The 57671-nt window shown below is 54.5% G+C and carries 51 protein-coding genes; 35 read left to right on the top strand and 16 right to left on the bottom strand.

The annotated features are described in order from the left end of the window. Positions 1-32 precede the first annotated feature (32 nt). Both efp and epmA read left to right on the top strand, forming a co-directional pair. Complete coding sequence (gene efp / locus A1355_RS22710; protein ID WP_064031574.1) at positions 33-602, top strand: elongation factor P; 570 nt, start codon at positions 33-35, stop codon at positions 600-602. Then, on the top strand, positions 602-1582 hold the full coding sequence (gene epmA / locus A1355_RS22705; protein WP_064031557.1) for an EF-P lysine aminoacylase EpmA: 981 nt from the start codon (positions 602-604) through the stop codon (positions 1580-1582). Before efp ends, epmA begins: the two co-directional genes overlap by 1 nt. A gap of 101 nt (positions 1583-1683) precedes the next feature. On the opposite strand, the gene A1355_RS22700 is transcribed toward epmA, so the two are convergent. The 3 genes from A1355_RS22700 to A1355_RS22690 all read right to left on the bottom strand — a co-directional run bounded on the left by A1355_RS22700 (position 1684) and on the right by A1355_RS22690 (position 4368). Next, positions 1684-1956: a hypothetical protein gene (locus A1355_RS22700; protein WP_064031556.1), complete on the bottom strand. Its 273-nt coding sequence runs from the start codon at positions 1954-1956 to the stop codon at positions 1684-1686. A gap of 241 nt (positions 1957-2197) precedes the next feature. Next, positions 2198-3991, bottom strand: coding sequence for an aspartate--tRNA ligase (aspS, locus tag A1355_RS22695; RefSeq protein WP_064031555.1), 1794 nt, complete (start codon positions 3989-3991; stop codon positions 2198-2200). Positions 3992-4098: 107 nt separating this feature from the next. Beyond that, positions 4099-4368 carry an FmdB family zinc ribbon protein gene (locus tag A1355_RS22690; protein WP_064031554.1) on the bottom strand — a complete coding sequence of 90 codons (270 nt, stop codon included), beginning with the start codon at positions 4366-4368 and terminating at the stop codon, positions 4099-4101. 109 nt (positions 4369-4477) lie between these two features. On the opposite strand from A1355_RS22690, the gene pyrC reads away from it, so the two are divergent. From pyrC to hemJ, 6 genes are all read left to right on the top strand, one after another. Continuing rightward, positions 4478-5512 (top strand): dihydroorotase, encoded by a 1035-nt coding sequence (gene pyrC, locus A1355_RS22685; protein ID WP_064031573.1) that lies wholly within the window; start codon positions 4478-4480, stop codon positions 5510-5512. Positions 5513-5698: 186 nt separating this feature from the next. Next, a complete protein-coding gene (locus tag A1355_RS22680) occupies positions 5699-7282 on the top strand; it encodes an ArnT family glycosyltransferase (protein ID WP_064031553.1) in 1584 nt (527 codons plus the stop codon). 63 nt (positions 7283-7345) lie between these two features. Beyond that, positions 7346-8071, top strand: coding sequence for a glycosyltransferase family 2 protein (locus A1355_RS22675; protein WP_064031552.1), 726 nt, complete (start codon positions 7346-7348; stop codon positions 8069-8071). Next, a complete protein-coding gene (locus tag A1355_RS22670) occupies positions 8064-8351 on the top strand; it encodes a lipid-A-disaccharide synthase N-terminal domain-containing protein (protein WP_064031551.1) in 288 nt (95 codons plus the stop codon). Before A1355_RS22675 ends, A1355_RS22670 begins: the two co-directional genes overlap by 8 nt. A gap of 87 nt (positions 8352-8438) precedes the next feature. After that, the gene (locus A1355_RS22665; RefSeq protein WP_064031550.1) at positions 8439-9008 is read left to right on the top strand and encodes a DUF4124 domain-containing protein; all 570 of its coding nucleotides are present in this window, start codon (positions 8439-8441) and stop codon (positions 9006-9008) included. Between the two features lie 74 nt (positions 9009-9082). Continuing rightward, the gene (gene hemJ, locus A1355_RS22660) at positions 9083-9508 is read left to right on the top strand and encodes a protoporphyrinogen oxidase HemJ (RefSeq protein ID WP_064031549.1); all 426 of its coding nucleotides are present in this window, start codon (positions 9083-9085) and stop codon (positions 9506-9508) included. Positions 9509-9510: 2 nt separating this feature from the next. Here the strand turns inward: hemJ and murU are convergent, their stop codons facing one another. Together murU and A1355_RS22650 are read right to left on the bottom strand one after the other, a co-directional pair. Then, the gene (murU, locus tag A1355_RS22655) at positions 9511-10194 is read right to left on the bottom strand and encodes an N-acetylmuramate alpha-1-phosphate uridylyltransferase MurU (RefSeq protein ID WP_064031548.1); all 684 of its coding nucleotides are present in this window, start codon (positions 10192-10194) and stop codon (positions 9511-9513) included. Continuing rightward, the gene (locus A1355_RS22650; protein ID WP_064031547.1) at positions 10191-11192 is read right to left on the bottom strand and encodes an aminoglycoside phosphotransferase family protein; all 1002 of its coding nucleotides are present in this window, start codon (positions 11190-11192) and stop codon (positions 10191-10193) included. The genes murU and A1355_RS22650 overlap by 4 nt, the downstream gene beginning before the upstream one ends. A 96-nt stretch (positions 11193-11288) precedes the next feature. Here A1355_RS22650 and lptD point away from each other — a divergent pair, with 96 nt between their 5' ends. From lptD to A1355_RS22635, 3 genes are read left to right on the top strand one after another with little or no spacing between them, the layout of a single operon-like run. Next, entirely contained in the window at positions 11289-14177 is a 2889-nt protein-coding gene (gene lptD / locus A1355_RS22645) for an LPS assembly protein LptD (protein ID WP_064031546.1), read from the top strand. Positions 14178-14187: 10 nt separating this feature from the next. Then, positions 14188-15465 (top strand): peptidylprolyl isomerase, encoded by a 1278-nt coding sequence (locus A1355_RS22640; protein ID WP_064031545.1) that lies wholly within the window; start codon positions 14188-14190, stop codon positions 15463-15465. 11 nt (positions 15466-15476) lie between these two features. Next, complete coding sequence (locus A1355_RS22635) at positions 15477-16022, top strand: DbpA RNA binding domain-containing protein (protein ID WP_064031544.1); 546 nt, start codon at positions 15477-15479, stop codon at positions 16020-16022. Between the two features lie 92 nt (positions 16023-16114). Here A1355_RS22635 and A1355_RS22630 read toward each other — a convergent pair whose 3' ends face one another. Then, complete coding sequence (locus tag A1355_RS22630) at positions 16115-18424, bottom strand: TonB-dependent receptor (protein ID WP_064031543.1); 2310 nt, start codon at positions 18422-18424, stop codon at positions 16115-16117. 351 nt (positions 18425-18775) lie between these two features. Here A1355_RS22630 and rnd point away from each other — a divergent pair, with 351 nt between their 5' ends. Further along, entirely contained in the window at positions 18776-19930 is a 1155-nt protein-coding gene (gene rnd / locus A1355_RS22620) for a ribonuclease D (protein WP_064031541.1), read from the top strand. Here rnd and A1355_RS22615 read toward each other — a convergent pair. The 3 genes from A1355_RS22615 to A1355_RS22605 all read right to left on the bottom strand — a co-directional run bounded on the left by A1355_RS22615 (position 19927) and on the right by A1355_RS22605 (position 26166). Beyond that, a complete protein-coding gene (locus A1355_RS22615) occupies positions 19927-24423 on the bottom strand; it encodes an EAL domain-containing protein (RefSeq protein WP_082885719.1) in 4497 nt (1498 codons plus the stop codon). The two genes, rnd and A1355_RS22615, sit on opposite strands and share 4 nt — an antisense overlap. A gap of 146 nt (positions 24424-24569) precedes the next feature. Further along, positions 24570-25223, bottom strand: coding sequence for a TMEM165/GDT1 family protein (locus tag A1355_RS22610; protein ID WP_064031539.1), 654 nt, complete (start codon positions 25221-25223; stop codon positions 24570-24572). Positions 25224-25236: 13 nt separating this feature from the next. Beyond that, a complete protein-coding gene (locus A1355_RS22605; protein WP_064031538.1) occupies positions 25237-26166 on the bottom strand; it encodes a ZIP family metal transporter in 930 nt (309 codons plus the stop codon). A gap of 235 nt (positions 26167-26401) precedes the next feature. Here A1355_RS22605 and A1355_RS22600 point away from each other — a divergent pair, with 235 nt between their 5' ends. The 6 genes from A1355_RS22600 to A1355_RS22575 all read left to right on the top strand — a co-directional run bounded on the left by A1355_RS22600 (position 26402) and on the right by A1355_RS22575 (position 34015). Beyond that, on the top strand, positions 26402-26920 hold the full coding sequence (locus tag A1355_RS22600; protein ID WP_082885718.1) for a DUF2780 domain-containing protein: 519 nt from the start codon (positions 26402-26404) through the stop codon (positions 26918-26920). 212 nt (positions 26921-27132) lie between these two features. Then, entirely contained in the window at positions 27133-28227 is a 1095-nt protein-coding gene (nadA, locus tag A1355_RS22595; RefSeq protein ID WP_064031537.1) for a quinolinate synthase NadA, read from the top strand. Positions 28228-29344: 1117 nt separating this feature from the next. Further along, positions 29345-30079, top strand: a complete 735-nt coding sequence (locus A1355_RS22590) for a DUF1566 domain-containing protein (protein WP_064031536.1) — start codon at positions 29345-29347, stop codon at positions 30077-30079. Positions 30080-30234: 155 nt separating this feature from the next. Continuing rightward, the gene (locus A1355_RS22585; RefSeq protein WP_064031535.1) at positions 30235-30969 is read left to right on the top strand and encodes a DUF1566 domain-containing protein; all 735 of its coding nucleotides are present in this window, start codon (positions 30235-30237) and stop codon (positions 30967-30969) included. A 1304-nt stretch (positions 30970-32273) separates the two neighbouring features. Continuing rightward, complete coding sequence (locus A1355_RS22580; protein ID WP_064031534.1) at positions 32274-33104, top strand: EcoRV family type II restriction endonuclease; 831 nt, start codon at positions 32274-32276, stop codon at positions 33102-33104. Next, positions 33101-34015: a DNA adenine methylase gene (locus A1355_RS22575; RefSeq protein WP_064031533.1), complete on the top strand. Its 915-nt coding sequence runs from the start codon at positions 33101-33103 to the stop codon at positions 34013-34015. Before A1355_RS22580 ends, A1355_RS22575 begins: the two co-directional genes overlap by 4 nt. A gap of 229 nt (positions 34016-34244) precedes the next feature. On the opposite strand, the gene A1355_RS22570 is transcribed toward A1355_RS22575, so the two are convergent. From A1355_RS22570 to A1355_RS22560, 3 genes are all read right to left on the bottom strand, one after another. Next, a complete protein-coding gene (locus A1355_RS22570) occupies positions 34245-34925 on the bottom strand; it encodes a hypothetical protein (protein WP_064031532.1) in 681 nt (226 codons plus the stop codon). 9 nt (positions 34926-34934) lie between these two features. Next, positions 34935-35489 carry a cyclin-dependent kinase inhibitor 3 family protein gene (locus A1355_RS22565; RefSeq protein ID WP_064031531.1) on the bottom strand — a complete coding sequence of 185 codons (555 nt, stop codon included), beginning with the start codon at positions 35487-35489 and terminating at the stop codon, positions 34935-34937. A gap of 120 nt (positions 35490-35609) precedes the next feature. Continuing rightward, positions 35610-36053, bottom strand: coding sequence for a cupin domain-containing protein (locus A1355_RS22560; RefSeq protein ID WP_064031530.1), 444 nt, complete (start codon positions 36051-36053; stop codon positions 35610-35612). A gap of 299 nt (positions 36054-36352) precedes the next feature. Here A1355_RS22560 and A1355_RS22555 point away from each other — a divergent pair, with 299 nt between their 5' ends. Next, positions 36353-36994: a methyltransferase gene (locus A1355_RS22555; protein WP_197471889.1), complete on the top strand. Its 642-nt coding sequence runs from the start codon at positions 36353-36355 to the stop codon at positions 36992-36994. Between the two features lie 163 nt (positions 36995-37157). Here the strand turns inward: A1355_RS22555 and A1355_RS22550 are convergent, their stop codons facing one another. Together A1355_RS22550 and ylqF are read right to left on the bottom strand one after the other, a co-directional pair. After that, entirely contained in the window at positions 37158-38048 is an 891-nt protein-coding gene (locus A1355_RS22550) for a hypothetical protein (RefSeq protein WP_064031528.1), read from the bottom strand. 126 nt (positions 38049-38174) lie between these two features. After that, a complete protein-coding gene (ylqF, locus tag A1355_RS22545) occupies positions 38175-39092 on the bottom strand; it encodes a ribosome biogenesis GTPase YlqF (RefSeq protein ID WP_064031527.1) in 918 nt (305 codons plus the stop codon). A 179-nt stretch (positions 39093-39271) separates the two neighbouring features. Here ylqF and gap point away from each other — a divergent pair, with 179 nt between their 5' ends. After that, positions 39272-40285 (top strand): type I glyceraldehyde-3-phosphate dehydrogenase, encoded by a 1014-nt coding sequence (gap, locus tag A1355_RS22540; RefSeq protein ID WP_064031526.1) that lies wholly within the window; start codon positions 39272-39274, stop codon positions 40283-40285. 9 nt (positions 40286-40294) lie between these two features. Next, entirely contained in the window at positions 40295-41740 is a 1446-nt protein-coding gene (gene pyk / locus A1355_RS22535) for a pyruvate kinase (protein ID WP_064031525.1), read from the top strand. A 51-nt stretch (positions 41741-41791) separates the two neighbouring features. Here the strand turns inward: pyk and uvrD are convergent, their stop codons facing one another. After that, positions 41792-43960 (bottom strand): DNA helicase II, encoded by a 2169-nt coding sequence (gene uvrD, locus A1355_RS22530; protein WP_064031524.1) that lies wholly within the window; start codon positions 43958-43960, stop codon positions 41792-41794. A gap of 103 nt (positions 43961-44063) precedes the next feature. Here uvrD and A1355_RS22525 point away from each other — a divergent pair, with 103 nt between their 5' ends. Continuing rightward, positions 44064-44294: a YgaP family membrane protein gene (locus A1355_RS22525; protein WP_064031523.1), complete on the top strand. Its 231-nt coding sequence runs from the start codon at positions 44064-44066 to the stop codon at positions 44292-44294. 42 nt (positions 44295-44336) lie between these two features. On the opposite strand, the gene A1355_RS22520 is transcribed toward A1355_RS22525, so the two are convergent. Beyond that, a complete protein-coding gene (locus tag A1355_RS22520; protein ID WP_064031571.1) occupies positions 44337-44768 on the bottom strand; it encodes an FxsA family protein in 432 nt (143 codons plus the stop codon). A 71-nt stretch (positions 44769-44839) separates the two neighbouring features. Between A1355_RS22520 and cutA the strand changes: the two genes are divergently transcribed. From cutA to fcl, 13 genes are all read left to right on the top strand, one after another. Beyond that, positions 44840-45157 carry a divalent-cation tolerance protein CutA gene (cutA, locus tag A1355_RS22515; protein WP_064031522.1) on the top strand — a complete coding sequence of 106 codons (318 nt, stop codon included), beginning with the start codon at positions 44840-44842 and terminating at the stop codon, positions 45155-45157. Beyond that, positions 45139-47364: a protein-disulfide reductase DsbD gene (gene dsbD, locus A1355_RS22510; RefSeq protein ID WP_064031521.1), complete on the top strand. Its 2226-nt coding sequence runs from the start codon at positions 45139-45141 to the stop codon at positions 47362-47364. The genes cutA and dsbD overlap by 19 nt, the downstream gene beginning before the upstream one ends. After that, a complete protein-coding gene (locus A1355_RS22505; protein WP_064031520.1) occupies positions 47361-47891 on the top strand; it encodes a TlpA family protein disulfide reductase in 531 nt (176 codons plus the stop codon). Before dsbD ends, A1355_RS22505 begins: the two co-directional genes overlap by 4 nt. A 113-nt stretch (positions 47892-48004) precedes the next feature. Then, positions 48005-48466 carry a type II 3-dehydroquinate dehydratase gene (gene aroQ / locus A1355_RS22500; RefSeq protein WP_064031519.1) on the top strand — a complete coding sequence of 154 codons (462 nt, stop codon included), beginning with the start codon at positions 48005-48007 and terminating at the stop codon, positions 48464-48466. Then, positions 48456-48902 (top strand): acetyl-CoA carboxylase biotin carboxyl carrier protein, encoded by a 447-nt coding sequence (gene accB / locus A1355_RS22495; RefSeq protein ID WP_064031518.1) that lies wholly within the window; start codon positions 48456-48458, stop codon positions 48900-48902. Before aroQ ends, accB begins: the two co-directional genes overlap by 11 nt. A gap of 18 nt (positions 48903-48920) precedes the next feature. After that, positions 48921-50264, top strand: coding sequence for an acetyl-CoA carboxylase biotin carboxylase subunit (gene accC / locus A1355_RS22490; protein ID WP_064031517.1), 1344 nt, complete (start codon positions 48921-48923; stop codon positions 50262-50264). Positions 50265-50327: 63 nt separating this feature from the next. After that, positions 50328-51212: a 50S ribosomal protein L11 methyltransferase gene (gene prmA / locus A1355_RS22485; RefSeq protein ID WP_064031516.1), complete on the top strand. Its 885-nt coding sequence runs from the start codon at positions 50328-50330 to the stop codon at positions 51210-51212. A gap of 3 nt (positions 51213-51215) precedes the next feature. Continuing rightward, complete coding sequence (locus A1355_RS26515; protein WP_082885717.1) at positions 51216-51857, top strand: DUF3426 domain-containing protein; 642 nt, start codon at positions 51216-51218, stop codon at positions 51855-51857. A 6-nt stretch (positions 51858-51863) separates the two neighbouring features. Then, entirely contained in the window at positions 51864-53060 is a 1197-nt protein-coding gene (locus A1355_RS22475; RefSeq protein ID WP_064031514.1) for a class I SAM-dependent rRNA methyltransferase, read from the top strand. A gap of 183 nt (positions 53061-53243) precedes the next feature. Next, positions 53244-53771, top strand: a complete 528-nt coding sequence (locus tag A1355_RS22470) for a hypothetical protein (protein WP_064031513.1) — start codon at positions 53244-53246, stop codon at positions 53769-53771. 104 nt (positions 53772-53875) lie between these two features. After that, positions 53876-55474: a VPLPA-CTERM-specific exosortase XrtD gene (gene xrtD, locus A1355_RS22465; RefSeq protein WP_064031512.1), complete on the top strand. Its 1599-nt coding sequence runs from the start codon at positions 53876-53878 to the stop codon at positions 55472-55474. Positions 55475-55529: 55 nt separating this feature from the next. After that, positions 55530-56651 (top strand): GDP-mannose 4,6-dehydratase, encoded by a 1122-nt coding sequence (gene gmd / locus A1355_RS22460; RefSeq protein WP_064031511.1) that lies wholly within the window; start codon positions 55530-55532, stop codon positions 56649-56651. A gap of 4 nt (positions 56652-56655) precedes the next feature. Further along, entirely contained in the window at positions 56656-57630 is a 975-nt protein-coding gene (gene fcl / locus A1355_RS22455) for a GDP-L-fucose synthase (RefSeq protein ID WP_269454773.1), read from the top strand. Positions 57631-57671: the final 41 nt, after the last annotated feature.

Raw genomic sequence — 57671 nt, 5'->3', positions numbered from 1 at the left:
CGGCGGACTATTGTTTGTTTCACGAGGAAAAAATGGCGATTTACAGCACCAACGAATTCAGGGGCGGATTGAAGATCATGCTCGACAACGACCCTTGTTCGATTATCGAAAACGAATTTGTTAAACCGGGCAAGGGGCAGGCGTTTAACAGGGTTAAGATCAGAAACCTGAAAACCGGCCGCGTCATCGAGCGTACCTTCAAGTCCGGCGATACCGTGGAGAGTGCCGACGTCGTCGATAAAGACATGCAATATCTTTATAGCGATGGCGAATTCTGGCATTTCATGGTGCCGGATACCTTCGAGCAATACCAAGCCGACAAGAACGCCGTTAGTGAAGCCTTGAAATGGCTGAAAGAGCAGGATATGTGCATCCTGACCTTGTGGAATGATGCGCCGCTGTCGGTGACGCCGCCCAACTTCGTCGAGCTTGCGATTACCGAAACCGACCCGGGTTTGAAAGGCGACACCTCGGGTGGCGGCGGCAAACCCGCGACGCTTGAAACCGGTGCGGTGGTAAGGGTACCTCTGTTCGTACAAATCGGCGAGGTGATACGCGTCGACACCCGCACCGGCGAATACGTTTCCCGCGTCAAGGAATAGTGTCGAACATCTGGCGGCCGACATGCTCTCTCGAACAGTTGCGCGCGAGGGCGGCGATGTTGGCCGGTATACGCCGGTTTTTCGCGGATCGGCAAGTGCTGGAAGTGGAAACGCCGCTGCTATGCGGGGCAACCGGCACCGATCCGCAACTGCATTTCTTTCGTAGCCAATTCGATTTCCCTCCACAATCGCGCGATCTGTTTTTGCAAACGTCGCCGGAATTTGCGATGAAGCGCTTGCTGGCGGCCGGAAGCGGCTGCATCTATCAAATTTGCAAAGCGTTTCGAAATGGTGAGGCCGGGCGTTATCACAATCCTGAATTCACGATATTGGAGTGGTATCGGGTCGGTTTCGATATGAAACAACTGATGGCCGAGGTTGGCGAACTCTTGTTGTCGCTGTTTTCAGCCGCGCGCCCCGATTTGGCCATCGAGTGCTCGAGCTACCGAGAGGTGTTTGTTGCTCGGACCGGTTTGGATCCCCTGGTTTTCGACCTGTCCGGCTACCGTGCTTTCGCGGCGGCTCACGGAGCTTGCGAGGCCGGCGAGTTGTGCGGCGACGATCATTCGTTGTGGTTGGATTTTATATTCAGTCTCTATGTTCAGCCGGCGTTGATTGGCGACCGAGTGCATCTAATCCACGGCTATCCGGCGATTCAGTCTTCGTTGGCTAGGATCGATGCGGACGACGCGAGGCTTAGCCAGCGCTTCGAAGTGTTTGTCGATGGCGTCGAACTCGGTAACGGATTTTACGAGCTGACCGATGCCGACGAGCAGGAGCGGCGTTTCGATCGGGAGATCGCATATCGTTCAAGCCAGGAGTTGCCGGTCGTTAACAAGGACCAGCGGTTTTTGGCAGCGCTTCGAGAGGGGGTGCCGGATTGTAGCGGGGTCGCTTTGGGTTTGGATCGGTTGTTGATGTTATTGACGGACTGCAAAGCCATCGACCAAGTTCTTGCGTTTCCAGTGGCGCATGCTTGAAAACCGTGTTGTCTCGATCATTAAAATGTCCCCCTCTCCGGAAGGGGGAGCACGTCGTAACTCGGTGTTCTCGGTCGGTTCGAAATCACCGTTCAGGGAACTTATGTCGGCCAGCTGAATTTTCTACCCACGCGGGCGTCTTCATAGGCGTCCAGCGCTTGCCTGACATCGTCGACAAAGAAATTTTTCAAGCCACGTCCCAGCCTTTGTGCAAGCATCGGCAAGGCTTGTTCTTTATCAATGTAATTTGACGGTTCTCGGCCCTTGCGGTAATTGAACAGCGCGTTTCTAACCGCTTCGCACAAATAGCATTCCGTGCCTTCCGGCAAGGTTTCGTTTAAATCGCGGATCAGACGAGGTGTGATTTTATTCATGGCAAGCCTCTCGGAGATGAGTGTTTGACAGCAATCCTTGAACGGCGGAGGACTCGCTCCCGAGTCCTGTTATCGAGAAGATAACGCCTTCAGGTTGCAGCATCGCCGAACCGATGTCAATGGGCTTTTTTAGAAGATTGCGGCGGAAAAGTTGGGCAAAATTTGCCGAATAAAATCCGGCAAATTTTGTGGTCGTTTTGGCGGGCCGGCATGCGCGATAACCTGTCCGCCTTGGTGTGGGTCATTCCTGTGTTTTTTCGTCTTTGCCGGCTGGTTTGCGCAAACGGATGCCCAACTCCTTGAGTTGTTCCTCGCTGACTTGAGCCGGCGCGTTGAACAGCGGGCAGGCTGCGGTTTGAGTTTTCGGGAAGGCGATGACGTCGCGGATTGAACTGGCGCCGGTCATCAGCATCACCAGACGGTCCAAGCCGAAAGCAATGCCGCCGTGCGGGGGCGCGCCGTATTTCAACGCATCCAGCAGGAAGCCGAACTTCTCGCGGGCCTCTTCGTGGCCTATGCTCAGAATATCGAACACGGTTTGTTGCATCGCCGTGCGGTTGATCCGGATCGACCCCCCGCCGACTTCGGTGCCGTTCAGGACCAAGTCGTAAGCGCGGGACAATGCCTTACCTGGATCGGTTTTCAGTTCGTCGATGCCGCATTTCGGCGCGGTAAACGGATGGTGGATGGCGGTGTAGCGCTGGGCTTTGTCGTCCCAGGCGAACATTGGGAAATCGATAACCCACAGCGGTTTCCACGGGCCGGTCAACAAACCGCGATCCAAGCCGAGTTTGACGCGCAACGCGCCCATGGCTTCGTTGACGATGCCGGTCTTGTCCGCGCCGAAAAAGACCAAATCGCCGTTTTGGGCGCCGACTTTGTCCATCACTTTAGCCCAAACGTCGGCCGGGGCGAATTTGACGATAGGCGATTGCAAGCCGTCGATACCCGCCGCCAGGTCGTTAACCTTAATGTAAGCCAGGCCTTTGGCGCCGTAGATGCCGACGAACTTGGTCAGTTCGTCAATGACGCTACGGCTCAGCTCGCCGCCTTCGGGCAGTTTCATCGCCACGACACGGCCGTTCGGATCGTTGGCCGGACCGGAAAACACCTTGAATTCGACGTTCTTCATTTCGTCGGCGATGTCGACCAGTTCAAGCGGGATGCGCAGGTCTGGACGGTCGGAACCGTAACGGCGCATCGCTTCCTCGTAAGTCATTACCGGGAACGGGTCGCCGAGATCGACATTGATGATGTCCTTGAACAGGCGGCGGATCATTTCTTCCATTACCGCCATGATGTCTTCCTCGTTCATGAACGAGGTTTCGATATCCAATTGGGTGAATTCGGGTTGGCGATCGGCGCGCAGGTCTTCGTCGCGGAAGCAGCGGACTACTTGGTAGTAGCGATCCATGCCCGCAATCATCAACAATTGCTTGTACAGCTGCGGCGATTGCGGCAGCGCAAAGAACGAGTTTTGATGGGTCCGGCTAGGTACGATGTAGTCGCGCGCGCCTTCCGGGGTGGCCTTGGTCAAATAAGGCGTTTCGATTTCGAAGAACTCGTGTTCGTCCAGATACTGGCGCAGGTTGCGGGTGACGTCGCGGCGCACTTTCATCTTCTCCAACATCGCGGTGCGGCGCAGGTCGATGTAACGGAAACGCAAGCGGGTTTCCTCGTTGACCTCGATGTCGCTTTCCAGCGGGAACGGCGGGGTTTCCGACTCGTTCAACACTTCGATATGCTTGCCCAAGACTTCGATCTCGCCGGTCGCCATGTTCGGGTTGTGCGTGCCGGCCGGCCGGTCGCGAACAACGCCTTCGATGCGCAGCACATATTCGCTACGCACCTGTTCGGCGGTCGCGAAACTTTCCGCCGCGTCGGGATCGAACACCACTTGCACCAGACCGGCGCGGTCGCGCAGATCAATGAAAATGACCCCGCCGTGGTCGCGGCGGCGATGGACCCAGCCGCACAGCGCGACGGTCTGGCCTAGATGTTGGGTGTTCAATTCTCCACATTTGTGGCTACGCATAATGGTTCTCGAGTTGATCGGAAAAGGAATATTTCAAAAAATAAGGACGGAAAGCGCCAGGCGCGGACCGGCGTCCGGCGCGTTCTTTCTAGCGACGTTGGACAGGGTTAATGACAGGCGCAACTGCCGCCGCAGCCGCCGGAGCTGCTACTGCTGGAGGAGTTGCCGCTTTCGCCGGCGACGTTTTTCTTGTTGCCGCTTTTGAAGTCGGTTTCGTACCAGCCGCCACCTTTCAGGCGAAAGCCGGCCGCGGAGATTTTCTTTTTCAACTCGGCTTCGTTACAGGCCGGGCAGATCACCAAAGGCTCCGCACCCAGTTTCTGCAGGGCTTCATGTTCGTGACCGCAAGCATTGCATTGGTATTCGTAGATAGGCATGAGCTACTCCCAAAAAATCGAAATCAAGTTGTCTATAGGGCCGACTCTTGAAGTTTTCAAGGTCGGCAGTGATAGAATTGCCGGCATTTTAATCGAAATCCCGCTGGAAATGGACAAATTGACGATAAGCCGGCCCGACGATTGGCACTTGCATCTGCGTAGTGGTGCCATGTTGCGGACCGTGGTGGGTCATACCGCGCGGCAATTCGCCCGTGCGATCGTGATGCCGAATCTGAAGCCGCCGGTGGTTACTGTCGAGCAGGCGTTGCGCTATCGTGACGAAATTTTGCAGGCTCTGCCGGCCGGCGCCGACTTTCAGCCGTTGATGACCTTGTATCTGACCGGTAATACGCCGATTGCCGAAGTCGAGAAAGTGGCGAAGAGCGAGCATGTCCACGCCTTTAAATTGTACCCGGCCGGGGCGACCACCAATTCCGACGCCGGTGTGGCGAATATCGAGGCCGCCTATCCATTATTCGAGGCGATGGAAAAGTTCGCGGTGCCGTTATTGGTTCACGGCGAAGTCACTGCCGCCGAGTACGATATTTTCGATCGGGAGAAAATTTTCCTGGATACCCAGTTGACCGGGATTGTGCGCCGCTTTCCGGCCTTGAGGATTGTCGTTGAACACTTGACGACTCGCGAAGCCGTGCAGTTTGTCGGCGAGGCGCCGGCTCATGTCGGCGCGACGATCACCCCACAGCATTTGCTGTACAACCGTAACGCAATTTTGGCCGGCGGCATTCGTCCGCATTTTTATTGTTTGCCGGTCTTGAAGCGGGAACATCATCGGCAGGCCTTGCTGGAAGCGGTCGGCTCGGGAAATCCCAAATTTTTTCTGGGCACCGATAGCGCGCCGCATCCGACCGCCGCCAAGGAAACTTCATGCGGTTGCGCGGGTTGTTACAGCGCTCATGCGGCTTTGGAGCTTTATGCCGAGGCGTTCGAGCAAATCGGGGCACTGGATAAACTGGAAGGTTTTGCCAGCCAATTCGGCGCCGATTTCTACGGTTTGCCGCGTAACGTCGGTACTATCACGCTGGAGAAGCGGACTTGGGCGCTGCCTGAACGCTACGGCGAAGCCGAGCACACATTGACGCCGTTGCGGGCCGGTGAAACCTTGAATTGGCGCGTCGCGGATTGACTGATGCGTGGTTCAAATCCACCGGGTTGGTGGGGGATTTGAACCGGAGCGTTTCAAGGTATCGGCTCGGTTTGACCGGCGGTTTCCGGTGTCGGACTCGGCGGCACAATATTCGCTTCCCTGCCGATTTCCACTCGCCGGTTCGTGTTCTCCAAGCGCCGGCATTTTCAAACTCATTCCAATCACATGACTGATCGACATTTGTTTTTCGCTCGCTGGGGCGTGTATCCGCTCTGGCTACTGCTGACCGTTACGGTTTTTTTTCGCGCGCCGATTCCGATAGACGAAACCCGCTATTTGAGCGTGGCTTGGGAAATGTGGTTGCGCGGCGATTTTCTGGTGCCGCATCTGAACGGTGCAAGCTACAGCCATAAGCCGCCGCTGTTGTTTTGGCTGATGCAAGCCGGCTGGGCGGTGTTTGGCGTTAACGATTGGTGGCCGCGTTTGGTCGGACCGTTGGCGGCGTTGGCGAACTTGGTGCTGCTGCGGAGGCTGGCGCAAGCGTTGTGGCCGGAGCGGCGTGGGGTCGCTGGTTTAGCCCCTTGGATTTTGATCTCGACCTTGTTGTGGACCTTGTTCGCCAGTTCGACGATGTTCGACGTATTGTTGACCGACTGCGTGCTACTGGTTCTACTGGGGGTGTTGGCGGCGGCGCGCGGTGGCGGTTGGCAAGCCTGGGGCTTGGCCGGCTTGGGTTTGGGTTTGGGCATTCTCGCCAAGGGACCGGTGGTGTTGTTACATGTTTTGCCGACCGCGTTGGCCGTGGGTTTTTGGGCCGACCGGCGCCGGCCGACCTATTCGAACTGGTCGCTTGGAGTGATCGGCGCGGTATTGGTCGGCGCGGCGCTGGCTTTAAGTTGGGCGATTCCAGCCGCTCAGGCTGGCGGCGAAGAATACAGCCGGGCGATACTTTGGCATCAGACTGCGGACCGGACCGTCGGTACTAAAATTCATACTCGCTCACCGTTCTGGTATTTGCTGTTTCTGCCGCTGTTTTTGTTTCCGTGGGGCTACGCGCCGCGGTTTTGGCGCAATTTGCGCGCGATGCGGCTCGGTGAAGATGCCGGGGCGCGATTTTGCCTGATTTGGTTCGGCGCGACATTTATTGTATTTTCCGCCGTGCCCAGCAAGCAGATCCATTATTTATTACCCGCCATGCCGGCGTTTGCATTGTTTGCCGCCAGGGTATGGGACGAATCCGGCCAGGCGCGGTCACGGTATACGGAGATGGTGATTCCTGGGCTGCTGTTAGCGGTCGGCGCCTTTCTATTGGCGATGCCGACGATACCGGGTCTGGCGAAGTGGAGTTGGGTTCGGGCCTTGCAAGCGGACTGGGGCGCAAGCGTGTTACTGATCGCGGCCGGTTTGGGATTGTGGACTTGGCATCGCCAACGGTTGTCGCCGTTCGCGGCGTCGGCGGCTCTGGTGTTGTCGGTCGCCATCGGCTTTGTTTGCTTTTTTCGAGATAACGGCGCCGCGTACGACTTGTCGCCGACGGCTCGACAAGTCAAGAACTTCGCCGATACCGGGGGCCCGTGCGTCTATGTCGGTAACTATCAAGGTCAGTTGAATTTTTTGGGCAAGCTGTCTCGGCCTCTGCCGGTCATTCCCGCCGAGCGGGCCAAGGCTTGGGCCGCCGAACATCCGGATGGATATTTGGTGTCGCTGGAAAATCAGCCGCCCGGCAGCGAGTTTTTGGTGCAACGCCATCGGGAATATTGGCTGGTGGTACGCCGCGCCGATAGGGTCGGTGAAATCAAGGCGCTTTAAAGGACCGGCCAATCGAGGGCACGGTTTGATATAATCGATTGTTTTAGTAGAGAAAGTGGTGTTATGGAGATTTCCGTGGTGGTCCCTGTTCACAACGAAGCCGACAATGTCGGGCCGTTGATCGAAGAGATACAGCAGGCGCTGGAAGGGCGATTCGCCTTCGAAATGATTTTTGTCGATGACGGCAGTACCGACGACACCGCGTCTAGTTTGCGGGCGCTGATGGAGCGTTATCCCAGCCTGAGGGTGTTGAATCATCAACGCGGTTGCGGTCAAAGCCGGGCCGTGCACAGCGGCGTGGTTGCGGCTCGCCACGCCTGGATAGCCACGTTGGACGGCGATGGCCAAAACGATCCCGCCGACATCCCCCGTTTGGCGGCGGCGCAACAGGAGGCTGACGACGAGCAGTTGTGGATGCTGGCCGGTTTTCGGCATCGACGCAACGATACCGGTTGGCGGCGATTTTCATCGAAGTTTGCCAACGCGGTTCGTCAGGCGATTCTGCACGACGAAACGCCGGACACCGGTTGCGGTCTGAAATTGTTCCGGCGCGACCGCTTTTTGGCCTTGCCTTATTTCGATCACATGCACCGGTTTTTGCCGGCGTTGGTGCGGATGGCCGGCGGACGGGTGATTTCGGTCAAGGTCAATCATCGCTCGCGTAGCCACGGCACATCGAAATACGGTACCTTGGATCGCCTGTTGGCGGGTATTGTCGATTTGTTGGGCGTGGTGTGGTTAAAGCGCCGTTATAGTCGGCCAGTGGTCAGCGAGGTGGCGCGTGGATAACGATACTTTATGGCTAATCGTCGGATTTCTGGGGCAGGGTCTGTTTTCCGCGCGGTTTCTGGTGCAGTGGCTGGCCAGCGAACGGCAAAAGCGTAGCGTAATACCGACCATGTTTTGGTATTTCAGTATTTTTGGCGGCGTGACTTTATTGGTGTATTCGATCCATAAGCAGGATCCGGTCTTCATTCTCGGGCAGGGTATGGGCTTGTTGATCTATTTTCGTAACTTGTACTTTGTTTTGCGCCATCCGCGCGCCGGCGACGACTCCGGTCAGGCCTAGATTGGATCGCTTGGCGAGCGGCCATTAATCCCGGTTTAAGTCGGAGGAATTATCGTCGCCGCCAAAAATTCGATTTGCGAGGTGGATATGCGGTTAGCGTGGCTGTTGTTAGGTCTGTGCGGTTTGGCTTCGGCGCAAGCTGAGGTGTTTAAATGCTCGGGTAAATCCGGCAAAACGGTTTACCAACAAAAGCCTTGCTCGCAAGAAGGTGGCCGGCAACTCGACATACATGCCGATCCGGCGCGGGAGGCGGAAGCCAAAGCGAAATTAGAAGCCTTGCGTGAGGAAAATCAGGTCAGAAAAGCGGCTCGGCTCGAGGCCGAAAAGCAGCAAGCCGAGCGGCAACGCCAGATCGAGGAAGTCGAGGCCATGAAGCGTAGCGCACTGGCCCAGCAACAACAAGCCGATGCGCAGCGGCGCCAGGCCGAGGCCTTGGAGCGGCGCAATTCTTATATCGGCGCGCCGGTAATTTATGCGCCGGTGGCGCCGATGCCCGGTATTCCCGGATTGCCTGGGTTAGGCGGCTCTCCGGGATATTCGGGCGACCAGCATCACCATGAGCATGAACGGCGGCCCGGCGAGGCTCCCAATCAGCCGGTCGACGATGTCGACGCTAAGTCCTCGGCCGAGCGGCGGGGGAAAGTTGGCGGCCGTTAAGTGCCGGTCGTTTCGTTTGTGGGTTAGGCTTTGCTGCTGGACCATTCATCATCTCGCGACACAGGAACACGACTATGCTTTGGTTGAAAGCGCTACATTTGATCTTTATGGTGACCTGGTTCGCCGGTTTGTTCTATTTGCCGCGCTTATTTGTGTATCACGCGATGAGCGACGATGCGGTAAGCCATGAGCGCTTCAAGGTCATGGAACGTAAGCTGTACTTCGGCATCATGACCCCCGGCATGGTCGCGACCTTCGGTTTCGGGATCTGGATGTTGGGCGATTACGCCTGGACACTATATTCCGGTAGCGGCTGGTTGCACGCCAAGCTGGCGCTGTTGGGCCTATTGGCTATCTATCACGTTTTGTGCGGTAAGTGGTTGTTGGACTTCAAACACGACCGCAACCGCCATTCCCATGTGTACTTTCGGTGGGTCAACGAAATTCCGGTGTTGTTTTTGTTCGCGATCGTTTGGCTGGCGGTACTTAAGCCTTTTTAGGCTCACGCGGCCGATTCCGCGGCTTTGGTCAGCCGCTCCGATAAGTCGTGCAGACGCTCGGGCGTACCGATGTCCAACCAGTAGCCGTTATAACGTTCTCCGCTGATTCGGCCTGCCTGAATGGCACCGTTCAAAACCGGGCGTAATTTCAACGGTTCGATCGCAAGATTCGCGAACAGAGCGGGGCGATATACACCAATACCGCTGTAGGTCAGTTTGCCGCTGCCGACCTCGCTTAGCTGGCCGGTCGGCGTGACTGCGAAGTCGCCGGCGGGGTGGTGCGGCGGGTTGGGTATCATTACCAAATGGGCGAGATCGACATCGACCGTCCGCAATTTTTCCAGCGGAAAGTCGCAGGCGACGTCGGCATTCAAGGTCAAGAACGGAGCCTCGCCCAGCAAGGGCAGCGCCTTGGCAATGCCGCCGGCGGTTTCGAGAGCGGTGTCGCCTTCGTCGGAATAGCGTATTCGCACCCCCCAGCGCTCGCCGTCGCCGCAGTAGGCGGCGATTTGCTCGCCAAGATGGGCCAAATTGATCACGATTTGGTTAAAGCCCGCCGAGGCTAGGTGCTCAATGGTATATTCAATCAACGGTTTGCCGTTGGCTCTGAGCAGGGGTTTCGGCGTGTGGTCGGTTAACGGCCGCATGCGTTCGCCGCGGCCGGCGGCCAGAATCATCGCTTTCATAGGGTTTTGGCGCAACGTGGCAGGACGTGTTGTTGCAGGAAGCGCCCCATTTTTTCCAGCTCGGGATATCGGCGACAAACCTCTTCCACGTAGTTCAAGGTGCGGGGAATGTCTTGCAAGTAGCCGGATTTGCCGTCGCGCAAGTGCAGGCGGGCGAAGATGCCGATGGCTTTCAGGTGGCGTTGCATCCCCATCAGGTCGAACCAGCGCCGGAATTGCCCGAAGTCGGCGTCGGTCAAGTTCAGCGTCAGCGCCTGTTGGTAATAGCGATCGACCCAGGTATCAACCCGCTGTTCCGGCCAGGCGATATAGCAATCGCGCAGCAGGGAAACCAGATCGTAGGTCAACGGGCCAATCACCGCGTCCTGGAAGTCAATGACACCGGGTGACGCTTGCGCCAGTAACATCAAGTTGCGAGAGTGGTAGTCGCGGTGCACGCATACCCGCGGCTGTTCGAGTGCTGAATCGATCAACAGGCTGTGCGTCGCGTCGGCCAGATCGCTTGCCATCGTCAGGTTCAACAAGCCGGCTAGGAACCATTCGTGGAAAATGCCCAGTTCCCGGCGTAGCAGTGTTGCGTCGTAGGCCGGTAGATCAAGGTTGATGCCGTGAAGGCGAGTTTGCAGCGTCAGCAGGCCGTCGATCGCATCGCCGTATAGCGTGTCGGCGTTGTTCGGAGTCAGCGCGTCGAGATAGCTGGTACTGCCGAAGTCTTCCAACAGTAAAAAACCGCGCTGGCGGTTTTGGCGATAGATTTTCGGCACGTGGAGGTCCGCGCCGGCGAACAACTCGGCAACCTTGACGAAGGGTTCGGTGTTTTCTTTGTCCGGCGGAGCGTCCATGACGATTTGGCTGCCAAGGCCGTGGCTGATCCTGAAATAGCGCCGGAAACTGGCGTCGCTGGAAGCGGGGGCGATGCCGCGCACGTCCAATGCCAAGTCGTTGACTAGCCAGGCATTGAGCTCCGCGAGTCTTGAGTCTGAACTGGAAAAATACATTAGTTACTTATTGCCGAGCAACCTAAGGTAAAATGATGGGCATGCATTTTATTCGATTTCCGTTCCGCTAAGCCAATTAGCCGCTCAAGCCACTTCATGAATTTTCGGGTTCACTCCATTTCGTTGGCATTGTCCTTGTACACCACCAGTGCGGTTTCCGCAGCGAGCAACGGCGCCTGGAATTGCGAGCAGTCGCAAAGCGGCGAATGGACTTGTTTGAATCAAACTCCGGCTAGCGGCGCGCCGCCTCAACCTCAGGTCATCAAAACCCAGCCCGCGCCGCCGGCAACGGCCCAGCAAGCCAAGCCGGCTCCGACGGAGGTCAAGCCAGAGGTCGTGCCGGTTCGGCAAGCCGAGCCCAAGCCGGTGGAGACGGAACCGGCGCCGATCCCGCAAGTCGCTCAGCCTGTTCCGGCCGTGCCGCCTGAACGGGAAAAAGTCAAAGTGGTCGAAAAAGCGGTCAGCGAGGCCCAAAAACTCCGAGTTAAGGTCAACGAGCCGCAAAAGCCTGCCGCCGAGCCAGTGCAAGCGAAAAGCCAGACGGCATCTTCCGGAACGGTTCCCGGTTGGACCTGTAAGACCGGCGACGATAAAAGCGGTTGGAATTGCAATCTGGTTGGTGCCGACCCGAAAGGCGAGGCCAGGCCCGTCAGCGAAGTCGAGACGGAGCTTGCCGCGACCTATTGGCTGACGCCGACTTTTTCATATCAGCAAGAGCGATCCTTCCAGACCTTGCGGGGCGAGTTCGACCGCGATCCCTGGCAGAACTGTTCGACTTGGGGCAGCAAGAAACGCAAAATCAAAGCTACGTCGCAAGAGGCGCGCGACGCGGCAACCACCGATGTGACCGCCGATTTTTCCGAAGTGTACGACGGCGAGGTGCTCAATTTTGCCGGTAACGTCGATTTGACCAGGGCAGATCAGCACTTAATCGCGGATAAGGCCAGCTACGATACCGTCGCGGAAACCCTGGACGCGCAAGGCAACGTCTTGTATAGCGAGGATCAATTGGCGCTGTTCAGCGAAACGGCTTCCCTGAGTCTGGGCAAGGACGAGGCCCGCTTGCGCAAGGCCCTATTCGTCGTTCCCGAGGCGCCGTTCCGGGGTAGCGCCGATGTGGTATACCGGGATAGTAAAAGTTTATCGCGTTACAACGAAGCGGCGTTTACCAGTTGTTCGCCGGGTAACCAGGATTGGATCATGCATGCGTCGCGGGTAAAGATTAACCGCGAGTCCGGGCAAGGCTCGGCCAAGAATGCCTGGCTGGAATTCAAGGGAGTACCGGTGTTGTACACCCCGTACATCTCGTTTCCGACCGACAGCCGGCGATTGTCGGGCCTGCTGGCACCGACCTGGGGCACAACCCAGCGGAACGGCTTCGACGCTTCGGCGCCGTTTTATTGGAATATCGCACCGAATTTTGACGACATTATTACCTTGCGTTACATGAGTAAGCGTGGAGAGCAGATCCGCAACAAGTTCCGTTATTTGACTGAAACCTCGCAAGGTACATTTTCCGCCGAATTTTTACCTTACGATGAAATAGCGGATAAAACTCGCTATTCTGGAAGTTGGCAAAATAAGACTATTTTTACGCCTAATTTAAGTTCGACCTTAAATTTGAACTATGTGTCGGATAAAACATATTTTAATGACTTAAATAATGCGTTGGGTTTTCAGGATACCCGATTTTTACCCAGTACAGCGTACTTGAATTACGGTATTTCCGATTTTGTTTTTGCCGCGGGGATTCAGCATTATCAGGCTGTTGATAAAACTATTACCGATGCGGCGATGCCTTACAACGTATTGCCCAGAATTAACTTGAATTACAGTCATGTTTTTGAGGACCTCCCCATCAGCGTGGCCATGGATAATCAGTATAGTTATTTTAGTCATGATGTTTTGGTTAATGCTCAGCGTTATAATTTGGCGCCGGCAGTTGCACTGCCCATTGAAAGCGACGCAGGCTTTTTGATACCAAGGTTGACCGGGCAATACACGCAATATCAGTTGAGTAATCAAACCAATTTGGGTCAGGCAAGCAGCGTGAGTCGATTTTTGCCCATTTTCTCGCTCGATACCGGGTTGACGTTCGAAAAAGAGTTGAATTTCGCCGGGTCGCCTTATATCCATACTTTGGAGCCGCGCTTGTTTTATCTGTACATTCCACGCAAGGATCAAAGTAACATTCCTATTTTCGATACCAGTTTTCTCGACACCAACTTTTATAGTTTGTTTAGAGAAAACCGGTTTAGCGGTTTCGATCGGATACAAGACGCCAATCAGGTTACCTTGGCAATTACTTCCAGGTATGTCGATTCAACGACCGGTTTGGAGCCTTTGAAAGTAAATTTGGGTCAAATCCTCTATTTCCAAAACAGATCCGTCGATTTGGATTATCTGACCAATAATACAAAGGCTTCGGCCAGCAACACGTCAAATTTCATCGGCGAATTGAGTGGGCAACTTTCCCGAAATTGGTCTTATTCAACCGGCTTGCAATGGGACCCGGAATACAACCGTTTCGCGCGGGGTCAGGCTATGTTGAAATATCGCAAGCCAACAAACGAGCTTCTGAGCCTGGGTTATCGCTATCGACGTAACCCGAACGATTTTGTGAGCAATGCGCAGGTTTCCGACCCGACCTTGACCATCAATCAGACCGACGTTTCGTTTCGTTTGCCGTTATTCGGCGAGTGGTACGGCCTAGGTCGTTGGCAATACTCGTTGACTTTCGATAAGACGACCGAAAGCTTCATCGGCATCGAGAAGGAAAATTGCTGCTGGCGTTTCAGGGTTATCGGCCGGCGTTATATCAACGCCGCCAATAACATCACGGTGTTGAACGATCCGAGTACTAAGCCGGAGACCGCATTCTTCGTGCAATTGGAGTTGAAAGGTCTGAGCAGTTTCGGCGACAGTGTGGATACCTTCCTGAATACCAACCTGTACGGTTATCGCAAGGCCAGTTTCTTTGAGTAAGTTGCATATGATGAAGAAGGGATTATGGATTCTCGGACTGTTGGCCTATCTGACGGTCGGTTGGACGCAGGTGTTGGACCGGATCGTCGCGGTGGTCGAGGACGACGTGATTTTGGAACGGGAACTGAACCGGGAAGTCGAGGCAATTACCGCCAAGCTGTCCAGCAATAACGTGACGATGCCGCCGGAATTCGTGCTGCGCAAGCAGGTGTTGGAACGAATGATCGTCGACAAGTTGCAACGTCAACTGGCATCCCGCTCCGGGGTGCAGATCAGCGAGGAAATGCTCAGGTCGTCGGTCGCCGACATTGCCTCGCGGAACGGTTTGTCGGTCGAGGCCTTTCGCGACGAGCTGACGCGGCAGGGTATGGATTACAAAAGTTTTGAAGACAATCTGCGGAATGAAATTGTCATTAACCAGTTACGCGGCCGGGAAATCGGCAGCCGGGTCAAGGTCACCGACGCCGAAGTGGCGCACTATCTGGAAACCCAGGGCAAGGCCGGCCAAGTCTCGTCGCAATACCATTTAGGCCATATTCTGGTGGCGGTGTCCGAAGGTGCTTCGGCCGGCGCCATACAAAAAGCCAAGGACAAGGCCGACCAAATCGTGGCGGATTTGCGCGGCGGCAAGGATTTCAAGCAAACCGCGGTTAGCGTATCCGACGACAATAACGCGCTGAAAGGCGGTGATTTAGGATGGCGTAGCCTCGGGCAGATTCCGTCCTTATTCGCCGATGTGGTGCCGACAATGGGGCAAGGCGACGTTTCCGATCCGATTCGTAGCCCCAGTGGATTTCACATCATCAAAATGCTGGAAACCGAGGGTGGCGCGCAGCACATCGTGACCAAGACTAAGGTCAGACATATTCTGATCAAGACCAACGAACTGGTGGACGACGCCGAGGCGCAAAAACGTTTGCTGGCGTTGAAGGAACGCATCAACGACGGCGACGACTTTGCCGCATTGGCGCGCGCGCATTCCGACGATAAGGGCTCCGCGATCAATGGCGGTTCGTTGGATTGGGTCAGTCCCGGCGCGCTGGTGCCGCCGTTCGAGGAGGCGATGAATAAGTTGGGCATCAACGAAATCAGCGCGCCGGTGCAAACACAGTTCGGTTGGCACATGATCCAGGTTTTGGGACGCGAAAATCAGGACAACAGCGAACAATTCAAGAAGGACAAGATCCGCGAGGAAATTCGCAAACGTAAAATCGAGGAAGAGACTGAGTTGTGGTTACGGCGCTTACGCGACGAAGCCTACGTTGAAATCGATTCCGACCGCCTGTAACGAGGGCAACGATGTCGGCCGAAAAACGCAGAGAAGAAAAACTGAAGCGGCGTTTGCAGCGCATCGTAAAAGAGCAGGATTTGACCAAGCAACGCGAGTTCGTGGCAGGAGCGATGGCCGAACAGGGCATGGACGCTTTGACTTGCGCGGCTGCGTTGATTTATCTGAGTCATCCCCAACTATTCGGCGGGTCTGTTGCCGCCGGGGCGCCAGTGCCTGCTAAATCGACGGCGGTCGAGACGTCCACGGCTAAGCTGCCCTGGCTGGATTACAAGATGGTGCGTTACCGTTTGGACGTGGGTTTGCAGCATCAGGTCGCGCGCGAGCAGATTCAAGACATACTGGTGCAGGAGTCCGGCGTCGATAAGCGCCGCATCGGCCGCATCGATATTCGCCAGCACTATACCTTAGTGGAGTTGCCGGACGGCATGCCGACCGATATTTTTCAGTTGTTGACCGAGGCCGCGATCGGGCCTCACAAATTGAATATTCGCCGGGTCAGGCCCAATAAATTTCGCCAAGCGCGGGGTAAGTCCTCGGCGGAATCGGCTGGCTAATCCCTGGCTTGCAAATCGGCGGTTTAACCGCCGATTTTGGCGACACCACCTTGTGTCGCAGCGGCGCCTCCCTGGCGCCACCAAGCAAATTTCTACATCGTCAGACGAACGCCTATCCAGGCCGCACGCGGCGCGCCAACGCCGACGAAGCGAGCATTCATGTCGTTAAGACCGGCGTTGACGCCATCCAACACTTCGCCGGTATTGCCCCAAGTGCCGAAATTGGCGTATTCGCGGTCGAACAGATTGTTAACCCGGCCGAACAGCGTCACATGTTGGTTGAAGCGGTATTCGCTACGCAAATTGAACATGACGAAGCCCGGCAATTTGCCGGTCAAATTGGCTTCGTCGCCACGCAGCGCCTGGGAGCTGTTGTAGTTCATGTCAAAACCCAGGGTCCATTGCGGCAGAATGTCCACATCGCTGCTGAATTTGAATTGATGCGCCGGAATGCCGGGAATCCGGTCGCCGACATCCACCCGGATGTTGCCGTCTGCGTCGGCGGCTGGATTGTTGGGGCTGCTGGATAGAAACGGCGTCTGAAAAGTCGCGTCGATATAGCTGTAGTTCGCCGACCAGCGCCAGCGTTCGTAAAACTTACCGGATAATCCCAATTCCGCGCCTTGGCGTTGAGTCTGGCCGACATTGGCGAAATAGCCAGTATTGCCGATCACGCTGCCCGAACTTTGAAAAATGATGTCGTTGTTGTTGATGGTATGGAAAAAACCGGCGTTCCAATCGACGTATCCTTCCAATAGACGGCTCAAACGGCCGCGAAACCCGGTTTCCCAGGTATTGGCGACAACTTGTTTCAACGGCGGATCGGAGACGAAGGCGTTGGGCAATTTGCACGGTGCGCTTGGATCGGCGCAGCTTAATTCCATCGGCGTCGGAATTCGCGACGATTCGCTGTAGTTGCCGTAGAAGGTCAGTTCGGGCATGAACGCATAAGTCAGGCCGGCGGCCGGATTGAATCGGTCGTAGGAATGGCTGCCGTTCAAATCTTCGCCGAAGTGGTCGCGCAATTTGACGTGAGATTGGTTGTAACGGCCGGACACCGTGACATCCAGTTTGTCGGCCAGATTCAACGTGTCGGTCAGGAACAGGCCGTAATGATCGGTTTCGGCGGTGAGTCTGACATGCGAATCCTGCAGCAGCACGCCGCCGGCCGCGACGCCGCGATCGCCGGTCAGCGCACCCAATTCGGTGTCGGCATGGTAGCGCGCGTTGCCGTGGTCGAAACTGGCCCCGCCGACTAGATGATTGTTCCGTCCGAAAATTTTGTGATCGATCGCATCCTGCAACGCGAAGCCGAACGATTGTTGCAAGGTGCTGGAGGTGTTGATGGTGCCGCCCTCGAAGGCGTCGTCCGCTTGTATACCTCCGCCGCCCAAAGCCTGCAACACTTCGTCGTCCCCGTTGCACAAGGCGGTCGGGTCGCCGCTGCAAGGCGCGAACTCGCTGCCGTCGCCGTTGTAGGTGCTGATTTTATTGCGCCGGTAGTACAGCGTGCCGGACAGCTGGTTATGGTCGTTCAGCCAAGTATCGCCGTCCAGAGAAACCAGCAGCATCCGGTTGCGGGTGATATCCGGGTGCGTGAAGATTTGATCGCGGCCGTAAGCCAGCATTTGCTGGGGTAGGGCACCGTTGCCGCGCAAGCTGTTGTCGGTACCGGCGATGCTTAAATCCAGACTGGATTTGACGCCGCGCCAACTCAACGTGCCGAAGCCTTGTTTGGCTTCGCTGGGCGAATGGGCGCGCCAGCCTTTCTCATTGAAATATTTAAAGTCCAGGAAATAACCCCAGGTACCGTCGTTCCAGCCGCTGGTGACTTCCTCGGAATGCCGGTCCCAGGAGCCGCCTTGCGCTTCGAAGCTGTGTCCGGGCGCTGAAAAACCGGTCTTGGTATTGATACTGATCGAACCGCCCAGTGCGTTCAAGCCGAAGGCCGGGTTGGATGCTGGCTGCAGGCTCATATTGTCGATCGCGCCGTTGGGGATTAAATCCCAGTTGACCATGTCGCCGAACGGTTCGTTAAAGCGAATGCCGTTCACGTAAGTCGCCAGGCCTTGCGGCAGGCCCATCAGCGGCGAGGCGCTGAAGCCGCGGTATTGAATGTCCGGTTGCAACGGATTGTTTTGGGCGTCGTTGACGTTGACGCTACCCAAATAGCGATTCATGTAGTCCGCCAACGATAGGGCCTGCGATTCTTGAAGTTTCTCGGCAGTCGCGGTTTGAACGTGGGCGGGAATTTTGTTGATATCGACGCCGCCGAATTGTAGCGGGGTCACCGCGACGACTTCGACGCTCTCCAGATTGGCGGGGGCCACTTCCTCGGCTATGGCCTTTGCCATTGGCAACAGACCGAAGCAAGGCAGGATGCCAAGCGCAAGTTTTTTCATGATCGACTCAAGTTAGCTTCAGCTGACGGATGATACCTAACAGCTTACAGGTGGGGGAGGTGAAAACGGAAAAAGGAAAATTTCCCGACAAGCGGCTAATGGCCAGGCGCCGCCGATTCGGTGAGCCATTCGGCGCGCGGCACGGTAAAATGACCGGCTTTAAGGACGATTGTGCGAATTCAGCTGGGATTGGAAGCTCGGACGCTGGCTTCGAGTGTCTACCCTGGCGGCCCGACGGATTCACCCGGAAGATCGCGGGTCGCTTTTGTTGGCGGTTCAGGCAATGCCGGACCGTGCGCCAGCTCCCTTAATACCGCCCAGGTTTTCTTTTCCCCTACGCAATAACACACTATGACCATTCAATATATCGATACTCCGGAACAACTTCAGGCTCTCTGCGTACAGATCGGCCGTCACGACTGGATCGCGCTGGATACCGAGTTTTTGCGGGAGAAAACCTATTACCCCAAGTTCTGCTTGTTGCAAATTGCCACGCCAGACTGGGTGGCCTGCATCGATCCGCTGGCGATCGCCGATCTGAGTCCGCTGTTCGAGGCTATTTACAATCCCGCCATCGTCAAGGTATTGCACTCCTGTCGCCAGGACTTGGAGATTTTCTATCAACTGAGCGGCAAAATTCCGATGCCGGTGTTCGACACCCAAATCGCCGCGCCGTTGCTGGGGTTTCAGGAAAATCCCGGTTATGCGATGTTGGTATCCAGCTTCCTCAACGTTAACCTGAGTAAGGCCCATACCCGCACCGACTGGTCGGTGCGTCCCTTGAGTCCGGAACAGATCGAGTACGCCGCCGACGACGTGATCTACCTCTGCAAGATCTACACCTTGATGTGCGATCAGTTGGATAAACTCGGTCGCTTGGATTGGCTGAATGCCGATTTCGCGCTGTTGAACAATCCGGAGTTGTATCAACTGTCGCCGGAAAATGCCTGGTTGCGGATACGCGGCAAGAACAAATTGACCGGCAAGCAATTGTCCATCATGCAGGCTTTGACCGAATGGCGCGAACGTACCGCGCAGCAGGAAAACAAACCGCGCAACTGGTTGTTGGCCGACGACATGTTGCTGGAGTTGGCTAAATTGCAGCCGGTGACGGTCGCCGATCTGGCCAAGGTCCGCAATATCGGCGAACGCACCGTCAACCGCTACGGTAAAACCCTGTGCGAACTAATTGATGTCGCTCGCCAACGGCCGCCTAAACCGCTGGTCGAAAAAGGTAAACCTCAAAAGAAAACCCAGCAAACCGAAGCCATTCTGGATGTGCTCGGCGCGGTCGTCAGGATTCGGGCCGAGGAAAATTCGCTGAATCCGATTATTTTGGCGACCCGCAACGATCTGGAACAATTGCTGGCCGGCGATGACGATTGTCTGCTGCTACAGGGTTGGCGCTACAACATGGCCGGACGGGAATTGCAAGGTTTGCTGCGCGGCGATTACCGCTTGCGTTTGCGCGACGATGCCGTCGAGATTAGTCCGGTCTCCGCTTAGATCTCGCGGTCTCGACCCAAACTGAAACGCTGGGTGAATAGTTCCGCCGGTACCGGCGGCGAAAACCAATAGCCCTGACCGTAATCGCAACCGATCGATTTCAGCAAATCGCCCTGGCGTTCGGTTTCGACGCCTTCGGCTATCACTTTCAGGCCCAGCTTGTGGGCCATCACGATAATCGCTTCGCAGAGTGCGAAGTCGCTGGAATCCTCGGTCAGGTTGCGGACAAAGGACTGGTCGATTTTTAAATAGTCGATGTCGAATTTTTTCAAATACGACAGCGACGAGTAGCCGGTGCCGAAGTCGTCGATCGCGACTTGCATACCGGCGTCCCGGAACGCCATCAAGTGGTCCTGAACGTTGGTATTGGCGTCCAGCAGCAAGCCTTCGGTAATTTCAACGACGATGCTTTGTCCCGACAGGCCGAGGGAGTGCAAATAATCGAACCAATGACGGGGTGCTTGACCGGCGCTTTGGAATTGCACCGGCGATTTGTTGATGCTGATTTGAAACTCGCGGTGCAAGCGGCTTTGCCATTCCAATACCTGCTGGGCGGCGGTTTCGAACACCCAATCGCCAATCTTGTTGATCAAGCCGGTTTCCTCGGCCAGCGGAATGAATTCCGTCGGGCTAACGACGCCGCGCGTCGGATGTCGCCAACGCAGCAAAGCTTCCGATTTATGGACTTCGCCGCTGACCAAGTCCACGATGGGTTGGTAGTGGAGCGATAGTTGCCGCTCGCTCAAGGCGTTGCGCAAATCGGCCAGTAGCGCCGCGCGTGCCTGCAACGCATCCTGTAACGCCTTGGTAAAAAAGCTATAGGCATTCCGGCCCCGGTTTTTGGCGGCGTACATCGCCTGGTCCGCGTTCTTCAACAGCTCGCTGAGGTCGGTGCTATCGGTCGGGTAGAAGGTGATACCGATGCTGGCCGAGACGTAGGTGGTGTCCTCGGCCAGTTGGAACGGCGCGCTCAATTGCTCCAGCAAATGCCGGGCTATCGGTTCGGCGCTGCGCGGTTCGTCGAGTTCGCCCAGGATGATCGTAAACTCGTCCCCGCCCAGCCTGGCGACGGTGTCCGATTCGCGGACGCAAAGCTGCAGCCGTTGCGCGGTTTCCTTGAGCAATTGGTCGCCGATGTCGTGGCCCAAAGTATCGTTGACTTCCTTGAAGCGGTCCAGATCGATAAACATCAGCGCGAACATCTGGCCCATACGGTGGGCTTTTTTGATTTCCTGTTCCAGCCGGTCGCGAAACATCCGGCGATTCGGCAGACCGGTGAGCGGATCGAAATTGGCTTGCCGCCAGATTTGTTCCTCCGATTGCTTGCGTTGCGTAATGTCCGAGAACAACGCCACCCGCCGTTGCGGATGGCCGGAGGCGTCGTAAATCGTGTTGATCGTTAATTCTTCCACGTAAATGCGGCCATCCTTGCGGCGATTCTTGATTTCGCCGTGCCACGTGCCGGTCTCTTCCAATGCCCGCCACAACTCCCGATAAAACCCGGAATCGTGTTGATCCGATTTTAACACCCGTGGATTTCGGCCGACGACTTCGTCGGCCGCATAGCCGGTCATCGAGGTAAAGGCCGGGTTGACGCTGAGGATATTGTTGTCCGCGTCGGTGACGACCATCGCCTCGCTACTGTTCTGATAGACCAGCGCGGCCAGCCGCAAATTTTCCTCGGCCTTGCGGCGTTCGCTGACATCGCGAGCGAAGCCCACGCTACCCAGCAATTCGCCGCTCTGATCGATGACCGGGGCCTTATAGGTTTCGTACCACTTGCGAAGTCCGCGATCGATGATTTCTTCCTCGACGACCAGATTGGCGCGGGTTGCCATGACGGTGCGGTCGTCGGCTCGATAGCGTTCGGCCAGTTCCGGCGGTGCGATATCCAGATCGGATTTGCCGACCAATTCGTCCGGCGTGCCGGCGTCGAAGATGGCGGAGAATTCTTGATTGACCGCCAGAAACCGGCTGTCGCGGTCTTTCAGCCAGATTGCGTGAGGAATGTTGTCGAGCAAGGCGCGTTGATAGTATTCCTTTTGCCGCAATGTTCTTTCCGCGTGGCGGGTTGCGGTAACGTCCCGGAATTGCCAAATACGACCAAGATAAGCGCCCGTTTTACTGCAAATCGGCGCGGTGTGGAATTCCAGTATCGTGTCGTCGAGCAGTTCCACTTCGTCGCGGGCGATAGCATCCGGTTGAGCCTGAACCAAAGCGATGCTCCGGGTCATCTGTTCCGGGTGTTTCATTTGTTGCCGTGCCATCTCCAACTGCGCGGCAATACAGTCCTGGTTCGCCAGGTCCGGCGGCATCCGCCACAATTCGCCGATCCTCAGGTTTTGCTGCACCTTGCGACCTTCGGCGTCGACGGCGACGATACCGTCCGGCGTCGATTCCAATACCGCCTCCAGAAAAGCGGTGCGCCATTGCAACTGCTTTTCCAGTCCGCGCAGTTCGGTGACGTCGGTGTAACTCCAGACCCGGCCGATAATTCGATCGCCGATGCGTTGGGGGCGAGAATAACGTTCCAACAGCCGGCCGTCGATGAGTTCCAGCAGGTTTTTGATTTCCCGTTCGGGATGCTCGCGCAATTCGTTGACTTGGGCGCGCGTCAGTTCCGGGTCCTTCATCTGCTTCAGGATGAATTCCAGCAAGGCATGGCAGTGGTCGCCCTCGCGTAACATGTCTCTCGGAATTTGCCACAGCGCTTGAAAGCGCTGGTTGAAGCCGCGGATGTAGCCGTCCAGGCTAACCACCAAAATGCCGGCGGTGGTGGCTTCCAACGTGGCTTGCAGCATCGATAGCGATTCGGCCAGTTGTTGCTGACTCTGCTTGTTTTGGGTAATGTCTTCGTATAAGCCGAGGATACCGATGGTGGCGCCGTCGCCGTTGATCAGCGGCATTTTCGAGGTACGCAGCCAGATGGTATCGCCGCTCGGCGTGGTTTGCGGTTCTTCGAAATTCAACTTAGGCGTGCCGGAAGACATGACCGCCACGTCGTCGCTCCGGTATAAATCGGCTTGGTCTCGCCACGTCATTTGGGTGTCGTCCTTGCCGAGCATTTCCGAGGCGCGCCGCCGGCCGGCGTCGTTGGCGAACAGCGTGTTACAGCCCAGATACCGCGAGTTGAGGTCTTTCCAAAACACCCTGACCGGTAAGGTTTCCAGGATGGTTTGCAGCAATAAATTGGATTCGGTCAAGGCTTTTTCGTAGCGCATCCTTTCGGTGATATCGAAGTAGGTGACCAGATAGCCGCCCTGAAGAGAGTCGCTAAGCGCGGTGGTATTGGCAAGGGCCGTAAGGGTAGCGCCGTCGCGGCAACGAATATCGACTTTCTCCGGTGCGATGTCTTGCCGGTTTAGACTGGCGCTCAGATGGCGTCGCGAAACGGCCATGATCGAATGCCGGTAAGCCGGATCGGGGTAGGCCAAGCGCCACCAATCGTCGCGACAGCGAATATCGTCTTGGGTGTAGCCGAAAGTCGCCGAAAAGGCCGAGTTGAAGAAGACCACATTGTCGTGGCGGTCGTAAAGGATGTGCGGTACTGGTGAAGCGTCCACGATATGCCGTAGGCGTAGCTCGCTGTCGAGTAGTTCTTCGGCGATGCGTCGGCTGCTGTGTAATGTCAACGCCAAAGCCATGCCGCAGGTCGACAACGCGGCCATGAACAGCCAGAAATTGAACAGATCGCTTTGCTCGAAATCGTGGGCGAACTTGCCCACGTGTTGGGCGGCTCCCAGCAAGGCCTGCGCGGCGGTGAGGACCATCACCAGTACCACGCCGTGCCGCCCAAACCGCAGGGCCCCCCATAGGACGCAGAAAAATGACCAATAAGTGTGTGGGGCGAATTTCAGATGGTCGGTAAACCAGTCGAAAAACAGAATCTGGCCGACCAGAAAGGAGAGTCCGACGAAAATCACGGTTTCCGGCCAGCGTTTGCCGTGAAACCAATTGCTTGGCCAGCGTCGCCAGATCAACGTGGCCGGCGTGGCGAAGACGATGCCAAACACATCGGCCATCCACCAGTGCAGCATGGATTCGCCGAGTTCCCTGGCGGGTAGTACGTAACCGCTTGCCAACAGTGCCGCCGGGCCGATCGCGGCGCTAATAGCGGAGCAAACCACGCCAACCAGCACCAGTGTTAAAAAATGTTTGGGTTCGGATAAGGTGACTGAAAAATTGCGATTGTTGCCGAGCAATCGCGCCGCGGTTAAAGTTTCCAAGGTATTGCCGGCCGCGATCAATCCCGAAAGCCAGAGAGAATCGTTGACCATTAAACCGGCGGCCAGCGCGCCCAAGAAAATGCCCGGCCAGTACCTTAGACCTTTCAACAGCAACACCGCGAGTCCCAATCCGCCGGAAAACCAGACTAGCGTGACGTTGCCGCTGGTCGAAAAGTAGCTCAAAGTGATTTTGGCGATTGCTCCGTATAGCAGGGCCAAGCTAAGGATGCCCGGCAAATCGCGCCGGCGGTTAAGAGGTGTCGCCATCGAATCAGAATACAAAGAAGCGGAAACTGTCGAAAATGAAACTCACAAGTTCGTTGCCGGTTTTAACGTTGGCGTGGGGTTGCCCAAACCGGTTAAATCGTAAAGCCGCCGTTTCCCGTCGCGTCAAAGCGCGATGCGGCGGCGATTCATAGAGCGATCAGTCCGGCCGCGTTCAGGCCGAGATAAGTTTTATATCCGGCGACCGCCGCCAGTATCAGGAAAAAGCCGCCGCTGAGCTTATGGAGCAAGCCCAACGGCATTTTTTGCAGCACGGTGCGGCCGGCGACTACCCCCAGCAACGAGGTCAAGCCCAGTGCCGCCGTCGAGCCTAGCCAGACCGCCGCCGCCGGCGCGCTGCTGCTGAAACCGACCACCGCCAGCTGGGTCTTGTCGCCGAATTCCGCCACCGTAATCAATAAAAACGTGGTCAGAAAAATGCCGTGACCGCTTTTTTCGACGACGGCTTCGTCGTCGTCCTCGTCTTCATGATTGAATACCGCGTGTAAACCGAAACCGGCGAACAACAAGGCGACGCCGGCCGACACCGCGTATTCCGGCAGCCAGTTGGCGATGGCGACGCCAAACACCACCGCCAGCGTATTCAGTAGCGCGAACGCGGCCAGCGCCCCCCACCAGACCGGTGCGGCCCGGTGGCGCGAAGCCAGCGTCATGCACACCAATTGGCTTTTGTCGCCGATTTCGGCGGCGGCGATCAAGGCCAGACTGGTCCCGGCGGCGGCCGAAAAGCCGGCAGGGTCGGCGGGCGTCAACCGGTTGATAAGCTCGATTAGATGATCCATGGCGTTGGTGCGCTTAGCTGAGGATTTTGTCCAGCATCATCATGATGATGAAGCCGACCATCAACGAAAACGTGGCGATGCGCGAGCGGCCCTTGGCATGGGTTTCCGGAATGATTTCCTCGCTGATCACGAATAACATCGCTCCCGCCGCGAAGCCCATCGCAATCGGCAGTATCGACGAAAACACCGTCACCATCGTAATGCCCAGCAGGCCGCCGACCGGTTCGACCAAGCCGGTCGCGGTGGCGATGCCGACCGCTTTCCATTTGTTGTAGCCCAAGCCGACCAACGGCAGCGCGACGGCCAGACCTTCCGGCAAATTTTGCAGCGCGATGGCAATGGCCAACACCAGGCCGTTATTCATATTTCCCGAGCCGAAACTGACGCCCACCGACATGCCTTCCGGAAAGTTGTGGATCGTGATGGCGATGATGAACAGCGAAATTTTTTGCAGCGAATTCAAACTTTCGTCGCTGACCGCGTCGAAATGCAGGTGAGGCAGGCGCTCGTCGGCAAAATGCAAAAACACCGCGCCCAGCAGCATGCCGGCCGCGACGATCCACAAACCCTTGCCCGGCCAGATCTGGTCGCCGAAATCGATGCCGGGCACCAGCAGCGAGAAGGCGGTGGCGGCCAGCATCACCCCGGCTGCGGCGCCGAGCATACTGTTGAACAGGCGCTCTGAGATGTCCTTGAAAAACAGCGCCGGTAACGCGCCGACGCCGGTCGCCAGGCCCGCCAGAATGCTGGCCATAAAGCCGATCACGACCACGCCGTCGAATATCAGGTACAAGCCGCCGAACACCACGACTTGCGACAGCAAAAACAAACCAGCCAGAACGCCCCAGCGTTGTAGCGTGGGCAGCGTCATGATTTTCAGATACCGTGGATGGGCTTGGAGACGGAGGTAGTATTCCTCGAGCTTGGCTTGTATGTTTTGCATTTTTTATTATCCGAAGGTGAGGGTGTGTAAAGTCGCGATTATACTGAATTAACCGCCGCCGCCGAGGTTCGTCGCTCCGGTTATCGGCGGGTAATTCGCGGATTTGCCTAGCCCCTGGCAAATATGCCGGGAAAACCGTTGCGATTTCGGTATCATGCGCGCGGCACCGGGTTGGCGCTGTCAACGCAAAAGGCCGCGAACGCCAACCGGAATCGCCTTTTTCACGGGAGTCACAATGAGCAAACTCAATTTCAGCAAACGATTTTTTCTAGCCGCGGCGGTCGCTGTGGCCGGTTGTAATGCGCCGCAGCCCTACACCGGGCAAACGTTCGCGCAAACCCCGGCGCTGCCGTCGGTGCCTGCCGCGGGAAACCTGGGCGCCGAGATGGACTTGGTGGGCCTGTTGGTCGGTCAACTGGGTATCTCCCCACAGCAAGCGCTGGGCGGAGTGGGTTCGATATTCTCGTTGGCGCAACAGCGCCTGAATCCGGGCGACTTTTCGCTACTCAGCTCCAATGTGCCCAATATGGACCGCTATCTCGGTGCGGTTTCGAATCAGCCCAAGTTTGGCGATGACGGCGGGTCGTCGCTACTCGGCACGGCCGGCGGTTTGCTGGGTTTGGCCGGGTCGTTTCAGAGCTTGGGGATGAACAGCAGCATGATCGGCCAATTCGTGCCGGTGGTGTTGCAATACGTGCAAAATCAAGGCGGGGCTTCGGCGATGGCCTTGCTGGAGCAAGCTTTGTTCCGGTAGTTTCGGCGGGTTGGTCGCCGCTCGGCGTTGCTACGGTTTGCGTTTTTCGTCGGCGTTTGGCGCCGGTTGAGCGGAGACGACGCCCGCATCCTGGCTCGCTCCGCCACCGTCTTCGAACGGTTTGACGATCGGGTTAGCCAACGCCGGGAACCGGCTACCGATTTCGCGGCCCAAGCCGTTACAATGTGTTCTTTTGATTGCCGGGTTGAAACATGACTGCCGCATTACCTATCCATGATTACGCCTTGTTGGACGACGCCGAATGCGCAGAACGTATCGCCGCCGCCAAAGCCCAGTTAAACGGCCGCTGCATCGTGCTGGGCCATCATTATCAACGTGACGAAGTATTCCAGCATGCCGATATTTATGGGGATTCGCTGAAGTTGTCGCGCGAGGCGGCGCAATCGGCGGCCGAATTCATCGTGTTTTGCGGCGTGCATTTCATGGCCGAGGTGGCAGACATCCTGTCCCGGCCCGAGCAGATCGCAATTTTGCCGGACATGGCCGCCGGTTGTTCGATGGCGGACATGGCCAATAAAATCAAGGTCCAGCAATGTTGGGACGAGTTGGCTAAGATCATCGACGTCGAAAATTCGGTGACGCCGGTGACCTATATCAATTCCGCCGCCGACTTGAAAGCTTTTTGCGGTCAGCACGGCGGCATCGTTTGTACCTCGTCCAATGCGCAAAAAATCCTGAATTGGAGCTTCGAGCGCCGCGAAAAAGTCCTGTTCTTCCCCGACCAGCACTTGGGCCGCAACACCGGTTACCGGATGGGTATTCCGCTGGAACACATGGTCACCTGGGATTTCAACAAACCGCAAGGCGGCCTGACCGAGCAACAAATCCGCGACGCCAAAATGATTTTGTGGAAGGGTTACTGTTCGGTGCATCAGGCTTTTCAGCCCGAGCAAATCGACAATTTCAAGGCGAAATATCCGGAGACCATCGTGATTTCGCATCCGGAAGCCTGTTTCGAAGTGTGCGAGAAATCGGATTACATTGGTTCCACCGAGATGATTTTAAAAATTGTCCGCGAGGCCGAGCCCAATACCCGCTGGCTGGTCGCCACCGAATTGAATCTGGTCAGCCGGCTGGCCCAGGAAACCAAGGCGCAGGGCAAGCAGGTCCATTTCATGGCGCCGACCTTGAGCATGTGCTCGACGATGTTCCGCACCGATCCGCAGCATTTATGCTGGGTGTTGGAAAACCTGGCCGCCGGCCATGTCGTCAACCGAGTGTCGGTCCCGGCCGAAGAGGCCGCGCTGGCTAAGTTGGCGCTGGATAATATGCTGCTGGCGTCTTAATGCGTTGATAGCGCGCGGGCTAGGCGTTTGCCGCCGGTTCGGCGGTAAGCGCTCGGTCCTCGCGAATGGTTATCCGTCCAGCCGCCGTACTTCTTAGCGTCCAATCTTCTGATTTAGTAAGTCTTCAGCGATCTGTAGCCCCTTTTTGAAAAAAGAGGAGCAGGGAAGACTATTTGAATAAATCCCCCTCAGCTCCCTTTTTCAAAGAGGTTACTTGGATTGGGGCCGCTTGAAGCCTATGTTGAATAGTTACTGAATTTTAACCCGGTCCCTTTGGCCCCGAGTAAGTAGAAGGGCGTAACACCAAAGGCTTAGACGGGGTCGATCAGCGATCAATCGGCCCTCCCAGTCCAGTTTCGCCACCGGCAATGCCGACAGCAAGGGTATAGACCGTTCCGTGCCGTGTTTTTATGTTGGAAACGCGTCCTTCCACGTTCCAGTGACGTGTTTTCAGCCTTCCGTGATGCGCTTCCAGCATTCCGTGACGTCCTATTCGCCTTCAGTGATGTGTTTCCAAGGTTCCGCGTCGTGTTTCCATCCCTCAGTGACGTGCTTCCGACGTTCCGTGACGTGTTTCCACGATTCCGTGACTGCCGAATCGCTGTACGCCTCGCCAGCCGTGGCTTGCAGAGGTTTTCCCCCAACGTTGGAAACACGCGTAAAAACGGTTCCGGGACGGGCGTCGAAGTCGTCGTGCCGTCATTACCCTAAAGCTGCGCGCCGATCCGCGCGATCAACTGTAATATTAAGCAATTAACCTAGCACCCTAACAGTGTCGCAGTTTCATTGACTGCCTGTAGAGTTGGTCTGTATTGCTAAAACAGCATATGGTAGGCGCTAATTAATTGAGCGGAGATATTTTTCGCGCGCTATGATTAAGCCGCGCCGGAGGAGCGTTAGGCCGGTTTTTATCGCCTACGGTTGCCGCGACTCGCGTCATGGCGAGGAGTGGCGCTGTTGTTGGGATAACTCGAATATCCACTCGCAAGTACCGCGTGATTTGGGCTCTGAAATTGAGGCGCGGAGGACGAGCTCGAAACCTATTTGTCCTGACTCAAGGTAGCCTCTAAGCGATATTCGATGGTCATTTTTGTTCATTGATTGAAAGGAGAAGTTCATGAATACCCGTAAAACTTTAGTTGCCTTGGGATTGTTACTCGGCGGCGCCACGTTAAACGTCCACGCCAGCTTGACCAGTTACACCGGTACCGACGGCGCTGGCTTGGTCTACAGTAGCGTCGGCAACGTGACTTGGACGCAAGACGCCAATTTGTTCAAAACCCTGTCCAATGCCGACCATTCGCTAATCAGCCGGGTTATCGCGTTGACGCCTACAACGACTTATTACGCCTCGTCCGGGCCGCAGGTAACCTTAACGGCGAGCGATTTCGGCAGTTTTAATGTCAACATTCCCTCTTCAGGTTCCCTAAGTTGGTGGGGGGCTATCGCCTTCGCCAACTATTTAAACAGCATCGACTACGGCGGCAGCCACCAATGGCGCTTGCCGACCAGTAATGCCATTGTCGGTTTTAACGGCACCGCCGGTAACGAACTAGGCCAATTGTTTTATAGCGAATTGAACGGTACCGCCGGCAAGTTTATTCCCAACACCCCAACCTTCGACAACGAATCGCCGGTACCGTACTGGTCGGGTCTTGAGGCCTTGCCCGTCTTCCCGGCCGCGGCGTGGGGCTTTGATGCTCGAAACGGTGCTCAGGGCTACGATGAAAAGAATCGCTGGCATCAGGTTTGGCTCGTTAGCCCAGGGCAAGTGGCTGCGGTGCCGATACCGGGCGCGTTAGCGTTGTTTGGAACCGGGCTGATGGGATTGCTGAGTTTGCGGAGAAAATGACTTTCCGTCGTCTCGGGTAACACGGCAGTGAATCCAATTCTTTTTAGGCACTTAAATCCCAAAAGCGCGGCGTTGACGCCCAATGTATTTTGATCGTTGGGCCGGGTCGATGAACTCTAATTGTCGCGCGCACCCCATACCCAAGGAGTTTACTCATGACACACAGGCTACTTACCTTCGGCGTTTTGTTCGGCGCCGCCGCGTTCAACGCCAACGCCACGCTGACCAGCTTTACCGGTGCCGATGACGTTGGTTTGGTCTACAGCAGCGTCGGCAACGTGACTTGGACGCAAGACGCCAATCTGTTGGCTACGCTGGAAAGCACTTACGGTTTCCGAAACGTCATCCAAGCCATTATCGCCGCTAGCCCTACCGTTAGCGACACGCCCAACAGCTTCGACGGTTACACCGGTTCTTACACCGTGAAAACCACCGATTTTTCGTCGGACGGTAGAGCCAACTGGTTTGGCGCGCAAGCTTTCGTTGGCTTACTGAATCGCGTCAACTATGGCGGCAGCTCGCAATGGCGCTTGCCAACCAGTAATGCCATCGACGGATACGACGGCAGCGCCGGCAACGAACTGGGCCAATTGGTTTACCGCGAATTGGACGGTTCGGCGTCTAATTCCATTCCCAATACCAGTAGCTTCGACCACGAGCAAGCCTCTTCGTACTGGTCAGGTACCGAGAATGCGGCTTCCCCCGGTAGCGCGTGGTATTTTGAAGCCTATTACAGTAGTCAGGCCAACCGCCGGAAGACTTATCAACACTACGTATGGGCGGTGAGTCCCGGACGATTGTCGGCCGTGCCGATACCGGGGGCTGTTTGGTTGATGGGTAGTGGCCTGATGGGATTGTTGGGTCTAAAACGGCGCGGGCGGGTTGGGTAGCAGGCATATTTAGCGATTGGATTTTGTTTCGTTAGCCGGCGGGAATTATCCCCTGGGTGACTGTTTAACGCGTATCGAGCGATCGTATTGACTCGGGCTTGCAATGATTAAACCGACCGGTGCGATCCCCCCTCGATTCGCTTCCGAGAACGCAGGACGTTTGCCTCGACTCCGTTCGGAGAGCGCGCAGGTTGTTCCCCGAGAGGAGGCGATTGTTCCCCGAATGAAGTCGATCACTCCCTGAGCGGAGCCGGTCGTTCCCTGAGCGGAGCCGAAGGGAACTAAAGCGTCTAAAGCCCGAAACACTAGTTCCCGCCCTTTGACTGAACGCATCCGCATTGGCGATAAAAACCTGGCAAATCGTTGCTGGATTTAGCCGTTACCGCAAACACAACCAGCGCGCGGCATTGCCAAATTCGGGGCCTTGGAAGAAATATCAATCGCCGCTTCGCATGCTATCCGCAGGGTTTGTAATCTCTCCGAACGCCATGCTGGCCAACTTATTCGAGCGGAGATTTTTTTCGTGCGTTAGAGTTGTCGCGATGCGTAGTGGAGAGGTTGGTGGGTGGCTTACGCCCTGTTGCGGACTATCGCTCGTTCTGATTCAATGGCAGCAGTCTGGCTGTTACCGGTCATTATTTCACTGCCGAATGATATACAGAAGGGAAGATCATATGCCGATCAATAAATTATCGTGCCGAAGATCGTTTTTCTGTAGCTATACGGAAGTTATCTAATTACTAGTTGTGCATCAAAAGGAGAAAAACATGCCCCAATGTGAATGTGGTTGTAAGGAGCAAACTGCTTCTGGTTTGTTCCGACCAGGGCATGATCAAAAACTCAGAGCTTCGCTTGAAAATCGTGCAGGCGGTTTGTTGAAACTGCGATCCTTAGTTGAATGCGCAGAAGAGCTGGCAGCCGGTAATCTTTCGCCTGAAGCTCACTTGCATAAAGTTCGCGCATTATTGGCTGGTAGTAGCGGGTGATGGTGAAAGCGTCAATGCATAACCAGGCCTTGCAGTGGATGGCCTAGACTCCGCAGATTTTTGTGCCATTTGCTTCGCTCACTTTCACTCTGTGAGGTTAAACAGGGGGTATTTTAGGTTTTGTAAAAAATGCAAGAATAATTTGGAGGCCAATCCGTGGTGATTGGCACATTTTTTAACAATTCGCTCCAGACGACGCTAGTGTTAACGCGCCAACTTGTGTGAGCTTGTTCGTTATGCCTTCCAAAATTCGCTGATTCCTATCCGACCACATAGCCTGTACAATCGGTAATCCACCAAATCCAACATTGCAACCAAGTGACTGAAAAAGAAAGTTTCGCAAAAAATCTTGAAGCGTTTGTTCTTGAACTTAAGGACTATGTCAGCACCGAAGATGGGCAATGGACCGTTAAAGGTTTCGTTGATATTTTTAAAAACGTATATACCATTTCAGCCGACACCAAGATTGTTTCAAAAATTCTTGAAATTCATTTGTTCCCAAAAATTTTGCATTTTGCCCAATCCATCGGATACAAAGTCGTGCTTGCTGAGCACCAAAACTACTATCCGGATATTTCGTTCGTAAAAGCAGATAATGAATCCGTCAGATTTGCGGTGGATTTTAAAACAAGCTATAGAAACCCAAAGAAACCGCATTTATGCAATGGGTTTACGCTCGGCTCACACGGCGCGTATTTCGAAAATCGTGCCAGCACCAAAAATATCCAGTTCCCTTACGGTTCTTATTCAGGCCATTTTTGCTTGGGCATCATCTACGATAGAGTCGACTTTGCCACCATTGATGAAACCAAAGTCCATCGCATTGATGAGTTGCAATCCATTGCCTCCGTTGTAAAAAATTTCCAGTTCTTTGTTGCCGAAAAATGGGAAATCGCCAGCGATAAAGGCGGTAGCGGTAATACGGCGAATATCGGAAGTATTAATAATATTGCCGACATCATAGCCGGTCGAGGCATGTTTTCAAAATTGGGCGAAAATTGGTTTGACGAATATTGGATGAATTACCGAAAAATCACCATCCAAGACGGAAAAGGCGGAACGAAAAAAATTTCTACGTTGCGTGAGTTTGTCGCGTACAAAAATGGTGATATTTCGCTAGTGGTTGATAAAAGGAATGGCGAAGAATGAGCGCTAAAGTATTTGTTCCTCCCATTAAATCTCAAGGGATTAAAACCAAGCTCGTGCCTTGGATAAAAAGTATTGTGCCTAGCGATTTTGATGGCTTGTGGATTGAGCCTTTCATGGGAACCGGTGCGGTTGCTTTTAATGTTGCTCCGAAACATGCGCTATTAAGCGACACAAACCCTCATCTTATCAATTTTTACTCAAGTATTGCATCTGGGGACATAACTGCCGAAGTGGTTAAAGCTTATCTTACGTGCGAAGGTGCTCGACTTTTAGAAAAAGGCGAAGATTATTATTATTTTATCAGAGACAGATTTAACGCTGAACATTCACCTCTTGATTTTTTGTTTGTTAATCGGGCTGGGTTTAACGGAATGATCCGCTTCAATAGAAAAGGCGGTTTCAACATCCCCTTTTGCCGCAAGCCGCAACGCTTTGCCCAAGCCTATGTAACAAAAATTGTCAATCAAGTGGATTGGGTAAGCAAAGTCATAAAAGCAAAGCACTTCACGTTCAAATGCCAAGACTTTGGTAAAACCATTACCGAAGCTTCGTCACAAGATATTATTTATTGCGATCCGCCCTATATTGACAGGCATGTTGATTACTATAATGGTTGGAATGAAAGCCACGAACGCGAGTTGTTTAACAAACTCTCGAGCATTAAGGGTAGGTTTATTTTATCAACGTGGCATCATAACGATTACCGAGAAAACGAATATATCAAGTCATTATGGTCAAAATATAGTGTTATTACTCGTGAACATTTCTATCACCTTGGTGGAAAAGAGGAAAACAGGAATCCGGTTGTTGAGGCATTGGTGACAAATTTTATTGCCAAACCCGTTGAAAAAATTGAGCATCCAATTCAGTACGCTATTTTTGAAAATTCAGCTAAATATACAACGGCATAACAATGCGCTCTCTAGCTCCGTATTCGCCGACTAGGTTTGCCCGTTGTTTGTGGCCGATTCGATTATCGAAAGTATGAAGCAACGGGCTGACGCCAAGCATGTCGGAACGTATGAGTGCGCTATTGAATTCATCAAGAAGAGTCGGGGCGTAAATCCGCTGGACCTTGCACGAAAGCCACTCAAGGCTGCGGATTGCACCGTCGCCGCTAGATATTCCGGTATCCCTGAGTTATTCATTCCAGGCGATACGCCGAGCCATATCGGCTTTGCGGGCGAGCATCTTGTCGGCTAGCTCTGGCGAACCGCCGTTGGCTAAGACGACCTGGCGAATCTCATCGTCCGGAATGCGAACGACTACCAGGATGGCTTGTTCGATTTGTACCGGCGTCATCGCGGCGAACAGCTTGACGGCGTGAGGGTTGGCGTCGTCGCGGCGCAAGACGTCCAGCTCGTCAACGCGGATACCGAATGCCTTGCCCTTGGGGTCGCCCTGGGCGCGGAAGGCCAGGGCGCCGCCGACGTCCAGCGTCAGGACTTGGCCGCCGGCAACGCCTTGGTTATCGCCGTTGAAGCCGGCGGCGTCCCAGTTGGCGGTCCAGGCGTGCACGCCGAACCATTGCCGCGCTTGTTCGCGCTCGCTGTCGGTGAAATGGGCCAGGCATTTCTTTTCCAGTACGATCCATTCGGTCGCTATTTGGTCCGGTGCTGAAGTAGTCACGTAGCGTAGGGTCGGCGCGCCGGCCAGTTGATAGAGTTGGGCGGCGAGCCATTCGTTGCGGGCGTGGGCGGCCGATTCTAGCGTCTTCACGTAATAGCGTCGGCCGCCGTTACCGTCTTGATAAACGCCGGCCGGATTGCTGCCCAGTTGTCCGCCTACCCGTGAAAGTTTGGCGGTATCGAGGGTAGTCATGTCGGCGGGTTATGGGATCGGCTGGGTGCGGCGGACCAGCGCCAGTTGCGCCGGGGTTTCGATGGCGCCCTTGCGCGCGTGGCGCACCGCATGGATCGCCGCTTCCGGGTTCATGCCTAGTTCAACCAGTAGCCGCGCGGCGATCATGCCGGCCCGGCCCAGACCACCCTTGCAATGTACCAGCAAGTCTTCGCCCTTGCGTAAGCGCCGACGGATGTCGGCGCCTTGGGTTAGCCATTGTTGCTCGAAAGCGTGGGTGGGAACGGAATAGTCGGCGATCGGCAAATGCAGCCACTCGATGCCGCGTCTACGAATTTCGTGGCCGAGTTGCGGAACCTTGAGCGCGGTCAGTTCCGCCGGTTCCACCAGGGTTAATATCAGTTTGGCGCCCCAGGCGGCGATGGCGTCCAAATCGACGCCGAGATCGCGCTCCCAGACGCCGGTGTGGGCAAAGCGGTCGTGCTTGCCGGGGCAAAAGGTGATGCCGATACGTCCGTGCGACGGGCTGGCGCGCACTTCGGCAATTTGCAGCGGGTGGGTGTGGCTGGTCCGCGTTCCGGCCATGGCGTTAATCTCGGCGGTGTTATCAATGCGCGCGAGTCTAGCACGAAGGCCGCTTGAGCAGTGCCGAATCGTAATGGCCGCGCGAAGATCGCCCGGCCTCGGGAGTTGGTGGCAGGGTGCTTATCCATCGGTTAACGCTGGTTGCGCATTGTGCAAAGCGATGAAGTCCGCCATTGCCAGCGTGCCGATCACGTTGGCGTCGTCGTCGAGGATTTCGTAGAGCACGCCGCAGCCGCGTATGCTGAACAACAGTACCACGTCGATGTCGCCGCCGCCTTCCCGATGCGGCTCGTCGCTGGCGGGGCTAACGGTGTAGCGGCCGGTCGGCCGGATTTCCTTCAAACTGCCGTCGGGGTGATATAGGCGGTGCTCGCCTTGGATGACGAAAATGTGGTTCGGCGCCTTGTGGCGATGCAACACGATTTGTCGGCCGGCGGCGAATTTGAAGAGTACGTCGATAATGTGGGCTTCGCTATCGATGTGCAGAATGAAATAGTGCAAGTGGTCGAAACCGGCCAGGGTTTGCCAGTGGATGCGGCTGTCGTTGAATAAATGAGTGTTCATCGGGATGTTCTCGAAAGTGGGTGGAGAGAGTTTGTCCGGTCGGTATTCGGTCGGGACCAGCGGAGTTTAAGTACCTCGCGGTGCGCGGTAAGCCGAGATTTGCCCGAAATTGCCGGGCAAATTGCCCGCCATCGATTGGCGCCCGACGCGAGCGGCGCCGGAGGTGTTTCGATTCAGGGCTCGAGGAGGAACGGCGGGTAGGTTTGGGTTTGAGCTGGCGCCGAGATTTGCGGTAGCATGCAGCCGAATCGACCGTTCCCTTCAACTACCCAATTTTGCCGCCTATGAAACCGTTGGATATGAGCATCGAAGCTCGCAAACAAGAGCTTTCCCACTACTTGGACAAACAGCCGTACATCACCGAGTTGGACGGCATTACCTTGAAAATCGCCAAAAACGTGTTTCCGTCCGATTTCGGACTGACTAGCTCGTTTTTCGGCAATTTCATGTTGCGGCAGTCGCCCGCCGAAACGGCGTTGGATATGGGCTGCGGTAGCGGCTATTTCGCGTTCTTATTGAAAAAGATGGGCTGCGAGAACGTGATGGGCGTGGATTTTAATCGGGACGCGGTGCTGTGTACCTTGGAAAATACCCGCTTGAATCCCGATCTGGCGCATATCGATTTTCTTCACAGTGATTTATTCGCCGACGTGCCGGAGCGGCTGTTCGACCTGATTGTGTTCAACTTTAATTATTACCCGTGCGATGGCACTTTTGGTCTGAACGAGGATGGTGGCCGCGAGATATTGAAGCGGTTTTTTCATCAAGTAAAGGACTACATTAGCGAACACACCCGCATCTATATTCCCTATTCCGAATTTGTCGGCGAAGAGCACGATCCGAAACACATCGCCCCGGAATTCGGTTTTTCGGTGACGCTGGAGGAAAGTACCGTCAATCACGCCGGCGAACATTACATTTATAAGGTGATGTTAGCGTAATATTCTTTCTTAATATCTTTGGTTTTTAGTATGGGGGTAGAGGGGTTAAAAAGTATGAAAATGTGCTGTACGGATTATTAGTATTGATTTGTTGCTAGGCTTAAGCGTTACTGGAAAATATTGTTTTTTCAAAATGAATTGTTTCATATTTTGGGTGGTGGTTCTAGGTGTCGAAGTTAATTTGGATGCTAAAAAAACCGATATTGTCGTCGTACCATATGTTCCAGTATTGCTGCTCAACAATATTATTCCAAGATCGGTTGTATTTGTCTTCGGTGCAGTTCTTTTTGATATAGGAGCTTTTGTTCTTTTTGCTCTCCTCATATTCGCTTGATTTTCGGCATAAAAACTTTTGTGCAGCGATATATGCTGTTTTTGATTCCAAATTGTTTTCAATGACAGAGTCATTAATAACAAACCAGAGCCTTCGATCATCATCCCAGGTATTGCAAATTTTGGCCTGATTTTTTATCACGAAAATATGAGAATCATTACATTGGCAGCGATTAAGATTGTGTGGTCTTGGATTGTTTAGACCGGGGTCTGGCTCGCCGTCGGAAGGTGCTTGTAAGTAAGCTAACAAAGCGCCATCGGGCGCTTCAGGTAAAATACGAAAGGTGGAATAGTAGCCGGGAATGGCTCTGAATTGCGTTCCCTCATACCCATTTGGTCCAGTCCACAGATAGTTAGGCTTGTTATCCTTTTCCGCATTTTTTATCAGGTCATTTATCGCTATTTGCGCCTTGCCTGATGCGGTTATTGTGATGCATTTTTTTGCGGGAACCATTAAGCCGGAGTTTGCCCACAAGTCGCTTGCAGATAATAGGAGGCTAGCTTTTTCGTTGACGTCATTTCTTTTTATTATGGTCGTGCCTTGATCATTGAAGTCTATCGTTACTTTTTCGGCAGATCCAAAGGCTGTTTTAATGTTATCTATGATTAAAGTTCCTTTTTTCCAGGCTACTATACCAACTATTACTATTATGGCAATGATGCTGTATTCTAATATGGTGCACTTGGAGGGCTTGCTATGATTGTTGTCTGGTGTATTCATTTTTTTAAAAATTGATATGCCTAGCCAAATTGTTGTTTGTATTTTGGATGTCTTTGCGCGTCGGCGTTTTTTTGTTTAAAAGGCTTTATGTAACACTATTTAAGTGTAAAAGTCGCGGGCCATGTACTAAGCTGGGTTGTTGCCGCGCCGTTTCGCCGCTTGCTTGGCGGCTTTTTCTTCCCGCAACGCCGCGACGTCCAGTAGTTCTCGCTCGATCATGTCCGGGGTTTCCAGGCTGATGCGGCCCAGCGTACCGGCTCGGAGCTCGGTCAGCAGCAGTTTGGCGGCCTTGTCCAGTTCCACGATGCCACCGCTACGTAGGCAGCCGCGTTTGGCGCCGATCGCTTGCAGCAAGGCCAGTACCTCGCCCGGCAGCGGTTCCAGCCGATAGCGGGTTTTCAGTTGCTCGGGATAGACCTGGGTCAGGTACTCCAAGGCATAGAGGGCGATGTCGTCGTGCTGGAAGGCGGTGTCCTTGATCGCGCCGGTCACGGCCAAGCGGTAACCGCCGTGGCGGTTTTCGACATTGGGCCATAACACGCCCGGCGTGTCGGACAGCACCAAATTGTTGCTCAGGTTGATGCGTTGTTGGCGTTTGGTGACGGCCGGTTCGTTGCCGGTCTTGGCGATGACGCGGCCGGCCAGAATGTTGATGATCGTCGATTTGCCGACGTTGGGGATGCCCATGATCATGGTCCGCAGGACTTTGCCGGCGGCCAGTTTGTCGGCCAGCATTTTGTGGCACAGATCGACGATTTGCCTGACCTTGTCGGTTTGCTGGCTGGTAAGGGCCAGGGTCTTGACGCCTTGTTCGCGTTCCAGGTAGTCCTGCCAAAGTTTGGTGACCTCGGGATCGGCCAGATCGGTCTTATTGAGGATGCGTATCGTCGGTTTGTCGTCGCGCAGCCGGGCCAGCATCGGATTCTGGCTACTGTAGGGAATGCGGGCGTCGAGAATTTCGATCAGCAAGTCGATGTCGGGCAGGGCTTCCTTGATCTCTTTGCTGGCCTTGTGCATATGGCCGGGGTACCACTGGATATTCATGGTTGGGTCGTATTTGCGGAATCGGTGCCCATTGTAACGCAAGCCAACGCCGGTTCCGGCTTTGCCGCGCGGTTGCGCGGTAGACGTTGTTTGTCGGGGTTTGCTACAATCAGCGCTATTTTTAGTGCTTTCCGCACATCTTGAAGTTAGTCCTTCACACTCATCCCGGAGAAAACTCTATGGCAATTAAAGTTGCAATTAACGGTTACGGTCGTATCGGTCGCAATGTCTTGCGCGCGTTGTACGAATCTGGTCGCACCAACGAGATTCAAATCGTCGCGATCAACGATTTGGGCGATTCCAAAACCAATGCACACTTGACCAAGTACGATACCGTGCACGGTAAATTCCCGTTCGATGTTTCCGTCGATGGTGATTACATTGTGGTCAACGGCGATCGCATCCGGGTTCTGGCGGAACGCGATCCGGCTAAATTGCCTTGGGCCGAGTTGGGTATCGACGTCGTGCACGAGTGTACCGGTTTTTTCACCAGCAAAGCCAAAGCGTCCGCCCACCTCTCCGCCGGCGCCAAAAAAGTCATTATTTCCGCGCCGGGCGGTAACGATGTCGATGCGACCGTTGTTTACGGCGTTAACCACACCAGCTTGAAAGCGAGCGATACCGTCATTTCCAACGCTTCTTGCACCACCAACTGCTTGGCGCCGCTGGTGAAACCGCTGATGGATACCATCGGCGTCGATCATGGCTTGATGACCACGATTCACTCCTATACCAACGACCAAGTGCTGACCGACGTGTATCACAGCGACTTGCATCGCGCGCGTTCCGCCACCCAATCGATGATTCCGACCAAAACCGGTGCTGCCGCCGCGGTTGGCTTGGTGTTGCCTGAAATGAAAGGCAAGTTGGACGGTTTCGCGATGCGGGTTCCGACCATCAACGTCTCGGTGGTTGACTTGTGCTTCCAGGCGTCTCGCAATACCACCAAGGAAGAAATCGACGGCATTCTGCGCGAAGCGGCCAACGGTTCCTTGAAAGGTATTTTGGCGATCAACGACGAGCCTTTGGTGTCTTCCGACTTCAACCACAATCCGCATTCCTCGATTTACGAAGCGGGTCTGACCAAAGTGACCGGCGGCAACTTCGTCAAGGTACTGTCCTGGTACGACAACGAATGGGGCTTCTCTAACCGGATGCTGGACACTACCGTCGCTTTGTACAACGCCAAATAAAGGGAATACATGCAGTTACGTAGAACAAAAATCCTGGCGACGCTGGGACCCGCCACGGACAAACCCGGCGTGCTTGAAGATTTGTTCAAGGCAGGCATCGATGTTGTCCGTTTAAATTTCTCGCACGGTTCGGCGCAAGATCACATCGATCGCGCCAACCGGGTTCGCGAGTTGAGCAAAAAAAGCGGTCGCCGGGTCGGCATTTTGGCCGACTTGCAAGGCCCTAAAATCCGTATCGAGCGCTTCAAGGAAAACAAAGTTTGGCTGGAAGAAGGCCAGGACTTTGCGCTGGACATCAACCTCGGCAAACTGGACGGCGACAACACCCAGGTCGGCATCAGCTACGAGCCGCTGGCTCGGGAAGTCAAGCCGGGCACGCGCTTGCTGCTGGATGACGGTCGGGTGGTGCTGGACGTCGTGAATGTCGTGGACAACGCCCGGGTGAATACCAAGGTCGTCGTCGGCGGCGATCTATCCAACAACAAGGGCATCAACTTGTTGGGCGGCGGTTTGTCGGCTGCGGCATTGACCGACAAAGACAAGGAAGACATCAAGACCATCGCGATCATCCAGGCCGATTACGTGGCGATTTCCTTTCCGCGTACCGCCGACGACATGCACGAAGCGCGTGCCTTGCTGCTGGCCGCCGGCTCTACCGCGGGCTTGGTGGCCAAGGTCGAGCGCGCTGAAGCGATGGAAGTCATCGACGAAATCATCATGGCCTCGGATGTGATCATGGTGGCCCGAGGCGACTTGGGTGTGGAGATCGGCGACGCCAATCTGCCGGCTGCACAAAAGCATTTGATCAAACGTTCTCGCGAATTGAACCGGGCGGTGATCACGGCGACTCAGATGATGGAGTCGATGATCGAAAACCCGATTCCGACACGCGCCGAGGTTTTCGACGTTGCGAATGCGATCGTCGACGGAACCGATGCGATCATGTTGTCGGCGGAAACCGCATCCGGCAAACATCCGGTCAAAACGGTCGAAGCGATGGTGCGCATCTGCATGGAAACCGAGAAGCAGCCCGCGGTGATCAAGTCCAAGCATCGGATGACCGATAGCTTTGATCATGTGGACGAGGCGATCGCGATGTCGGCGATGTACATGGCCAACCATACCAAGATCAGCGGGATTGCCTCGTTGACCGAAACCGGCTCGACGCCGTTGTGGATGTCGCGGATCAGCTCGGGCATTCCGATCTACGCGTTCAGTAGTCACGAGAAAACCTTGGGCCGGGTTACTCTGTATCGCGGTGTGTTCCCGATTCCGTTCACGCACGAAAAAATGGCGAACGCGGAGGTCAACCGTTACATCATCGAAAAATTAAGAAATCGCGGTTTAGTTGCCGACGGCGATTCTTTCATCATCACCAAGGGCGATGCCACCGGTCATAGCGGCGGTACCAACTCGTTGAAAGTCATTACCGTGCACGAAGATTTCGCCGGTTAATCGACGTTACTGCTTAAGCCGCCGTCCGAGAGTTTTCGGACGGCGGCTTTTTTATGCCTTGTCCAATTTGGCATAAGCCAACATCAGCCATTTGATGCCGGCGTTGCGGAAATTGATCTGTACCTTTTCTTGGTCGCCGCTGCCCTCGGTTTGCAACACCACGCCTTCGCCGAATTTCTCGTGTCTGACCGCCTGACCCAGCCGAAAACTGGCGTTCTGATCGACCATCGAGCCTAGCGTGGCCGGACTGGATGAGGCTGGGCGGGTGACGTTGGCGCGCAGGCGAATTTCGGTCAGGGCTTCCGGGGGGATTTCCCGAAGAAAGCGCGACGGTCTCGGATAGCTGTCCTTGCCATATAAGCGGCGCGACTCGGCATAGGTCAGGTAAAGTTGCTGCATCGCGCGGGTGATGCCGACGTAGCAGAGACGGCGTTCTTCCTGCAAGCGGCCGGGTTCGTCCACCGCTTGTTGCGACGGAAACAGACCTTCCTCCATGCCGACCAGAAAGACTAGTTTGAATTCCAAGCCCTTGGCGGAATGCAAAGTCATTAATTGCACGCAATCCTGGTCGGCTTCGCCCTGCATTTCGCCGGCTTCCAGCGCGGCATGCGCCAGGAACATATCCAGTTCCGACAGGTTTTCGGCGTTTTCGCTGTCGTAATCGAACAGCTTGGCGGCGTTGACCAGCTCTTCCAGGTTTTCGACCCTGGCTTCGCCCTTGTCCTGTTTTTCTTTTTTATACAGTTCGATCAGGCCGCTGGCCTCGACGACGTATTTGACGGTCTCGTAGAGGTTCATGCCGTCGGTCGCCAGGGCTATGGCCTCGATCAGATTCATGAAGCCTTGCAGGGCATTGGCGGCACGGGCGCTCAGTTGCTTTTCGCCCAGCATGCATTCGGCGGCTCGCCACAGCGAAACGCCGCGTTCCCGCGCCAGAATACGCATGTCGTCCAGCGTTTTCGCGCCGATGCCGCGCGTCGGCGTGTTGACCACTCGCTCGAACGAGGCTTCGTCGTCCCTATTGCTGGACAGGCGTAAATAGGCCAGAGCGTTCTTGATTTCCATCCGTTCGAAGAAGCGCAAGCCGCCGTAGACCCGGTAGGGCACGGCCGTGGTCATTAAGCGCTCCTCGAATTGTCGGGATTGGGCGTTGGAGCGGTAAAGAATAGCGACTTCGCTACGCAGGCCGCCGTCGCGTACCCATTGTCTGATTTTTTCGACGACAAAATAGGCTTCGTCCTGTTCGTTGAAGGCCGCGTAAACACCGATCGCGTGACCTTCGCCGGCTGCCGTCCACAGTTCCTTGCCCATCCGGTTTTCGTTGTTGGCGATCAACACGTTGGCGGCCTTGAGAATGTGGCCGGTGGAGCGATAGTTCTGCTCCAGTCTGACGATGCCGTGTTCCGGATAATGTTTTTGGAAGGCGAAAATGTTTTCGATCTTGGCGCCGCGCCAGCCGTAGATGGATTGGTCGTCGTCGCCAACGACGAACAGATTGTTGTTGCCTTCGGTCAGCAGGCGTAGCCAAGCATACTGGATCGTGTTGGTATCTTGGAACTCGTCGACGTGGACTTGCCGGAAGCGCTCGCGGTAAAAGGCCAGCAAGTCTTCGTTGTCGCGCAACAGTTCGTGGGCGCGCAGCAGCAGCTCGGCGAAGTCGACCAAGCCGGAGCGGTCGCAGAGTTCTTCGTAGGCCAGATAGATGCGTTGCATTTGCCGGTGGTAAAAGTCGTCGGCTTGCGACATGTGGCGGGCGCGGATGCCCTCGTCCTTTTGGGCGTTGATGAACCATTGCACTTGCTTGGCCGGCCACTTGCTGTCGTCCAGCTCCAGGCTTTTTAGCAAACGTTTGACGATGCGCAATTGGTCGTCGCTGTCCATGACCTGAAAGGTGTCTGGCAATTTGGCTTGCTTGGCGTGTTGGCGTAGCAGGCGGTGAGCCAGGCCGTGAAAGGTGCCTATCCACATCGAGCGCGCCGAGGTATTCAACAATTCCTCGATGCGGTGGCGCATTTCATTGGCGGCTTTGTTGGTAAACGTGACGGCCAGGATGTGATAGGGCGATATGTGGTTGATTTGTACGTGCCAAGCGATGCGGTGTACCAACACTCGGGTTTTGCCGCTGCCGGCTCCCGCCAGGACCAGCATGGCCTGCATCGGCGCGGAAACGGCCAGGCGCTGATCGTCGTTCAGCGGCGCGATTATCGTTGAGACGTCCATTTTAATAACTTGCAGAATTTGGGGAGCTGTGTATATTTGCGAGCTCTTGAGGGAAAGCCTTGCGTCAGGACTAACAATAAATACTACACAGAGAGGATTGGAGATGAGCTTCGATTATAAACGTTTGATCAAGTTTGAACACAATATCGGCGACAAAGATAAGAAAGTCCGCATGGTTTCCGGCATCGTACTGGTGTTTGTTTCCCTGTTTACCGCCAGCATCCTGATGTTATTGGTTGGCGGCGTCCTGATCGCGACCAGTTATTTCGGCTGGTGTCCCGCCTATTCCGGCTTCGATAAAAATACCTTGAACCAAAACGCCGACAGCCAATAATATTGTTCCGGCGGCCGATGGCGAGAGCCCTGGGTCGTCGGCTTAGTCCTGTTTTTTGTATTCGCCGTCAATGACCACCCGCTGAGCACCGGTGGCGGAACTACCCGACATCGGTACCAAGTAGCGTTCCAACACGTATTGAGCAATTTTTCGGCGCAATCCAGGCACCAAGCAGGCGAAGCCGATCGCGTCGGTAAAAAAGCCCGGCGTCAGTAATAGCGCGCCGCCAACCAATAAAATCGGACCTTCAATCATTTCGTAAGCCGGAATCTCGCCTTGCCGCAATGCGGCTTGAAAGCGTTGCCAGGTGGCGAACCCTTGCGTGCGCAGCAGCCAAGTCCCGAGCGCGGCGGTAAAAATCACTAGAAATATCGTCGGCAAGACGCCGATGATGCCGCCGACCATCAATAGCAGATAAATTTCCACGAACGGGACGATCAAAATGGCGGCTAACAGAAAGGGCAAGGGTTTCATGGCGGTCTCGATCGGCGAAAAAACCAGCAATACTAAAAGCATATCCGGCGGATTTCCAGGATAATATCGACATGCCATTGTTAATCTTTTGTACTTGCCCGGATGCCGACATCGCCGAGCATCTGGCGCGCGAACTGGTTGCCGCTAAATTGGCGGCTTGCGTCAACATCTTGCCGGGCGTTCGCTCGGTATACGCATGGCAGGGTGCAATCGAATCGGCCGGGGAACATTTACTGCTGATTAAAAGTCATCGCGAACGCTACGCCGAATTGGAGGCTTTGCTGAAGCAACTGCATCCCTATGACGTGCCCGAAATTATCGCGCTGCCGATCGAACGCGGTTCGGCGGATTATTTACATTGGATGAATTCATGCCTTGCTATCGATTGATCTCGCTGTTTTTGCTGTTCGGGTTTTTTACTCACGCGGCGGCCTTGGACAGTCAGGATTTTTTGCCTCCCGACCAAGCCTTTCGTTTGACTGTCGCCGCCAGCGATACGGAGCATGTCGCACTGAACTGGCGGATTGCCGACGGCTATCATTTGTACCGCGACAAAATTAAGATTCAGTCGCGGACCGAGTCAATCTCCCTCGCTACGGTGCCATTACCGACCGGCGCGGAAGAGCATGACGCGACACTCGGCGATGTCGTGGTCTATCGGGACAATCTGGACGTCAAACTGCCGTTGATCAACGGCACGCACGAGCGGCAGTTGAAGTTGTTGGTCAAATATCAAGGTTGCGCGGATGTCGGGGTGTGTTATCCGCCGCAGAAAGTGGTGCTGGATATCGACTTGCCGGTTGCGACTGTCGGGGCCTCGGCGACCGGTGGCTTAAATCAATTCGTGCAAGGTCTGAAAGGTCTGACGCCGGGATTGTTTTCCAGCGAATTATTGCCGCCGGAGCAAGCCTTTCAGTTTTTTGCCGAGGCGGTGGGCGCCAACGTGCTACGGGTGAATTGGCGGATTGCCGACGGTTATTATTTGTACAAGGATAAGCTGGCCGTGCAACTTAAAACGCCGGCCCACTCCGCCTTGACGCCGTTGCAATTGCCGGAAGGCGAGGCGTACCACGACGAGGAATTCGGGCAGGTGCAAATTTACCGACGGAATGTCAGTGTGGATATCCCGCTGACGCGAGACAATCGTGCCGCCGAGACCTTGCAAGTACTGGCCAAGTTTCAAGGTTGCGCCGATCGCGGCGTCTGCTATCCGCCTATGCAACAAGTCGTCGAGGTGGCGTTGCCGGAAGCCGCCGAATCGGCCGATCTTTCTGCCGTTGTCGCGTCAACGCCGCCGGCGGTGTCGGAGCAGGATCGTATCGTCGATGCCCTGCGCCGCGACAGTCTGCCGCTGACTTGGCTGAGTTTCTTCGGTTTTGGTCTATTGCTGGCCTTTACCCCTTGCGTATTTCCGATGATTCCGATTTTGTCCGGCATTATTGTCGGTCATGGCGACATCGGTACACGCAAGGCGTTCTTGCTGTCGTTGAGCTATGTTTTGGCGTCGGCGACGATGTACACCGTATTCGGTGTGTTGGCGGCCCTGTTCGGCAGTAATTTGCAGGTAATTTTTCAGCAGCCCTGGGTGATTGCGGTATTCGCCGGTTTGTTTGTGTTGCTGTCGTTGTCGATGTTCGGTTTTTACAACCTGGAAGTGCCGAAAGCGTTGCAGGAACGCTTGCATCGCTCCAGCGACCGCCATCGAGACGGTTCGTATTGGGGCGCGGCGATCATGGGGGCTTTGTCGTCGCTGGTGGTCGGCCCGTGCGTTGCCGCACCGTTGGCGGCTGCGTTGATCTATATCGGTCAGACCGGCGATGTCTGGCTGGGCGGGTCGGCGTTGTTCGCGATGGGTTTGGGCATGGGAATGCCGCTGTTGCTGCTGGGGGCATCCGCGGGCCGCTTGTTGCCCAAGGCCGGGGCCTGGCTGAATACGACCAAAAGCGTGTTTGGCGTGTTAATGCTGGCGGTGGCGGTTTGGATGTTGGCGCGGGTGATTCCAGCCCAAGCGTCGATGTTTTTGTATGCAATGCTGTTGGTCATTCCCGCGATCTTCTTGAACGCCATCGACCCGTTGCCCGATTCGGCGTCGGGTTGGCGCAAGTTGTGGAAGGGCGTCGGCATCATTTTGTTGGTGTTGGGAATCTTGGAGTTAATCGGGTTGAGCGCCGGTAACACTAATCCCCTCCAGCCGATGCGGGGCGTATTTGCGGGCGGTAGGGCAGAAGCCGCGTCCAAGCCGCTGTTCGAACGGGTCAAGACGCTGGCCGAACTTGAGCAGCGTATCCAGCAAGCGGCGTCGGCCGGCAAGTCTGTCATGCTGGATTTCTATGCCGAGTGGTGCATTTCCTGCAAGGAAATGGAAGCCTATACCTTTGCGGATTCGGCTGTGAAACAAACGTTGGCCGGTTTCGTGTTACTGCAAGCGGATGTGACCGACAATAGCGATGCCGATCAGGCTTTGCTGAAACGCTTCGACTTGATCGGGCCGCCCGGCATTATATTTTTCGGAGCCGACGGTCGCGAGAAAGCTGATCGCCGAGTGATCGGATATCAAGATGCCGAGACTTTTTTACAAACATTGAACAGCTTATGACCCGAAAATTCGCGATGGTGTCGGTTGGAATTCTAATCGGGCTTCTGGCCTTGGGCGGCGGTTGGTATTTCCGCTCGGTTCAGCCTGGGGCCGAAGCCGAGGTTCCCCTGGCGGCCGATTTCACGTTGCCGGATTTGGATGACAAGCCGCAAGCCCTCCGTCAATGGCGCGGCGATATTGTCATCGTCAACTTTTGGGCGACTTGGTGTCCGCCCTGCTTAAAGGAGATGCCGGAATTCGTCAAAATTCAGCAGGAATTTGGCGGTCGCGGCGTGCGTTTTGTCGGTGTCGCGATCGAAGACAAGGCGCCGGTACTCGAGTACTTGCAGCGCCGGCCGGTCAACTATCCAATTTTAATCGGCGGCGATAACGGTATCGCGCTGGCTCATCAACTCGGTAACGTGATTAATACCGTGCCGTTCACGGTTATCATCGACAGACAAGGCCGGATCGTGCATCGTCAGCTCGGCGAATTGACTCGAACCCAAGCGCTGGAAGTGCTGGAAGGAATGCTGTCGAAAAAATAAGCGATTTGTCCGGAAAATGTCGTGTTAATGGATATAAATCAGTTTATCTGGACAAAAACACACAAATTAGGCAGAATTCCCGCCTATTCGATCAACCTTCGTTTTCACTTTGCATGGCGATCATCACCGTTCTAAACGGACCCAATTTGAACCTGTTAGGTGTCCGGGAACCGGGAATTTACGGCAAGCAAACCTTGAGCGACATACATGAAAAACTCGATCGGTTAGCCTCCGAGTTGGGCCATGAGTTGGATTTCATGCAGAGCAATGCCGAACACGAACTGATCGACCATATTCATCAGGCATACCAGCGCCGCGTTGACTTTATATTGATCAATCCGGCCGCTTTTACCCATACTAGCGTGGCCATCCGCGATGCCTTGTTAGCCACCAAGATTGCCTTCATCGAAGTGCATTTGTCCAATGTGCATGCCCGCGAGCCGTTCCGGAGTCACTCTTACTTTTCCGATATCGCCGTTGGCGTCATTTGCGGATTGGGAGCGCACGGTTACGAATTGGCTTTGCAAGCCGCCCATCAGATTTTATTAACGAGAACTCAGAACAATGGATATTAGAAAAATAAAAAAATTAATCGATCTTATCGAAGAATCCGATATTGCTGAGATAGAAATTAGCGAGGGCGAGGAGTCGGTACGTATCAGCCGTTATTCTTCATCGGCACCGGCACCGGTGTTTACCCAAGCTCCGGCTCCGGTAGCCGCCGCGCCTGCAGCCGCATCGGCGCCCGTTTCTGCTCCGGCCGAGGAAAAAGTGAGCGGCCATGTCGTCAAATCGCCGATGGTCGGTACCTTTTATCGCTCCGCGTCGCCGGGCTCCGCGGCCTTTGTCGAGCTCGGACAAACTGTCAGCGTTGGCCAAACGCTTTGCATCATCGAGGCGATGAAAATCCTCAATCAGATTGAAGCGGACAAGAGCGGCAAGATTAAGCAAATTCTGGTTGAAAACGCCCATCCGGTCGAATACGGCCAACCTTTGTTCATTATTGAATAACGGACTATAGGGGGGGCTATGTTCGAAAAAATAGTTATCGCCAATCGCGGCGAGATCGCATTGCGCATCTTGAGAGCTTGTCGAGAGCTGGGTGTCAAAACCGTGGCGGTGTATTCCGAAGCCGACCGCGATCTGAAACACGTTCGCTTGGCCGACGAAGCGGTCTGTATCGGTCCCGCCGCGTCGTCGGCAAGCTATCTGAATATCCCGGCCATCATTAGCGCGGCGGAGGTGACCGATGCCGAGGCGATACATCCGGGTTACGGTTTTTTATCGGAAAATGCCGATTTTTCCGAGAAAGTCAGTCAGAGCGGTTTTGTGTTCATAGGCCCAAAACCGGATACCATTCGGATGATGGGCGACAAGATCTCCGCGAAAAAAGCGATGCAGGCAGCCGGGATTCCCTGCGTGCCGGGCAACGGGGACCCGTTGGGAGACGATGACGACACCAATCTGAAAATGGCCAGGGAGATCGGCTATCCGGTGATCATCAAAGCGGCGGGCGGTGGCGGCGGACGCGGCATGCGTACCGTGCATACCGAGAGCGCGTTGTTGAACGCCATCAACCTGACCAAAGCCGAAGCCGGGACCGCATTTGGCAACAGCACGGTGTATATGGAAAAATTCCTGGAAGATCCTCGGCATATCGAATTTCAGGTTTTGGCCGATTCCCATGGCAACGCCATACATCTGGGCGAGCGCGACTGTTCGATGCAGCGCCGTCACCAGAAAGTGGTGGAGGAAGCGCCCGCGCCGGGTATTACGCCGGAGCAGCGCAAACAGATGGGTGAACGTTGCGCATTGGCGTGTCGTGAGATCGGTTATTTGGGTGCCGGCACTTTCGAATTCCTATACGAAAAAGGCGAGTTTTACTTTATCGAGATGAATACGCGGGTTCAAGTCGAGCACCCTGTGACCGAAATGATCACCGGCTTCGATATCGTTAAGGAACAACTGCGGATCGCGGCCGGTGAGAAACTTTCGATTACTCAGGAACAGGTCGTGTTTACCGGCCATGCGATCGAATGCCGCTTGAATGCCGAGGATCCCAAGACTTTTATGCCTTGTCCTGGCGTGATAGAACAATTCCATATGCCGGGTGGCCCGGGGATACGTTGCGAAACGCATATTTACAACGGTTATAAAGTGCCGCCGTATTACGATTCCATGATAGGGAAGTTGATCGCTCACGGCGACGATAGAGCTAGTGCCATTGCCCGAATGAAGACCGCGCTCAGCGAGATGGTGATTGACGGTATTAAAACCAATATTCCGTTGCAGCAGAGTATCATGGCTGACGCGGCATTTGCGCAAGGGTGCCAGAACATCCATTATCTGGAAAAGAAACTGGGTATCCATTAAACCGCTCTCCGGTCTGTTATCGCTTGACGATGACAGGCCGGAAGCTCCTGCTTCGACGTCTTTATGGCCTGGCATCAAATTTCCGTCGTGACCGACGAAGTCACCGTACCCGAGGTATCCGACTTCTTCAGCGAGTTGGGCGCTGTTTCAGTGACTTACAGCGATGCCGAAGACGAACCAGTTTACGAACCAGCCATCGATCAAACTAAAATATGGACTCGTACCCGAGTGACCGGTCTGTTTGAGTTGGACACCGATCCGGACATCGTCCATACCTTGACGTTTAACCAGTTTGTCGGGCGGCCGCTACAGGAATGGGTAGCGGAAGTGTTGCAAGATCAGGTTTGGGAGCGGGCCTGGATGGAGCATTTTCAACCGATGAAGTTCGGTGAGCGCTTGTGGGTTTGTCCTAGCGGCCAGGAACGGAGCGAATCCGGCTCGGTGTGTATGACGCTGGATCCCGGCTTGGCCTTCGGTACCGGTACGCATCCGACCACGGCATTATGTCTCGAATGGTTGGCCACGCATTCGGTCGAAGCCATGGATTTGATCGATTACGGTTGTGGATCGGGGATTTTGGCGGTTGCCGGATTGTTGTTGGGCGGTAAGTACGCTCACGCCGTCGATATCGATCCGCAAGCACTGGAAGCGAGTCGCTACAATGCCGAGAAAAATAATGTCCAAGCTAGAATCAATTATTATTTGCCCGAGCAGTTTTCCGGCGTTATCGGCGATGTGGTCGTCGCCAATATATTGGCGAAACCGCTGATCGAACTGGCGCCGTTACTGACAAGCCTAGTTCGGCCGGGCGGAGTGCTGATCTTGTCTGGGATTTTGAATGAACAGGCGGAGGCGGTAGCCGAAGCCTATCGGCAGCAAGGATTGGAGGTTGGGATGCCGATTAGCAAAGACGATTGGTGTAGGCTGGATGCCCGCAAAGTCGGGTGATGCATGTTCGTCCGCTGCCCGCATTGCCAGTTTAGTCAAGCGATCAGTATCGATGAATTAAGAAATTGCCGGGACCTGCTGGTTTGTAGCGGGTGCGGCCGCTGTTTCGACGCGTTACCGAGGCTGAGTGCAATCGCTTCGAATGGCGGCGCGGGCGTTGGGTCGGCGCGGTTTTCAGAAGTGACTGCGGGGCGGAGCGGGTCTCCTAGCTTTTGGGGCTACGCTGCGTTGGTAATGTTGGTCTTGTTGATTGGGCAAATGTTCTATTTCGAAGGCGCCGCCTTGAGCAATCGGCCCTCGATTCGTAGTATTTTGGCGGCCGTATGTTCGGCAGTGCATTGTCAGCTGCCCGCATATCGAAACCTTAAGGCAATGACTTTTCGTCAATTGAATTTGCAAGCCGGGGCGGACCGCAGTTATTTGCTCAGCGGGGCTCTTTCCAATCAGGGGCTCTTTCCGCAAGCGGTGCCAAATTTACGGTTGACGTTGACCGATTTATCCGGAAACGTGATCGCGGAGCGGGTGTTCTGGGCCGAACAATATTTCGAGTCGGGGATGTTGTATCCGGATCAGACCAAGCCGTTTCGTTTACAGTTTGCCGCGCCAACGACATCCGTCGCTGGTTATGCATTAAATTTACTTTGACTCTGCATGACTTACCCGCAACTTTTTCTAAAAAAGCACGAAGACAAGCGCCTGCGGCAAGGCCACCTTTGGGTGTTTAGTAATGAAATCGACAGCCAAAAATCACCAATGGACGGCTTCGCGGCCGGCGATTTGGTTTGCGTGGTCGATCATGCGGGCAATGCTTTGGGTACAGCCTACTTGAATCCGAATGCCTTGATTTGCGCTCGGCTACTCACTCGGAAAGCCAATGTTAAAATCGGCGAGAAATTTTTTAGGCAACGCTTGCGGCAGGCATTGACATTGCGCGAACGTCTGTTCGATCAACCTTATTACCGGTTAGTGTTCGGCGAAAGCGACGGATTGCCCGGTTTGGTGATCGATCGCTACGGTTCGGTTTTATCGGTTCAAATCACCACGGTGGGTATGGAATGTCACATCGAGCTTTTGGTCAAGCTGTTGGTTGAATTTTTGGCCCCGGAAGCAGTCCTGCTGAAGAACGACACGGGTCAACGGGAGTTGGAAGGATTGAACACGGAAGCGCGGCTAGCTTTTGGGGTGCTGCCCGACCGGTCGGAAATTGTCGAGAACGGTACCCGCTTCTTGATCAATGTGGCGGCCGGGCAAAAGACCGGTTGGTTTTACGATCATCGCAATGCCAGGGCGCGCTTCGCCTCGCTAGTCAAAGGCGCCAGAGTGCTGGATTTGTTCAGTTACGCCGGCGGTTGGGGAATCCAGGCCGCTGTGGCCGGCGCCGCCGAGGTGTGTTGCGTCGATAGCTCGGACTCTGCCCTGACTTTGGCGGCCGCTAGTGCGGGCTTGAACGGAGTTGCCGATAAGATGGGCTTTGTCCGAAGCGATGTTTTCGAATTTCTCAAGCAAGCTCGGGAAGGACGGCGGCACTACGACGCCATCGTCCTGGATCCGCCGGCGTTGATCAAGCGCAAAAAAGATTTCAAGTCCGGTTACGAGGCCTACCGCCGGCTGAACCATCTGGCGTTGCAAGTGTTGGAAGCCGACGGCATTCTGGTATCCGCTTCTTGCTCTCACCATTTGAGCCGGGATAATCTACACGAGATTCTGAGGTCTTCGGCCAGGCATATCGATCGACATTTGGTGTTTTTCGGTGAGGATGGCCAGGGAAGCGACCACCCAATACATCCGGCCGTTCCGGAAACAGAATATCTAAAAACGTTTTTTTGCGCTGTTTCGCCGAGTCTTTGAGTTAGCGATGCCATCAGCGAAGCCTAACCCGTGCGCCTTGTGCGGCCAACCGGTAAAGGTTGGCGGTTTTAAACTGCTGACCGGAGATGGGCTGAAACGGTTTTGCTGCGAGGGTTGTCGCAGTATTTTCCAATTGCTCAATGCCGAGCAAACCATAACAACAATACCCGAGGAGAAACTTAGATGAAAGCCTGCCAATCCTGCGCGGAGCGCGTCAACATCGGATGCCGTCACCAGCAAATGCCCGTTATTTCCAGAGCGATTGGTTTGCTATTCATTTATCTGCCGATCTTGACGCTCCCATTTGTGATTCTCAGTGCGTACCTGACCTACTGGAGTTTAAAGCTGGTAGGGGCTGAAAACGTGAAGTCTTGGAGTGACTTTTTGCCGGAGCGGGCCAGCCACCGTTATAACTTAAAAAACCAAATTACAATGGATGGGTCGTTTAAGCTCAGCCTGGCCCAGTCCAAATTGTTTTGGATCTTGAATTGCACTTGGTATTGCCCTTACAGCGTTGCGCTGTTCGAATGGCACGCCTACATGGTCAAAGTCGTCGAAAATTGGTGGTGCCCGTTCACCCACGATCGTAAAAACGGATACACGAACGGTGCGATCGATCAATCGTTTTGGCATATTTATCCGGAAGAAAAGGCGAAATTGCACGAAGACGATAAAAACAATCCCATTTTTTCAGAGACTGCGGAAGATTAATCCGGATGTCATCCGCGATTCACGTTGAGCTGGGAAAATGTCCGATGTTCAGCTGGACGCCCTGACGGACGGTGGCTTTTTTAATTTTTGGAATTTCAAACGGAATGAATACGGAAACAAATAAACCAATATTGGTCTGGGCGTTATGGGGCGGAGCTCTTCTATTGCTGGGTTTGGCGTTTCGCGGCAGTATCGACGAAATGATGACAACTTGGACGAAAAGGGAGGAATACAGTCATGGATTTTTTATCCCCTGTATTTCCGCTTATCTGTTATGGATTCGCCGGCATGAGCTGACCTGGGTTGGCGAAGTTCGGCAGTCCCTAGCGGGATTGGGTTTGTTGGTCATCGCTTTATTGCTGTTGGTACTCGGCGGCCTGGCTACCGTGAAAACCCTGGAACAGTACGGGTTGATTCTGGCCTTGTTCGCAATTTTTACGGCGGCATTCGGAACACAGGGCTTACGCACCGGCGCGGTGCCGCTGTTGTTCTTAATCTTCATGGTGCCGTTTCCGGACTTCATCCTGAACAATTTGTCTTCTAAATTGCAATTGATCTCGTCCTGGCTCGGCGTGGAATTTATCCGTGCCTGCGACATCATGGTGTATTTAGAAGGAAACGTTATCGATCTAGGGGTCTATAAGCTACAAGTGGTTGATGCTTGTAGCGGCTTGCGCTATCTGTTTCCGCTGGCTAGTTTGGCGTTTTTATGCGCCTATCTCTTTAAGGGGCCGTTTTGGCAAAAATTGCTGATCTTTTTGTCATCCATGCCGCTGACCATTTTTATGAACAGTTTTCGCATCGGTGTTATTGGCGTGCTAGTCGATAACTGGGGGACTGATATGGCCGAGGGTTTTTTGCATGATTTCGAAGGTTGGGCAGTGTTTCTGTTGTGTATGGTGCTGCTGTTCGTCGAAATGCGGATCTTTAGCCGAATTAGTGGTCGTCGCCTGTCGATGAACGAGTTGGTGCAAATCCCTGAAGAATGGGGGCGGGCCGAATCTCGAATGCCGCCCGCAGTGCTAAATATCTCAGTCTACGCAGTGCTATGCTTAGTAGTTTTAGGAGGGCTCGCTTCGGAGAAGTTCAAGGGTAGGGAGGATATTATCCCTCAGCGTAAAGCTTTTCTGCATTTCCCGACGCAATTAGGCGACTGGCGCGGACATAATGACTATTTGACTCAATATTACCTGAACGAATTGAAGTTAACGGATTACGTCATCGTTAATTTTGTGCAACAAGGTACCCGTAATTCGATCAACTTTTATAGTGCCTACTATCAATCGCAACGCAAAGGCGCGGTTGTGCACTCGCCGCGCAGTTGTATTCCGGGCGACGGTTGGCAGATTGTTAGTTTTGAACAGCGCGAATTTCCGGAAATGCGGGTAGGGGATGATTCGATCAAGCTTAGCCGCGCGATCATTCAAAAAGGCGATAGTCGCCAATTGGTCTATTTTTGGTTTCATCAACGAGGTCGGCAGGTCACTAACGAGTTTCTGGTCAAATGGTATTTGTTTTACGATGCGATTACGTTAAATCGCACCGATGGGGCGCTGATTCGTCTGGTCACTCCGGTCGATAAAGTTGAGGATATTTCGTTGGCGGACAAGCGCTTGCAGGATTTTATGAAGTCACTACTGCCGGTGTTGCCCGAGTACCTGCCGGGTAAAAATGTCGTCCCGACCGCTCCGTCGGCAGGGTAATCTCCGGTTTCGTTAAAGTTTTTGTAACAGTACCCCAAATGGTAGAGGAGCAATAGTGAATAGAAAGAAAGCATTGGTCACTGGGATTACCGGGCAGGACGGTTCTTATCTGGCAGAGTTTTTGTTGGAAAAAGGCTATGAAGTGCATGGGATCAAGCGGCGGTCGTCGTTGTTTAACACCGAGCGGGTCGACCATATCTATCAGGATCCGCATATTCGCGATCCGAAGTTTTTTCTGCATTACGGCGATTTGACCGATAGTTCCAACCTAACTCGAATCTTGAGCGAAATTAGGCCAGATGAGGTGTATAACTTGGGGGCGATGAGTCACGTCGCGGTATCTTTTGAATCGCCCGAATATACTGCGGACGTCGACGCGATCGGCACGCTTAGATTGCTCGAAGCCATTCGCTTTTTAGGCATGGAGAAACAGACTCGGTTTTATCAGGCTTCGACGTCCGAGCTTTACGGCTTGGTACAGGAAATTCCACAAAAAGAGACTACGCCATTTTACCCGCGCTCTCCTTACGCGGTTGCCAAGCTTTATGCCTATTGGATCACCGTAAATTATCGTGAAGCGTATGGCATGTATGCGTGTAACGGTATTTTGTTCAACCATGAATCCCCGCGCCGGGGTGAGACCTTCGTGACGCGTAAAATCACGCGCGGTCTCAGTAATATCGCTATTGGCTTGGATAGTTGCTTATTCATGGGAAATATGGATTCACTTAGGGATTGGGGGCATGCGAAGGATTATGTCCGCATGCAGTGGATGATGTTGCAGCAAGAACAGCCAGACGACTTTGTTATTGCTACTGGGGTTCAATATTCTGTAAGACAATTCATTGAAATGTCGGCCGGCGAATTGGGCGTGACGATTCGCTGGGAGGGTAGTGGCGTCGAAGAAAAAGGTTATGTTGAGTCTATCGCTGGCGACAAGGCACCCGCATTGCAAGTTGGGCAGAATATAGTTGCGATCGATCCGAGATATTTCAGGCCGGCAGAGGTTGAAACTTTGCTGGGCGATCCGACCAAGGCCAAAGAAAAGCTAGGTTGGGTGCCTCAAATTACGCTCTCGGAAATGGTGGCGGAAATGGTGGCGTACGATCTGGAGCAAGCTCGCAAACACGCTTTGTTGAAAGATCAAGGTTACAACGTTTCGGTAAGTCGGGAGTAATGCGGTGGCCGATGTGGATAAAAAAGTCTTTTTGGCCGGACACCGCGGCATGGTTGGGTCGGCAATACATCGGCAACTGCTGAATGGTGGCTATCGAAACGTTATTGTCAAATCCCACTCTGAGTTGGATTTAACCGACCAGGAGCAGGTTCGCAGATTTATGGGGCAAGAGCGTCCGCAGCTGGTGATTTTAGCGGCGGCTAAGGTGGGTGGGATCCACGCGAACAATGAATATCCAGCGGAGTTCATCTATCAAAATTTGATGATGGAAGCCAATGTAATCCACGAAGCGTGGCGTGCCGGCTGCCGAGAGCTCCTATTTTTAGGAAGTTCGTGTATCTATCCGAAGTTTGCTGCACAACCAATGGCTGAAAGCGCATTGCTGACTGGCATATTGGAGTCGACTAATGAGCCTTACGCTATCGCAAAAATTGCAGGGATAAAGCTTTGCGAGTCTTACAATCGACAATACGGCACGGATTTTCGATCAGTTATGCCGACCAATCTATATGGAGAAAACGACAATTTTCATCTGGACAATAGCCATGTAATTCCAGCGATGATCCGTAAATTCCATGACGCGAAGGTCAACGGTGACGCTAGCGTTACCGTTTGGGGAACAGGCAAAGCAATGCGTGAATTTTTGCATGTCGAGGATATGGCGGCGGCTTGCATATATGTCATGGGGCTGGACAAGCAGCATTACCAATCGGTTACCGAACCCATGTTGTCCCATATCAATGTGGGAACCGGGGTCGATGTGACGATACGTGAACTTGCGGAAACAGTCGGTAAGATTGTCGGTTTCGAAGGAGAGATCGTTTGGGATACAACCAAACCTGATGGAACACCTCGCAAGTTGATGGACAATTCCAAGATCAGAGCTTTGGGTTGGCAGCCAAAATTCAACTTGGAAGTCGGATTAAAAGCGACTTATCAGTGGTTTGTGGAAAATCAAGGGCAGTTTAAGGCCCAATGATTGAGCTGATCTAAATCAGAAGTCGAAATAACGCTTGACGC

It is taken from the genome of Methylomonas koyamae, assembly GCF_001644025.1.
Taxonomy (GTDB): Bacteria; Pseudomonadota; Gammaproteobacteria; order Methylococcales; family Methylomonadaceae; genus Methylomonas; species Methylomonas koyamae_A.
The sequence above is the reverse complement of the archived record's forward strand: the minus strand, read 5'-3'. Positions and strand labels throughout refer to the sequence as shown.

What these genes read in the sequence shown, in the direction of transcription:
- A1355_RS22615 (WP_082885719.1), bottom strand. Translation starts at nt 24,423, where the DNA reads ATGGCGACACCTCTTAACCGCCGGCGCGATTTGCCGGGCATCCTTAGC.
- accC (WP_064031517.1), top strand. Translation starts at nt 48,921, where the DNA reads ATGTTCGAAAAAATAGTTATCGCCAATCGCGGCGAGATCGCATTGCGC.
- dsbD (WP_064031521.1), top strand. Translation starts at nt 45,139, where the DNA reads ATGCCTTGCTATCGATTGATCTCGCTGTTTTTGCTGTTCGGGTTTTTT.
- A1355_RS22550 (WP_064031528.1), bottom strand. Translation starts at nt 38,048, where the DNA reads ATGAATACACCAGACAACAATCATAGCAAGCCCTCCAAGTGCACCATA.
- murU (WP_064031548.1), bottom strand. Translation starts at nt 10,194, where the DNA reads ATGAAAGCGATGATTCTGGCCGCCGGCCGCGGCGAACGCATGCGGCCG.
- aroQ (WP_064031519.1), top strand. Translation starts at nt 48,005, where the DNA reads ATGGCGATCATCACCGTTCTAAACGGACCCAATTTGAACCTGTTAGGT.
- A1355_RS22675 (WP_064031552.1), top strand. Translation starts at nt 7,346, where the DNA reads ATGGAGATTTCCGTGGTGGTCCCTGTTCACAACGAAGCCGACAATGTC.
- A1355_RS22505 (WP_064031520.1), top strand. Translation starts at nt 47,361, where the DNA reads ATGACCCGAAAATTCGCGATGGTGTCGGTTGGAATTCTAATCGGGCTT.
- A1355_RS22635 (WP_064031544.1), top strand. Translation starts at nt 15,477, where the DNA reads ATGTCGGCCGAAAAACGCAGAGAAGAAAAACTGAAGCGGCGTTTGCAG.
- A1355_RS22700 (WP_064031556.1), bottom strand. Translation starts at nt 1,956, where the DNA reads ATGAATAAAATCACACCTCGTCTGATCCGCGATTTAAACGAAACCTTG.
- uvrD (WP_064031524.1), bottom strand. Translation starts at nt 43,960, where the DNA reads ATGGACGTCTCAACGATAATCGCGCCGCTGAACGACGATCAGCGCCTG.
- A1355_RS22555 (WP_197471889.1), top strand. Translation starts at nt 36,353, where the DNA reads ATGAGCATCGAAGCTCGCAAACAAGAGCTTTCCCACTACTTGGACAAA.
- A1355_RS26515 (WP_082885717.1), top strand. Translation starts at nt 51,216, where the DNA reads ATGTTCGTCCGCTGCCCGCATTGCCAGTTTAGTCAAGCGATCAGTATC.
- hemJ (WP_064031549.1), top strand. Translation starts at nt 9,083, where the DNA reads ATGCTTTGGTTGAAAGCGCTACATTTGATCTTTATGGTGACCTGGTTC.
- ylqF (WP_064031527.1), bottom strand. Translation starts at nt 39,092, where the DNA reads ATGAATATCCAGTGGTACCCCGGCCATATGCACAAGGCCAGCAAAGAG.
- lptD (WP_064031546.1), top strand. Translation starts at nt 11,289, where the DNA reads ATGAATTTTCGGGTTCACTCCATTTCGTTGGCATTGTCCTTGTACACC.
- A1355_RS22610 (WP_064031539.1), bottom strand. Translation starts at nt 25,223, where the DNA reads ATGGATCATCTAATCGAGCTTATCAACCGGTTGACGCCCGCCGACCCT.
- nadA (WP_064031537.1), top strand. Translation starts at nt 27,133, where the DNA reads ATGACTGCCGCATTACCTATCCATGATTACGCCTTGTTGGACGACGCC.
- rnd (WP_064031541.1), top strand. Translation starts at nt 18,776, where the DNA reads ATGACCATTCAATATATCGATACTCCGGAACAACTTCAGGCTCTCTGC.
- prmA (WP_064031516.1), top strand. Translation starts at nt 50,328, where the DNA reads ATGGCCTGGCATCAAATTTCCGTCGTGACCGACGAAGTCACCGTACCC.
- A1355_RS22640 (WP_064031545.1), top strand. Translation starts at nt 14,188, where the DNA reads ATGAAGAAGGGATTATGGATTCTCGGACTGTTGGCCTATCTGACGGTC.
- A1355_RS22560 (WP_064031530.1), bottom strand. Translation starts at nt 36,053, where the DNA reads ATGAACACTCATTTATTCAACGACAGCCGCATCCACTGGCAAACCCTG.
- A1355_RS22680 (WP_064031553.1), top strand. Translation starts at nt 5,699, where the DNA reads ATGACTGATCGACATTTGTTTTTCGCTCGCTGGGGCGTGTATCCGCTC.
- A1355_RS22650 (WP_064031547.1), bottom strand. Translation starts at nt 11,192, where the DNA reads ATGTATTTTTCCAGTTCAGACTCAAGACTCGCGGAGCTCAATGCCTGG.
- efp (WP_064031574.1), top strand. Translation starts at nt 33, where the DNA reads ATGGCGATTTACAGCACCAACGAATTCAGGGGCGGATTGAAGATCATG.
- A1355_RS22475 (WP_064031514.1), top strand. Translation starts at nt 51,864, where the DNA reads ATGACTTACCCGCAACTTTTTCTAAAAAAGCACGAAGACAAGCGCCTG.
- cutA (WP_064031522.1), top strand. Translation starts at nt 44,840, where the DNA reads ATGCCATTGTTAATCTTTTGTACTTGCCCGGATGCCGACATCGCCGAG.
- A1355_RS22585 (WP_064031535.1), top strand. Translation starts at nt 30,235, where the DNA reads ATGACACACAGGCTACTTACCTTCGGCGTTTTGTTCGGCGCCGCCGCG.
- pyrC (WP_064031573.1), top strand. Translation starts at nt 4,478, where the DNA reads ATGGACAAATTGACGATAAGCCGGCCCGACGATTGGCACTTGCATCTG.
- A1355_RS22600 (WP_082885718.1), top strand. Translation starts at nt 26,402, where the DNA reads ATGAGCAAACTCAATTTCAGCAAACGATTTTTTCTAGCCGCGGCGGTC.
- pyk (WP_064031525.1), top strand. Translation starts at nt 40,295, where the DNA reads ATGCAGTTACGTAGAACAAAAATCCTGGCGACGCTGGGACCCGCCACG.
- gap (WP_064031526.1), top strand. Translation starts at nt 39,272, where the DNA reads ATGGCAATTAAAGTTGCAATTAACGGTTACGGTCGTATCGGTCGCAAT.
- A1355_RS22570 (WP_064031532.1), bottom strand. Translation starts at nt 34,925, where the DNA reads ATGACTACCCTCGATACCGCCAAACTTTCACGGGTAGGCGGACAACTG.
- A1355_RS22575 (WP_064031533.1), top strand. Translation starts at nt 33,101, where the DNA reads ATGAGCGCTAAAGTATTTGTTCCTCCCATTAAATCTCAAGGGATTAAA.
- accB (WP_064031518.1), top strand. Translation starts at nt 48,456, where the DNA reads ATGGATATTAGAAAAATAAAAAAATTAATCGATCTTATCGAAGAATCC.
- xrtD (WP_064031512.1), top strand. Translation starts at nt 53,876, where the DNA reads ATGAATACGGAAACAAATAAACCAATATTGGTCTGGGCGTTATGGGGC.
- A1355_RS22665 (WP_064031550.1), top strand. Translation starts at nt 8,439, where the DNA reads ATGCGGTTAGCGTGGCTGTTGTTAGGTCTGTGCGGTTTGGCTTCGGCG.
- A1355_RS22470 (WP_064031513.1), top strand. Translation starts at nt 53,244, where the DNA reads ATGAAAGCCTGCCAATCCTGCGCGGAGCGCGTCAACATCGGATGCCGT.
- A1355_RS22590 (WP_064031536.1), top strand. Translation starts at nt 29,345, where the DNA reads ATGAATACCCGTAAAACTTTAGTTGCCTTGGGATTGTTACTCGGCGGC.
- A1355_RS22565 (WP_064031531.1), bottom strand. Translation starts at nt 35,489, where the DNA reads ATGGCCGGAACGCGGACCAGCCACACCCACCCGCTGCAAATTGCCGAA.
- A1355_RS22605 (WP_064031538.1), bottom strand. Translation starts at nt 26,166, where the DNA reads ATGCAAAACATACAAGCCAAGCTCGAGGAATACTACCTCCGTCTCCAA.
- A1355_RS22520 (WP_064031571.1), bottom strand. Translation starts at nt 44,768, where the DNA reads ATGAAACCCTTGCCCTTTCTGTTAGCCGCCATTTTGATCGTCCCGTTC.
- A1355_RS22690 (WP_064031554.1), bottom strand. Translation starts at nt 4,368, where the DNA reads ATGCCTATCTACGAATACCAATGCAATGCTTGCGGTCACGAACATGAA.
- A1355_RS22630 (WP_064031543.1), bottom strand. Translation starts at nt 18,424, where the DNA reads ATGAAAAAACTTGCGCTTGGCATCCTGCCTTGCTTCGGTCTGTTGCCA.
- aspS (WP_064031555.1), bottom strand. Translation starts at nt 3,991, where the DNA reads ATGCGTAGCCACAAATGTGGAGAATTGAACACCCAACATCTAGGCCAG.
- A1355_RS22525 (WP_064031523.1), top strand. Translation starts at nt 44,064, where the DNA reads ATGAGCTTCGATTATAAACGTTTGATCAAGTTTGAACACAATATCGGC.